The following is a 57456-nucleotide window of genomic DNA, read 5'->3' as shown; positions in this document are numbered from 1 at the left end:
GATGCCGCCCCCACCCAGCGCATTCTTCTCACCGAGCAGGCGGCGCCGACCGGGCGCAAGCGCAAGGCCGAGCAGGCGGGCGAGGGCGGCCTGTTCTCCGGCTCCGCCGAGGCGGAGGAGCGCGCGAGCCAGTTCACCCATGCGATTCCGCGGGTGGAGATGGCCGACGACGAGGCGCCCTGAGCGTCCACTGAGACGCACGAACTGAGACGCACGAAGGCCCGCGCTCGCCTGCCCCCACCATCTCGGGGCAGCCGGGCGCGGGCCTCGGCACGGTCGGGTTACGGCTTCAGCAGCACCTTGCCCACGCGTCCGGGCGTGAAGTGGGCGGCCACCGCATCGGCCACCTGGGCGAGGCCGAAGGTGGCCTCGACCGGCAGGGTGATCGCGCCGTCGCCCAAGCGAGCGAAGAGTTCGCCCATGAGGCGCGAGCGGTCCTCGGAGGACATCGTCGCGGACACGCGCGATCCCCAGAAGCCGCGCACCGTCGCCTGCTTGAAGATGACCTGGCCGGAGCGCAGGTTGAGCTCGGGGGAGGCCATGGCGCCGAAGATGACGAGCTCGCCGTTCTCGCCTAGGAGGTCGAGCATGTCGCCGGCCGCCTGACCGCCCACCTGCTCGACGCCCACGCGGATGGGGGCGCCGCCGGTGATCTCGGCGACCTTATCCTGCCAGCCCTCGGAGTCGGTGGCGACCACGCGGCCGATGCCCTGGTTGGCCAGCTCCGTCACGCCCTCGGCGCGGCGCACCAGGCCCACGACGTTGATGCCGCGGCCCTTGGCGAGCTGCGCGACGAGGCGGCCGACGGCGCCGTTGGCGGCGTTCTGGATGAGCCAGTCGCCCTCGTTCAGGTCGAGCGAGTCGAGCAGGCTGATGGCCGAGAACGGCATGGAGACCAGCTGCGAGGCGACCTCATCGGGGATCTCGTCGGCGACGGGGATGAGGGCCTTGGCGTCGGCCAGGAAGTACTCGGCCCACACGCCGAAGGCGCCGGCGCTCGCGACGCGCTGGCCCACCTTCAGGTTGTCGACGTCCTCACCCACGGCGTCCACGACGCCGACTGCCTCGGTGCCGGCCAGCGCGGGCATCTCGGGCTTGAAGCCGTAGTTGCCGCTGACGGTCCAGAGGTCGTGATTGTGGATGGGGGACAGCAGCAGGCGGACGCGCGCCTGGCCGGGACCGGGCTCGGGGGTGTCGACCTCCTCGTACTGGAGGACGGTGGCGGGATCGCCGAACTGCTGCTGAACGAGGGCGTGCATGGGTGAAGCCTTTCTGACGGGTTGCGTGAGGCGTCAACCATTCGCGGGGGCTCGGCATTCCTGGGCATCGGAGGCGGCCGATGCCGGGGCCGGCTACTCGACCAGCTCGCCTTGCTCGTCGATCAGGCCGCGGTCGCGTAGCTCCCTGAGGTACTTCGCCTGCCCGCGCTCGCCCTTGCCGCGGAACATCGGCATCACGCGGGGAAGCAGGTTGGGTGCGAGCAGGGCCGCCCGCACCAGCCACGACTCGCTGGGCTTGGGATAGGCCTCGAGGCGCGGCTTGTCGAGCAGGCAGGCCATGCAGCGCGCGACCGTCTGGGGTGACTGCGGCGGGTCCTGAAACTGGAAGGCGTTGCCGCCGTCAATCGCCTCCTGGCGCAGCATGCGGGTGTCGGTCGCGGACGGCATGACCGAGGACACCGTGATGCCCTTGGGGGCGAGGTCGAGCGCGATCGACAGCATCGCCCCGCGCAGGCCGTACTTGGACGCCGTATAGATGGGCGTCTCGCCCAGCGGAAAGATCGCGCCAAGCGACACCACGGTGATGATGCGCGGGTCCGGCGCGGCCTTGAGGAGCGGAATCGCGAGGTTGGTGAGCATCAGGGGTGCGTTGAGGTTGACCCGCAGCTCGTGGTCGATGGAGTCGGGGTCGCGCTCGTCGAACCGCTCGGCGCTCGTCATCCCCATGCAGTTCACGAGCACGTCGATGCGCCCGTGCTCGGCGGCGATCGCCTCCAGCACCCCCTCGACGTTGCCGCGCGACGTGAGGTCGCCGGTGAGCACGCTGTGACCGGAGCCGGGAAGGGAGGCGGCCACGGCATCGGCCGCCTCCGGTCGAAGATCCACCAGCACCACGGTGGCGCCGCGCGCGGCGACAAGGTGGGCGAACGCGGAGCCGATGCCCCCGCCGCCTCCCGTGATGACGACGACGCGGTCGTGGCCGGACCAGCCCTTGCGGGCGTGGGATGCAGATGGCGCCTTTGCCATGGGATCTCCTCGCTGAGACGTGACAGGTCCGATGCTAGTGACAGCCGCCCGCGCGGCCGTGTCAGGGCGCGCGCCTAGAGTGGTGCGCATGAGCGAGACGGACGGGTTGAATGCTGCCCAGGCGGCCGCCGTCCAGGCAGGAGCGAGCCATAACCTGATCCTCGCGGGGGCGGGCACGGGCAAGACGACCACCATCGTTGCGCGCATCCGTCACCTCATCAGGAACGGGACTCCGCCCGAGCGGATCCTCGCCCTCACATTCACGCGCCGCGCGGCCGCGGAGATCCGCTCGCGGGTGCAGGTGGACTCGTCCCAGCGCGCCGGCGAGGTCGCCGCCATGACCTTCCACGCGTGGGCGATGCGGGAGGTGCGCACTAGTCCCGACGTGTTCGGCTACGACGGCTGGAGCGTGCTGGACCAGGACGACACCACCCAGGTGATGCGCGGAGTGCTCGGGCGGGGCAAGCGGGTCGAGGGGCTCAAGGCCGCGCAGATCCTCGACGTGTTGTCGTTCGCGCTCAACACGCGCCGCACGCTCGCCGAGGCGATCCGCGCCAAGTTTCCGGACGATGCCATCGACGCCAAGGCCGTCGGCGCGGCAGTGCGCGCGTTCGAGGAACGCAAGAAGGAGCGCCGGTATCTCACCTACGACGACATCCTGCGCGTCTTCGCCGCGCGGCTGAGGGACGATGCTGTGGCCGCCTGGGTGGGCAGCCACTACGACGAGGTCCTGATCGACGAGATGCAGGATACGAATCCGCTGCAGTGGCAGATCATCGACCCCCTGGTGTCGCACACGCGCTTCTACTGTGTGGGCGACGACGCGCAGTCGATCTACGGCTTTCGCGGGGCCGACTTCGAGTCGATCCACAGTTTTGGCGACCGCGTGCCGGGTGCGAGCGTGCTACGGCTCGAGGACAACTACCGGTCCACGCAGGAGATCCTCGACCTCGCGAACTGGCTGCTCGCCGTGTCGCCGCTCGACTACCAGAAGCGGCTGCGCGCCGTGCGGGGGCGGGGGCTGAAGCCGGAGCTGCATTCCTTCGAGACGCCTGCCGACGAGGCGGGGTGGATCGTCTCCGAGATGGTCCGTGCCCGCGCGGACGAGCTGCCGTGGTCCACGCACCTCATCCTGGTGCGGTCGAACTACTCGGGGCGTGCCATCGAGGCGCGGCTTGTCGAGAACGACATCCCTTACGTGTTCTTCGGTGGAGTGAAGCTGCTGGAGTCGGCGCACGTGCGCGACGTGCTCGCAGCGCTGCGCGTGGTCGCGAACCCGGACGACGAGGTGGCGTGGCTTCGCCTTCTCACCCTGGTGCCGCGCGTGGGCGACGTCACGGCAGCCCGGGCCTTCGACGCGTTCCTCACCGCCCGTGATGGTGGGGCGAGTGCGAAGGAGGCGCGGGCATCGGCCCTCAAGGGTATGCCGGGCTGGCTGCGCGACGGGCTCGACGCGATCGAGGAGGCCGCGCAGCGCGTGGGCGACGCGGTCGGGCGCGCGGCGGCGATGCTGCAGCCGATCCTGGCGCACAAGTACCGCAACGAGAACTGGGACGCGCGCGCTCGCGACCTCGCGCACGTGGAGCGGCTCGCGGCGACGCGGCGGAGCATCCTGGAGTTCATCGAGGAGTACATCCTGTCGCCCGTGTTCGCGTCCGAGCTGACGCCTGAGCAGGGGGAGAGCGACCACGTGATTGTCTCCACGGTGCACTCGGCGAAGGGGTTGGAGCGGGACTGGGCGTTCGTGGCGGGGGCGTCGGCGGGGACCTATCCGTCGCCGCGCTCGCTGGGCGACGAGGGCGAGATGGAGGAGGAGCGTCGCGTGCTCTACGTGGCGCTCACGCGCGCCCGCGACCGGCTCATGGTGACCCGTTCCGTGGTCCACACGCCGATGCGCGCGTGGGTCGGGGGAGTCGGCGGGCTGACGGCCGAGGACGCGTACTTCCTGGCGGCGGTGCCGGAGCGGCTCGCCGAGGAGATCGTGCACGTCCAGGGCCGCGCCGAGCGGCCCACGCTGCCGAGCGGGATGAGCGCACCGGGAGAGATTGACCTTGGCGTGGAGTTGGGCGAGTTGGAGTAGGGATTCCGCAAATCCCGACCGCCTGGCAGAATTCTTGGCATGACGCAGCCGCAGCATCAGACATCGTCGTCCCGCCTGCACCTCGGTGCCGCCTACTACTACGAGTACCCGGCCGTCGGCGAGCAGCCGAGCCCCGAGCGGCTCGCCACCGACATGCGGCAGATGCGCGAGGCTGGCCTCACCCTCATTCGCGTAGGCGAGTCTGTGTGGTCCACGTGGGAGCCGCGCGACGGCGAGTTTGAACTCGACTGGCTCGAGCCCGTGCTCGACGCGGCGCACGAGAACGGCATCGACGTCATCCTCGGCACTCCCACCTACGCGCTGCCCATGTGGCTCGCGAAGAAGCACCCCGAGATCAACGGCGACGGCGCCACCGGGCAGCCCATCGGCTGGGGCGCTCGCCAGGAGATGGACTTCACCCACCCTGCCTTCCGCGAGCATGCCGAGCGCGTGATCCGCCAGGTGGTCGGACGCTACGCGGGCCACCCGAGCATCGTCGGCTACCAGGTCGACAACGAGCCGGGGCTGCGCCTCCTGTTCAACGAGGGAATCTTCGCCGCGTTCAAGGAGTGGCTGCAGCACCGCTACGGCGACGTCCAGACGCTCAACGAGGAGTGGGGTCTCGTCTATTGGTCGCACCGGCTCACGTCCTGGGACGACCTGTGGCGCCCCGACAGCAACTTCCAGCCGCAGTATCACCTCGCCTGGCGCCGCTTCCAGGCGTCCCTCGTGGACGACTACATCGCGTGGCAAGCCGACCTGGTGCGGGAGATCGTCGCCGAGGCGATCCCGGCATCGGCCGGCCGCACGCCTTTCGTGACCACCTGCATCGCCTACGAGCAGGCGGGTGTTGAGGACGCGTCGCTCAGCCGTGCGCTCGACGTGGCGAGCTGCAACGTCTATTACACGGTCCAGGATGGGCTCGCGCATCCGTCCGATGCCGAGCTCACCCCCGACTGGATCGCCAACGGCACGTGGGGCCTGTACGAACTTGCCGACCTTGCGTACAGCTCGAAGCAGGCCGGGTTCTGGGTGACGGAGACGACGGCGGGCGGCATCGGCCAGTCCGCCTACAACCTGCCGCCATACGACGGGCAGCTGCGCCAGGTGGCATGGGCACTCGTCTCGCGCGGCGCGCAGGCGATCGAGTATTGGCACTGGCACACGCTCCATTACGGCGCCGAGACCTACTGGATCGGCGTCGTCCCGCACGACCGTGAGCCTGGGCGGATTCACGCCGAGGTGGCACAGATTGGGGCGGACTTCTCGGCGGTCGGTGGGCTGTTCGCGGGCGCGACGCCCGATGCCGACGTCGCCTTCTTGTACTCGTCCGATGCGAAGTGGGCGCTATCGGCGTTCACGCTCGGGCAGCCGCTGGGGGATGCGCGCATGGGGGTGAACCCGGACGCGTACCGCCAGCTGGCGCTGCCGTTCTATCGGGCGGCGTTCGATGCCGGGCTGCAGGTGAACCTGGTGCGGCCCGAGCAGGTGGTGGGGGCCGATGCTGTGTTCGGGTCGGCGTCGGAGTTTGCCGCCGCGCGGCCGGTGCTCGTCGTGGCCGCGGACTTCACGGCGTCCGATGCGATGCTCGACTGGCTGGGTGACTACGCCCGGGCGGGTGGGCACCTGCTGTTGGGGCCGCGCTCGGCGTACGGGGACGAGGAGGCGCGGGCGCGGCTGGACGTGAAGCCCGCGCGGCTCGCGACCCTGGCGGGCGTGAGCTACCAGGAGTTTCAGTCCTTGGCTTCGCCCGTGGGTCTGGTGGCCGATGGTGGTCCGCTTGCTGGCGGTGCTGGTGGTGCTGGTGGCGCCGCCACGCACTGGGCCGAGTACCTGCGCCCCGAGGGAGCCGAGGTGCTCGCCCGCTACGACCACCCGCACCTGGCAGGCTACGCGGCGATCACGACTATGCCCGTGGGCGAGGGGCGCATCACTGTGGCCGGCACAGTGCCCGACCAGGCGACCGCCGCGTCGCTCATGGGGTGGGCCGCGGGTTCGCCGGTGGCCGGAGCCTGGGAGGGTGTGCCGGAGAGCGTGCGCGTGACGTCGTCGTCGCTGGCCGATGGTCGACGCGCCTGGTTCCTGCACCACTGGGGGTGGGGGAGTGCTTCCGTCGCTGCGCCGTTCGACGTCGTTGATGCTGTGTCGGGCGAGGCCATTGCAGCCGGCGGTGTGATCGAGCTGGGTGACTGGGACGTGCGAGTGGTGGTGTCAGCGGGCTGATTCGCGCTCCGCGAGCTCGTCCGCGATACGTGAGCGGATGCCGGGCAGGTCGTGTGTGACGGTCGCCATGACCACATCGGGCTGGACTGTCGAAGAGGTATGCGCGATGCGGTTCCGCATGCCCCACACGTCCGGCCATGCATCACCGAACATCGCGTCTCTCACTGCGTCCGGAAGCTTCTGCAGGCACTCGATGCCGGATGCGATGCGCAGGGAGATCGCGTCGACGGTGACGTCGTCGAGAGCGGATCGAGCTGCGTATTCGATGGCCGTATCGATAAGGATGAGCGCATCGCCCAAGCGCTCGGTCGCGCTACGGCTCATAGCGGTACCGCCTCGTCCAGGACGCGCTCGCGAAGGTCCTCCCGCAACGAATCGTCGGGCACCAGATCAACTTTGGCGCCGATGAGCTCGGAGAGGGCCCGCTCGACGGCGGAGAGGCGCATGAGGCTCAGCGTCTCGGTGGGCCTGAACAGTATGTCGATGTCCGATTCGGCGCCGTCCTCGCCCCGGGCCGTGGAGCCGAAGACGCGCACGTCGCGGCCACCTATTTCGGCGAGTTGTGCCTTGATTTCCGCCGCGTGGGCTCGCGCTGCGCGGGACAGTGGCGAGGTGCCGTGGAGTCGGAGAAGGCGGTTGACCTCGGGTTGGCTGCGGCCGATGCGCCGAGCGATCTCCGTCTGAGTCATGCCGGCGCGTGAAGCGGCTCGGATGGCTGCGACAAGCTCGCCGCGGGCGTCGGCGATCGTCGCGTCGACGCGACGCGCGATATTTTCCAAGGGCTCGCTCACCTCGAAAATATAGCAAGTGCTATTAGCGCCACCGGGAGGCTCGGTAAGCATCGTCCATCGCTAGGGTGTCGGCGTGACCGAATGGGATCTGCAGGCAGACCTCACGCGGGCGGCGACGAGCGCCCCGATCTCGGTCGCCGGCATGGAAGCCCGCATTACCGGATGGGAAGTCATGGCGCCTTCGTGGCGTGTGAACGATTCCCGGGCGTACTGGGGTGAGCCTGCGGTCGATTTTCTGGGGGTCGTGGAGGCCGGGCGGCTCGCTGCTATCGAGATCAAGCCTGCATCACGTGGGCGAGTCGCGACAGCGCAGGCGGCGGCTCAGGCTCTTGCCTCGGCGCTGGCACTCGGTCATTCGGTGACGCGAGAGAAAGTCGAGTACGTCTACCGTGCTGCTCGGGCCGGGGCGCTCGGCCGTGCTGCGCTCGCGCAGAATGCTCCGATCTCGCAGGTCATTGCAAGCGTGGCAGCGGGTGTGGATATCGACGAGCTCGTTCGCCGTCCCTTGCTGCCGATAGTCGCAATCCATGGCTGGTCGGCGGCGGAACCTCGATCGATGTCACTCGACGAGATCCAACGGGATCTGTCGCGATCCTCGTCCGCGGCGAGTGGTCGACTCGCTCGTCGTCTCGACGACGCGATGCGTCAGGCCGGAGACGCCACGCCACCGTCCGTGATTCTTTGCGGAACCTGGGCCCCGTAACGCGCGGGCGCGGCCCTTTCTACCTCAGCGCCCACCCCATGCGCCGCGAGACGGCCTTCAGGTACTTCTGGATCGCGTGCGCATCGACGTATCCGGTGTGCCGCGGCGAGTCCACGAAGTTGATCCCGCCGGACAGGTCGGGCCGGTCGGTCGCCACGTGCCGCTCGAACGCCTTCCATGCCCCCGGCCGGCGAGTGCGGTCCGCTATGTGCTGCGCGACCATCTGGCTCAGCATGTCCATAAGGATGTACGCGCCCGAGTTGGTCTCCACGAACCCGATCCCGTACAGCCCCGGCGTGCGCGCAAAGGCCGTGAGGTACATGTCGGGGTGCTGCTCGTCGCCGTAGAGGTCCTGCGCGTAGGCGATGGTGTGCCGGTAGCCCGTGGCGAGCAGCACCAGGTCCACGTCCTCGGTAGTGCCGTCGGTGAAGGTGATGACGGTGCCATCGGCCGATGCAATGCCCGGCCGCGCCGCGATGTCTCCGTGCTGGAGGTGGTGGAGGAGTTGGTCGTTGAGCAGCGGGTGGGTCTCGAAGAGCTTGTGGTCGGGCTTCTGGAGGCCCAGGCGCGTGGGGTCGCCGTTGATGACGCGCAGCAGGCGGCCGAAGACGGCCTGCTCGAGCCACATCGGCATGGAGGGCCCGGACTCGGCGAAGACGTCGACGGGCTTGCCGAAGATGTGCTTGGGGATGAACCAGTAGCCGCGACGCATCGAGATCGCGGCGTGATCGGCGCTGCGGGCGGCGTCGCAGGCGATGTCGCATCCCGAGTTTCCCGCACCCACGATGAGTACGCGCCGACCCGCGAAATCGCTGGGGTCGCGGTACGTGACGCTGTGGCGGATCTCGCCCGTGTAGCCGGGGATGTCGATGACGTTGGGGTCCCACTGGACGCCCGATGCCGCGATCACCTGGGCGTAGCGCCGTGTCTGCGTGGTGCCGTCCGCGGCCCGCGTGGTGACGGTGAACGCGCCGTCGTCGCCGCGCTCGATGGTGACCACCTCGGTACTGAAGGTGATGGCATCGGCGAGTCCGGCATCGGCCGCAAACGAGCGGAGGTACGCGAGGATCTGGCGGTGGTTCGGGTAGTCGGGGTAGTCCTCGGGCATGGGGTAGCCGGGGAAGCCGGACATGGTGCGGGAGCTGATGAAGTGGGCCGACTCGTACATGGGCGTGCCGGGGGAGTCGATATCCCACAGGCCGCCAACCGCGCTGTGCCGCTCGACGTGGTCGTAGGGCAGTCCCTGCTCCTTGAGTGCGCGCGCGGCGGCCAGGCCAGCGGGCCCGGCGCCGATCACGAGGGTGCGATCCTCAGCCATCGTTCCTCTTTCTCGTCGTTGAGATGAGGCGAGTGTAGAGCAGGTGATCTAGACAGATTCGAAACGCTACTCCGAGAGCGCCGGCTTCACGTGGGTGTGCGCGAAGCCGGCGTCGGCGGAAACCCGTGGCTCGCCGCTCGCCGCCGCGCGCGGTTGTTTACGCGACCGAGGTCACGCGCCAATGGCGGCGTCCGAGATAGATATCTTGCGCGTCGGGGGCCGCGACTAGAGCCCGCCGAGAAACTTCGTCTTCGCGGCAGCGAACTCTTCGTCTGAAAGGATGCCTTCGCGGTGTAGCTCTGCGAGTTCGCGCATGCGCTCAGCGAGTGTGGGAGCTGCTGTGGGAAGCGCAGTCGTGCTGGGCAGCGGTGCCGTCGCCGCAGCCGTGGTCGGACTGCCATGAACCTCGGCCGGATCGTCGCTCGGCAGGACCGACTTACCTGCTGCCTCGAGCTCGCGGCCGATAACGTTGTGGCCCTTCTGGCCGGAATTCATCAAGCCGTTGTAAGTCTCATTCGTGAGGCGATGGATCGTCTTGTCAGTAGCGATCGTCAACTGGCTGACGCGAGAACCCTTCGCCGCGACATGCGCAATCCCACTTGCCGCGAGACCAGGAGCAGTCGTCTTCATGAAGCTCGTTGTCCCCTTCATCAGTCCCATGAGGGCGGTTCCCACTGCGCTTTCTAGCGGGTTCGCGGCACTGATCGCCGCGCGCTCCTGCTCGGACGGCGAATAGCTGATGGAGCGCAGCTTTTCGTAGGGCGTTTTCTTCCCAATGGTCTTGGCCTGAGACATGGCTGCACCGTCGCCGTGGGAGGCGACCCGGACATACCCGTGCTCGTAGATCTCGACTGTCGAGGTCCCGAACACGCCGGCCGTCACGAGTCTGCCGGCGGCTTCGGCGTCCGCTGCGTGCTTGAGCTTCGCTTCGTCCAGAGACGCTTTCTTGTCGGAGACAACCTTCTGCATTGATTGCCCGAACTTCCGAAACCCGCCGCTCATTCGGAGCTTCCCGGTGCTCTCCTCCAACGGGAAATCCCGCGGTGTCTCCTCAGCCATGATCCCCACTTTCGATACTTCGCGTGGCTTCGCTGCTCGCGCGAATCCGCGTCTCGACCCGCGATATCTCTTCGCGGCCCGGAGCCCAGTGAGATTCTAGGTGAAGCCTGTGACACAGCCGGCACACGCAGGGTCGCGGGCTCGGCGGTATCGACGACGGCAGATGATTCAACTTTCTCGCGACGCCTTCCGATATTGTCCCAGCGGGGGTGTTGATGTTCGCAGGGGAATCGGCCGGAATCGAGGCGCAGCGCCAGCGCGCGCTCGCGCAAGCACATGCAGCGGCTGCCAAGGAGGCCAACGCGACGGCCGGCCGATATGACATCGCGTCTATCACCGAGCGCCGCACTATGGAAGCACTCGCGCCGCTCTCCGCCATCGGCGTTACGTTCCTTGCCGATCGCAAGTGGCCGGGCAGTCGCAGCGCACAGGTGGACCTTGTGGCCCTGGGGCCGCAGGGGGTCTTCATCGTCGATACGAAGGCGTGGAACGATGTCTCGATCCGCGACCAGCGAATCTTCCGCGCCGACGAGGACGTCACCGAATCCCTGATGAGTCTGGCCGACCTGGGCGATACCGTTGAGGAAGACCTCGCAGTCGTAGGCCTCGCGCCCGGAGAAGTGCACGTCGTGGTGGTGTTGGCAGGTCATGCGCAACTCAGCCACCGCATCGGCCCTGTCGACATCGTCGGTGAAAAGGACATCGCTCGCTACATCGCCGGGCGCGGCACCCGGCTCACACCCGGCCAAGTCGATGCGGTCCTCGAGCGTGCGCTCAAGCTGTTCCCGTTGGTCGGCGCCAGTCCCGCCCCACAGGCAGTCGTGGCCGAGCCCGTTCTCTCTCCGCCGCCCGAACCGGAACTCCCGCCAGCGCTCCTGGAACAGTCCGACGTCGCAGCCGCGATCCTTGTCGGAATCCTTGCGCAGCCGATCGAGGAGTGGATGTCCTTCCTCCACCCGGACCAGGCGAAACTAGTTCGCCGCAACTTCAAGGGGCCTTCTCGCATTCGTGGTGCAGCGGGCACCGGGAAGACGGTCGTGGGCTTGCACCGCGCTGCGTACCTCGCCCGCACGCGGCCGGGCCGCGTGCTCGTGACGACCTTCGTGCGCACCCTGCCCGATGTTCTCAAGAGCCACCTCGACCGCATGGCGCCGGACGTCGCTGACCGCGTCGACTTCATGGGCGTCCACCAGTTTGCGCTCGGTGTTCTGCGCGACAGGGGAGTGAGTGTCAAGGTCGACGCGAAGTTGGCCGATGCTGCCTTCCGTCGCGCGTGGGGGAGTCTGTCAGGCGATAGTCCCCTTAAGGCGAAGGGGCTACCGCAGGCGTACTGGAAGGACGAGATCGCGCACGTGCTGAAGGGGCGTGGCGTCACTGACTTCCGCGCATACGCGGATCTTGTGCGCACTGGGAGGGGGCATCAGCTTGGTGCAGTGCAGCGGCGCGCGGTGTGGGATCTCTACGAGGATTACTCGAGCGAACTGCGCGCGGCCCGGGTCCACGACTTCGCGGATGTGATCCTGCTCGCCGAGTCTGAGCTGCGCCGCCTGCCGCTTGACGAGCCGTTCGCCGCCGTGATTGTGGACGAGGCGCAAGACCTGAGCTGTGCCATGGTGCGCATGCTGCATTCCATCGTCGGCGACGCGCCCGACGGATTCACGCTCATCGGCGACGGCCAGCAGTCCATCTACCCCGGCGGCTACACGCTTGCGGAGGCGGGAATCTCGGTCGCGAACCGTGGCGTGGTGCTCGACACCAACTACCGCAACACGCGGGAGGTCCTCGACTTTGCGCACGGGGTCATCGCTGGTTCGGAATACGCAGACATCGACGGAGAGATCGCTCGCGGCGAGCGGCCCGGGAACGTGCCGCGAACCGGACCTGAGCCCTCGGTCGTCGAGTGCATGACCAAGACCGAGATGGACCGGCGGGTGGTCCGTCACGTCGAGCAGGTGCAGACAGACGTTGCGACCAATTGGGGCGACATCGGCGTGCTGTCGTACTCGGGCTATACGGCCAACCGGATCGCCGATGCCCTGAAAGTGGCTGGCATACCTGTCGTGAAACTGACGTCGTACGACGGTTCACCTGTGGACGCGGTCAAGGTGGGAACGATCAAGCGTGCCAAGGGTCTCGAGTTCAAGCAGGTGGTGGTCGCCGATGTCTCCACTTCGCTACTCGCAGGAGCGGTGCCGCCGGAAAACGAGGTGGAGCGTGAGCGCTGGGATCTCGCCCGGCGCGAACTCTATGTGGGGATGACGCGAGCGCGCGATGGGCTGTGGGTGGGGGTGTTGGGATGACACAGAGTCGGTGCGCCAGCGTCGGTGATGGTCCGCGAGATGCCTCAGGCGGGAGAACGCCACACGATGGACCGGCACATGCAGCGGATGATCGATAGGTTCGAGCCATGGCTACGACTCCCAAAGAAATCGCGGTCCAGCTCGGCGTGGATCAACGCAGAGTGAGAGCAGTCCTCCGCGACATCTACCGACCGAACGGCGAGAACAAGCATGCTCGTTGGGTGCTCGACGACGAGATGGTCGATGCCGTAAGGCGCGTCATGCAACCAAACCGGCACAGCGGAGGCGCGGAGTGACGCGAGCGTCGCAGCAAACTGACCGAAAGGAGTTGGCATGGGCTTCCTGACGCCGATGTACGAGTTGGGCGAGTACCTCGCGTGGACGCGGTCTGGCGAGATTCAGTTGCCGGACTTCCAGCGCGGGTACAAGTGGGAAGACGAGCGCATCCGCCAGCTGCTCGTGACGGTGCTTAGAGGTCATCCCATGGGTGCAGTCATGCTCCTCAAGACTGGAAACGCGCAGGTCCGCTTCAAGCCACGCGCGATCGAAGGGGTCGACCTGCAGCCTGGTACCGAGGCCAAGCACCTACTCCTCGATGGGCAACAGCGTTTGACGTCGCTCACTCAAGCGTTGAGTGGCAACGGTGCCGTGGCCACGAAAGACAGTCGCGGAAAGCTCCTTGACCGGCGATACCTCGTTCACATGGAGTCGGCACTATCGTCGTTCGACCGCGTCGATGAGGCGGTCATCAGCATTCCTGCTGACGGGGTCGTGCGGACGAACTTCGGCAAAGACGTCGAACTCGACCTCAGCGACTTCGACAAGCAGCGAGCGCTCGGCTACTTTCCGTTGCATCTGCTGTATGGCGACTACATGAGTTGGATCCTCGAACTCGACGATCGCGACCTGGGCAAGCAGTTCCACGAGGCGTTCATCAAGCCGGCAGCGACCTACGATATCCCAGCGATCGTGCTCGACGAGAGTACGGACAAAGCGGCGGTCGCCACTGTGTTCGAGAAAGTCAACATTGGAGGCCTGCCGCTTAACGTGTTCGAGCTCCTGACAGCCGTGTTCGCAGGCGATGCGGACTTCTTTGCGGAGACAGGCCAGGACTTCAGGTTGAACGACGACTGGCACGAGACGCAGCGCGCGTGGGCCCAGCAACCTGTATTGAGCAAAGTGGAAAGTACCGACTTCCTGCAGGCGGTGACGATGCTCACAACGCGGGAACGACACCTGAGCGACACGTCGGAACGGCGCCCTGCGATCTCCGCCAAGCGCGAGGATGTCTTGAAGCTCACCCTCCAGGACTACCTTCGATGGCGCGATCCTTTGCGTGAGGCATTTGCCTGGGCCGCGACCTTCCTCGCAGATCGGCACATCTTCGTATCGCGGGACATCCCCTACGCAAAACAGCTCGTGCCGCTAGCGGCGATCCGGGTTGTGCTGGGCAAGGATGCGGACCTGGTCGGCGTGAGCGAGAAGCTCCGGCGCTGGTACTGGTGTGGAGTGCTCGGTGAGCTTTATGGATCGGCGATCGAGACGAGGTTCGCACGCGACATTGAGATGGTGCCCGGCTGGGCGCTCGGTCAGACGGAATCGACACCGCGGACCGTTCAGGATGCGAACTTCACGGAGTCGCGCCTCCACTCGCTGCGGACGCGCAACGCGGCGGCCTACAAAGGCATTGCCGCGCTTCTGCTCGCCAACGGGGCACGGGACTGGATGGAAGACAAGGCTCTCGACAAAGTCCAGTATGTCGACCTCGCAGTGGACATTCATCACATCTTCCCTCAGCACTGGTGCCACCAGCACGGGATCGACGACGAGCGTAGGGAGAGCATCGTCAACAAGACTGCGATCAGCGCTCGTACTAATCGAACGATTGGGGGCGCGGCACCGTCGGAATATGTGCAAGTTATTCAAAGTCGAGGTCAAATCGAAGCGTCCCAACTCGACGCCGTCCTCGCCAGCCACGCGGTGCCGTCAGCGGCACTTCGCATTGATGATTTTGATGCGTTCTTCCGCGAGCGTCGCGAGGCGCTCTGCGTCATCGTAGAGGCGGTTCTTGGTAAGGCCGTTCAACGAGACATCGACGCTGGCCACGCTGATGAAGGTTCGGAGCAGTTCGACGATGTCGAATTTGAAGTTGCCTTTGATGATGCAGACGAACCAGGCAGATCCGACGCTTAGCCGATCGCGCCTTAGCGCGCGGGGCCTGCACACCGCACTCTAGTCCGACTATGGCGCCGCCGACGTTGCTACGTGACCGACTCCTAGCCTCGTGGTGCCTAGAGTCGGTGTGCCGGGGAGCCAATGCACTACGGACCCGCAACGTCTACTTCGCACACTCCTCGTGAGGAATCGTCATCTGCCTGTCGCTACGGCAATGTCTCGCCGCGTATCCGCTGGGCCTACGAGCCAGAGTGGATCGGGTCGGGTTGACTACTTCTTCGGGTTCGCGTCACTCGACGACGCTGGCGTCTTCGCCGGAGGACGGGGTACACCCTTTGCTGCGCTTGAGGGAAAAGCACCATGCGTAAGTGATGCCCCCTCGCTAAACGGCACGGCGCCGCCAACAAGAGACTTCCGCTTCGGGTCTGTGTCAGCCATTTCATCCCTCTCGGTGATCGTTCGCGGACTCGGACTTCTCCCCGCTGGGCGGGCTTTCATCATCGCCCTGGTCGAGGAACTCGACCATATCTCCGGGCTCGAGTTCATACTAGAGTCCCCGCCCATCTGGAGCGACTTTGATGAATGTCCCGTCCGAATCGACACTTGCCTGAGGGGAGAGGAATAGCGATGGCCGGTCAGGATACGTTGCGACGAATCCGGCTTCGGCGGAAAGATACCCCATCAGGAAGACTCCGTCACGTTTGCGGATCCGAACCCAAGTGTCCCCGAGGTGCGGCACTCGGAGGTCCCACGGAGTGACCCTAATGAAGCGCCCGAGCGCGTTCACATACAGCCATGCGGCGACATTGGCCGTGGTGGTGCGAATCCTTTTGTCGGACGACTTCCAGCCACGGAGATCTTGCCAGTTCTCCTTCGCTGCAACATTGGCCGCGACGTTGACCGCCACGGCGACAAGCATGGGCGCAACGACGCAGCACACAATTGCAGTGCCTCCGAGTGTCGCGAGGTCGGTCTCCGCGATGGGCGTCGTCAGTAGTTCGAGAATGGCGTCCCCGAACAACAACGCGTAACACGCAGCAAACACCACCGAGGCGACGAAGGCGCCGAGGATTCGATGAGTGGCGTCTAGATCTCTTGAGTTCGCACCTGCAGATCGCATGCGAGCAGCACGGTAGACGATGCCTGGTACCAATGCCAGCAACCAGATCACGACCTGAGTTACCGAACTGGGTGTCACGTCGCCTCGCGGTGGCTTCGAGTTGCTCGAATACTACTCAAGGGAACCCTCGAGGTCATTTATGCCAACCCCAACCGCGTACTTCAGATCGCCGTATCCGAGCCTCTCGGCGACCGTCGAGAAGTGGAGTCGGCCAGCGATCGTCTTCGGCTCCTGGAACCCGCCGAGCAGCGCCGTGTTCGTCGTCCCCTTGGTCTCGAAAACTATGTGGCGGCCACCATCGGGGGTCTCCACGGTAACCGCCCAGTCCGGGTTGTACTTCCCGAACGGCGTCGGCACCGTGAAGTTCGAGGGCAGCTTGACGAAGGACTTTACGTCCTCGCGGCGAAGCAACTCGAGCGCGAGAGCGGACTCCACCTGGGAGTCCGACACCACATGGGTGTACGGGGACTTGGCACTGAAGTCGATTGCCTCGCCATCGCTGTTGACGACGACGTTGCCGCCGTTACCCACATAGCCCTGGAGATCAGCCTGCTCGAGCAGAGTGAGCGGGTACCATCGGTCATCATCGGGACGATCATCGGCAACCAGGTCATATGTGAGCCCGTTCACCAGAAACTGCGCCTTCGTCTCGTTCAGCAGCTTTGAGACTCGGTCCACGTAGGCCTGCGGGTTGTCGCGGAACTGTGGCAACGTCCCAGACTCGGTGAGAACCGAAGCGATCGTCGCGCGCGTGAGCTGCGTCCTGTCTGCGAGCACCGACAGGATGTCGGGCAGGTCTTCAGAGTCCGCGTAGGTCATGTCCGCGCGGCGAATACTCGTAACATCGGCGGTGAGACCGCTCTGATCGATCCGCTCGACGCGAGAGGTCTGCCATTCGCCCTTGCGCTTCCGAACAGGTTCCATCTGTCGCAGCTTGTCGATCAGCGTCTCTCGCAGGTTCTCCTCGTCCACGTGCAGTCGGTACTCGGTCCGATGCCGGATTCGACTCCACAACGCCTCGAACTCCGGGCTCTCGAGCCGCTCGCGGACGACGGGCACGACGACACGCTCGGACGCCTTCTTGATCTCGATCGGCTTCGACAGGCGCTTGAGGAGCCCGAGCAGTGCGATTTGCGCCACATCCGTTTCGACGACGTCCTTAACCAAAGCCTTGAGGCTCTCGCTGTCCTCCGTGATCGCCTTCCGCAGCGACTCCTGGACAGCACCAGCCTTGTCGACGTAGCCGCCGGCCACGAGGCTCTCGAAGAGCTTCTGCGCAGAGTCGTTGCCGACCGGAACGACCTTCCCGTCCTGATCGGGATCCTTGAAGGTGAGCCGCGCAAATCCGTCGATGGTGACCTTGCCGAACTCGATACCGAGGTCCTCGGCGAGCTCATGCTGGAGCTGCTCGGCGAACTCCTCGAAGGACTCGTTGGCGATGACCGTCAGGCGGTTGACGCCGAATCCGCGGATTCGGTTGCCGTGGCCGTCCACCGCGAGGCGCAGACCGCGGCCGATGCTCTGACGCCGCCACCGCTCAGACCCCATGTTGCGCAGCACGCAGACCTGGAAGACGTTTGGGTTGTCCCACCCCTCCTGGAGAGCGGAGTGGCTGAAGATGAAGCGGATCGGGGTCCCCGGTTTGGTGAGCTCGACCTTGTTCCTCATGATCTGCTCGTACGCAAATTCCGCCTGCTGACGCCCAGCAGCGGTGGTTTCGGCCGTATCGACAAACCGCTCTGCACCACTCTTCTTGTTGCGGTCGACGGAGAAGTAGCCCTGATGGGCGTTTTGTGCCACAGCGTCTGCGGGCTGCTCAGGAAGGATCGTCGAGAACTCGGCCTCGCGCGAGACCTTCGCGTACTCCTCCTCGAAGATGAGCGCGTACTCCCCCGGCTGCGCCACGCCGTCGGCGTCGTACTCCCGGTACTTGGCAACCGAGTCAACGAAGAACAGGCTCAGCACCTTGATCGGGAGACCTGAGAAGGCGAACTCCTTCTCCTTGCGCAGATGTTGGCGGATCGTCTGCGCGATCATCTGACGCGCCCGCTCACCCAGACTCACCTCAGCGCCGATCGACTCTCCTGGACGAAGCTCCTCCGCGACCTCGTGGAAACGGATCCAGTCAGGCGACACACTCAGCCCACTCACTGTGAGGTCCTTGTAGAGATCACGGCCAGTGATGAACTGCAGATTGTCGTGGTCGCGCACCGTAACGACCTTGCGCACGATTTTCCCGCCCTGCTCCGCATCCACCTCGACGCGCGCGCTGAACCGACCGGCAGTGCGCTTCACACTCTTGAGTTGCACATACGGCGAAGTCCCGCTGGACTCGGTCACGAGCGAGTCCACCTCGATTTGTTTCACGAGCTGCTTCTCGTACGCGGCGATGGCGTCCAGGCGGTAGACGAGGTTTCCCTTGTCGAACTTGGGATGCGTGGCCGAATACCGCAGCACCGCGAGCGGATCGAACTTCTCGATGGCTACGCGGCCAGCGCCCTTCTTCTTGCGTGGGCTGCCGTCGTCGCCATAGACGCTCTGGGGTTCGTCGACGATGACGATGGGCTTCGTCGCGGCGATCAGGTCGATCGGCCGCTCGTCGTCAAGGGCCTCCACCGGCTTGTGCATCGTGTTCGAGGCTTTGTTTATCGCCGCCACGGTGACGACCATGATCTCGATGCCCGACGACGTGGCGAAGGAACGCACACGCGACGGGTTGGCTCCGTCGTACTGGAAGTACTGCATCGGCGGGTTGCCATACAGGGACCCGAAGTGCTCCTTCAGCATCCCGAGCGAGGTCAGCACGCCTTCCTTGATGGCGACCGAGGGCACAACGACGATGAACTTGGTGAACCCGTACAGCTGGTTCAGCTCGTAGACGGTGCGGAGGTAGACGTACGTCTTTCCCGTACCGGTCTCCATCTCGATCGTGAAGTTGGACGAAGCGAGAGCCGGCTCCGGCGCGAAGCCTGAGTTCTCCTGGACGGCGTGGAGATTCTCAAGGACGGAGTCCGCGTCGAGCACCAGGCGGTTGGCGACACCGGTGTCCGCCATGCCGTGGAAGCCCGCGTGCAGAGCGGGATGCGCGTACACATCGAAGGCTCCGGTCATCACATCCTGGCCGGCAAACAGTCCGGTCACGGCGTCGATGGCGGCACGCTGGTAATCGAGGTCCGCGTCGAAGGAGAACTTCATCGCGTCAGATGCTCCGGAAGGTGGTGAATCCGGCCTGCTTCACTGCGGCGTCCAAGTTCAACTTCGCTGACGAATCGACGAAGCCGGTGTCGCGCACGACGATCGTCACGTCCGAGTCGACGGGGTTCTCGTCACGCCACTGCACCAGCGCACGCGCCAGCTCGATCGCTAGCTCGGTCGTCACGTTCTCGCCGAAGTAGGCGTAGAGCGTGCCCGCGCCAAGGTTGTAGAGGGTGCTGCCCGCGACCTCGCGGGTCTCGACAGGCGTCGTGAGCTCGATGCCGAGTCGAAGCATCATCTCGACCAGCAGGTCATCGCTCGAACGGCCCTCAACGAGGTTGTCGACGGCCTCCATCAGGTTCAGTTCGCCGGTACCGTCCCATGGCTCGAGGTTCGACGACGCAAGGCGGTAGGAACGGAAGCCGAGGTCGATGTCAGCGGACTCGAGGGTGAGGTTCTCTGCGACCTTCTTGCCAGCTCGGCGCAGCCGTTCGCGGGTGATGTCGGCGATGGTGTCGTAGCCGTCCTTCCCGACCTCCTCGTCGAGCTGCACGAGCATGTATCGACGGATTCCACCATCAGCGGCGTTGAGGTCCATGACAGCGTGCCCGGTGGAGCCCGACCCCGCAAAGTAATCGACTACGAGCGCGTCCTTCTTGCTGCCCGAAACGAGATTGATCCAGCGACTCAGCACTTCTACGTCCTTGGGGAAATCGAAGGGTGACTCACCATCAAACAACTCCTTCAGCCGGCGTCCGCCGTGAGTCCGCTGGCGGTCGAAAACCGACATCGCGACCTGACCCGTGACTTCATCAAGTGGTCGCTTGGCACTGATGGGCTTCGTGTGATCGTCGCGGAAGATGATTCGGCCGGCCGCAATGTCTTCGAGCATCTTGGGCTCAGATGAACGCCAGCCACGCTCGGGAACAGGCACCGGAAGTCCCGTGACTGGGTGCAGCACGTCGTACTTCGGCCCGCCGCCGCCGGGCCAGGTGACGTTATCGTCCCGACAGAGCCTTCCGTCCGGCAAGAAATAGGTATAGCGCGCCATGGCATGCACAGGCGAGTCTTCGGGCTGCGAACGGAACCAATCGACCATGTGGCGCCGAGCCCCGGCCTCGTCGCCGTCAGCGGCGCTCCACGCGCGCTGGCCTGCGGCAAGAACGTCTTCGACGCCGATCTTTTCTTCGCGCCACCGAGTGCCAAGTTCCGCGAGCGCGCCTTCGCTCTTGGCGTATACAAGCATGTAGTCGTGGCCCACGGAAATGTAGCGAGAGTCGTTCTTGCGCCCGCCCTGCCACACCACATTGGCAATAAAGTTCTCGGCGCCAAACACTCGGTCCAAGAGCAACTTCAGCCGCGCGTGCTCGTTGTCATCGATCGCCGCGACGAGCACGCCCGTCTCCTTGAGGAGCGAGTGCGCCACGAGCAAACGCGGATACATCATCGAGAGCCACTTGGCATGCCGTGCAGAGGCGAGACGGCGTTCTTCCGCGCGGTTGGACCCAGCACCAACCTGGGTTGCACCTTCCTCATCACGCAGGCCGGCGTCGGTCTCATGCTCAGCTACCGTCGAGACGCGGCTGTCGTCATAGACGAAGTCGTTCGTGGTGTTGTAGGGCGGGTCTATGTAGATGACATCGACCTCGTTCGTGTAACCGCGCCGAAGGAGTCGGAGAACCTCGAGGTTGTCGCCCTCGATCACGATGTTCCGCGTCGAGTCCCAGTCCACGGACTCGTCCGGGCGGGGCAAGAGCGTCCCGGTCGCGGGAAGCGTCGACAGGCGACGGGCCTCGGCCATTCCGACCCACCGTAGTCCCGACGCTTCGCTACCGGCCGGCGCGGCGTCATCGCCAAGGATTCCACGCAGCGCCTCAAGGTCGACATGCCCATCAGTGACTGCATCCGGGAACAACTCGGCGAGTCGGGCAACGTTGTCGGCGGCCTCACCCCGACCACTCAGTTCCTCGATCGGTGCGTACTGAATTGAGTCGTTGTCTGCGGGCGTCGTCACGGTCCTACCTTAGGGTCGTCGCTTATTCGGGTCTGATCAGCGCCGGCTCCGAAGAGCGCCGCGCGGGTCTGGGCAATCTGGTCACGGAGGATGCGCGCCTCGCCGTTGTGCGCTATGCGCCGTTGCATCGACTTCTCGCGCGCTGCGCTGCGCACCGCCGACTGGAGATCCTCGTCGAGCGCCGCAACCCGGCGGCGGAGTTCCACCGCCTCGGCGGCGTTACGCAGACTCGGAGAGGGCACCCCGTCTGCTGCTGCTCGTCGCACGAGATCGCGGTACAGCGCGCCGAGGTCGGTGCGGTCGAGTTCGCCCACGTGTAGAGACGCGGCTACGATCCGGTCAGCCGGTGCGGCCAGGTGCTCCTCTACGACCGACATACCTGCCTCGGTCTTGCTGAGCCTGGTGAGGGCGAGCGAGAGAAAAGGGACCTGTTCGGACGGATACAGGGCGACGATGGCGGGACGGGGCATCGCGCGGTGCAGGAGCTCGGCTACGCGGCGCTGATCCTTCGCGGTGATGCCGTCGGCCATCCGCACCTCCAGGACCGGGATCATGTCGACAGGGCGGTCTGCGTCGCGGACGGCAGGAACGCCGGTCGTCGCGGGACTCAACACTCCCACGATTCTTGCCGAGGCGATCGCCCGGCTGAGGAGTCGGGCGTCGGCAGGCGCCGAGTGCTCCCACTGCTCAACGATGTCCTTCTTCGTGAGCCGATGTGTCTCTCGCGCGCGTGCCGGAAGCCCCAGCATCTCCACGACGTCGACAGGCGCGGGAGTCACGGGACGATCGCCATCCACGCCACGACGTCGATCGACTCCAGCCCGGGGGTCGTCGCATCGGCGCCAAGCAAGGACGGAGCGGAGGAGAAGATGGAAGCCGCTAGCTTCTGCTCCGCATGGCCCGAGGCGGCCTCGACCGCCACACTCAGCAGACTCCGATAGTGGTTCATGTCACGACCGCGCCGTGTCGCTGCTTCGAAGTCGGCGATCGCCGCATCGTCCGGCTCGGCACGATCGAGCGCGTGCCTGCGAAGCACGTCGAGCGCGAGCTTGGGCTCCTCAATAGCGTGGGCGAGCGTCCCGTCGTCCCGTACGAAGGCGAGCACATACGGGGCGAGCGGATACGCCTGGGAGAAACCAAACGCATCGGCCCTGACCCGAAGGAGGAATACGGCCCCAGGCGAGAGCCCATCCGACTCCAACCCTGCATCGAACCTCGCAACACCGAATAGGGCGAGCGGCCACGCATCGATGCGCTGAAGTTCGGCTCTGGGCCGCGACGAGGCATCCATGCGGAAGTCCGACAGTGTGAGGTCCGTGATCGACAGTCCACTGGCGAGGTCCTCCATCGCCGGCGCAGCCTTCTGAAGCTGCTCGAGCTGATGGCGCCTGTAGTCGAGATCGTTCATGTCCGACGAGTCGAGTACGTTTTCCTCGCCCGTCGCGGAGACGTCGAGGAGCTTCATCCGGCTCGAGACCCGGCCTTCGAGGTTGATGTACGAATCCAGGTCGTCCGTGGGCCAGAAGTTCACGAGCTGGACCGAAGCGTTGGACGATCCGAGGCGATCGACGCGTCCGAATCTCTGCACGATGCGGACCGGGTTCCAGTGGATGTCGTAGTTGACGACGGTGTCGCAATCCTGGAGGTTCTGCCCCTCCGAGATCGTGTCGGTTGCGATGACGATGTCGACGGTGTCGCCGTCGGGGTTGCCTCCCTTCGAGATCGGCGAGAACGCGGAGAGCACGACGTGCATGTCCTGGCGCTGACCAGGCACAGTGCTCTTGGTCGACTGACCCGTGATGAGGGCGACGTTGACCCCGAGCTCGCGCCGTGCCCACACCCCCACATGCTCGTAGAGGTACTGCGCGGTGTCGCTGAACGCCGTGAAGATCAGTGCCTTGCGGTTGCCCTCGTTTGTCGGATTCTCCACCTTGTCGCGCAGGAACCGCTTGAGTTCGGCCAGTTTCGCATCGCGTGAGACGTCGACCTTGGTTACCTCGGCGAGGAGCGAGGCGACCGTCTCACGGTCGGCTTCCAAGTCCTGCCGCCAACCGCTGCGGTTCATGTCCTGGAGATAGACCTTGACGTTGCCGCCAACCGCATCGTCCAGGTCAGGGTCGTCGAGCCCAAGGTTTGCGGCTGCGCCCTCGTCCTGGATCGACGCGCCCTGTGACCCGTCGACCTCGAACTCATTGAGGCGTTCGATCGACGCGTCGATCGTGTCGAGGATCTTCCCCAGCGTGAGGCCGAGCGACTTCACCGAGGACTCGAGTCGCTTCAGAAGGCCGACTCGCAGGAGGTGTACCACGTTGTTCTCGCGGTCCGTCTGGATCCACTTGCGGGCCCCACCGGTGCGGAGCGACCTGTCGTAGACCTCGGCGTACTTCTCCTTGAGCCCATCGCGCACGTAGCTCGTAGGCTTGTAGGCGGCGAGAGTGAGCCGCAGGATTGCGCGGTTGATCTCGTTTAGCGGGATCATGGCGCCGTCGAGGTCGATGCCTGGTGTCAGGTTGATCGGGGCGAGGCGCTCCGGGAACTTGCCTGTGTCCTCGACGCCGTAGTACTTCTCGATGTGCTTGCGAGAGCGGGCGATCGTGAGGAGATCGAGAAGCCGGATGTAGTCCATGCCGAGCATGCCGACGAGGGACTTTGCCGTGCGCTGCTCATCGGGGGTCTTCTGCCACGCGTTGAAACGCGTCTGCGCTTGGCGAAGGGTCTGGCCGATGTCCTTCACTCCCTCGCGTGCGAGCGCCCGGTCGTCGCCTTCAGTGGCGAAGAGGACTTGGTTGCGAAGGTCGGCCAGGCGGGTGTTGACCGGGGTCGCAGACAGCATGAGCACCTTGGTGCGCACGCCGGACTTGATGACCGCGTTCATCATCCGCTCGTAGCGCGTGGTGCGGTCGTCCCTCTGAGGGTTGTTGCGGAAGTTGTGCGACTCGTCGATGACGACGAGGTCGTAGTTGCCCCACTCCAGGTGGGCAAGGTCGATATCGCCGCTTATGCCGGCTTCGCGAGACAGGTCGGTGTGGTTCAGAACGTCGAAATTGAAGCGATCGGCAACCAGAGGGTTGCGCGCGTCATTGGCGCGGTAGAGCGTCCAGTTCGCGCGAAGACGCTTCGGAGCGAGCACCAGCACACGGTCATTGCGGAGTTCGTAGTACTTGATGACGGCGAGTGCCTCGAAGGTCTTTCCGAGACCAACACTGTCCGCGATGATGCAGCCATTGTGGCGCTCGAGCTTCTCGATCGCGCCGAGGACTCCGTCCCGTTGGAACTTGTAGAGCTTCTTCCACACTTCCGTGTCGTAGAAACCGGTGCGGCCACGCCGCTCGGTCTCCTCGCCCGACTCGTCGACGAAGTCGCTGAAGAGGGATGTCAAGATGCGGAGGTACAGAGACTCTGGGGCGCGGTTCTCGTACAGAGCGCGGGCGGCTTCGAAGAACGCCTCGCGTGCCGCGGCGGCTGCAGTGGGGTGGTTCCAGGCGCGCTCGAAGTGCTCGGCGATCTGGCCGACCTGGGCCCGGTCCGTCGTTCCCAGGGGCATGTGAAGGTTTGGCGACGCGACCAGACCCAGACTCTCCGCTTCAAGGCCGGCGCCCTGGACGGCAAGGGGGTTCGCACCGTGAACGATCGTCGAGGTGTCGCGGGTCCTCTTCGCCAGAGCCCTGACGTCGAGTTTGTGCTCGGCCCATGCGATGAAATCTCGCGCCACACGGTGCTGGTCAAGGCGGGCTCGGAGAAGGTTCTCTTCCTCCAGGCCGTTCAGCGGATGGTTCTCGAGGCTGTCCTTCCAGAGCAATAGACGGGCGTCGACCTCTGCGAGGTCGCCCTCGAGCGCCTCGTGCACGAATACAGAGAAAGACTCAGAGAGGGAATCAACTGACGTGGCGTCGCGGAGGTGCGAACGGACGGCTTCAAGCGTGCGTTGTTCTTCGGCCGGCATTGTGTTCCCCTCACGGCGGCTTGGTGCGCGAAGACGGCTCCGGCGCTCCTCCAGGGATGCTATCGGCTCTGGGAGTGTCGAGCGGCGGCCCTTGGCGAGTGTCGCGGTGATCCGACCTCGGGAGCCGTGCCGAAGAATGCGCCAGAATGACGGGGTTGCGCCGAGCGAAAGGACTTCAACATGTTCACCGGCATCACGAGCGAGATCTGCGCCCAAGCCTGGGACATCATCGAGCCCGCCATCGCGCGCGGCCACGAGGTCGGCCTGCTTAACGGCTACAAGGGTGGGGTCGTGGTGCTTGACCCGGCCGACGCATCGGCCGATCCTTTGTTCAACGCCTACCTGGGCGACGACCCCGAGCAGTTTGTCGAGTGGGCCACCGCCAAGGCTCGCGTCGCCGCGCGCACCGGCATGGACACCTCGCGCCTGCGCGACCACTCGCCGCACCTGTACCGCGCGGGCGACATCAAGTGGCCCGGCGGCATTGTGCGCGAGGGGCTCGTCGTCGCGTTCAGCGGCGTGCAGGGGGAGTACGACGAGATGATCGCCGAGTGGCTCGTCAGTGCCATTCGGGCGATTTGCCGCCTGGAGTTCCGCGCGCCCGACGGCCCCCGCGACAACGGCGGGCCGTTCCTGGGGGAGTAGGGGCTGCCAAGCCGGCCACGGCATCGGCCGCCCTCAAGCCTTTGAGAAAATAGCCGCATGTCCGCGCAGAAGCTCTACGACCTCCTGGTCCGCCACCAGGACTCGGACGCGGATGACCTGAGCGCCGACGCGCGCCCGCACATCGCGGGCAACGGCCTGCGCCAGATGGCGGCGCAGGCGCTGCAGTCGGCGGGCGACGAGGTGGTCAACGCCAAGACGGTCCTGCCGTGGCTGATGAACGCGCTGGGCGCCCCGGGCGCGTTCGTCGCGTTCCTGGTGCCCATCCGCGAGTCCGGGTCCATGCTCCCGCAGGCCGCGTGGGCGCCGCGCGTGCAGGCCAGGCGCCAACGCAAGTGGGTGTGGGTCGCGGGCGCCGCCGGGCAGGCCGTCGCGACCGCCGCGATGGCGCTCGTGGCCGCCACCGCCGAGGGCTGGGTCGCCGGCATCGGCATCCTCGTGGCGCTCGCGGTGTTTGCCGTCGCTCGCTCGCTGAGCTCGATCGCGAGCAAAGACGTGCTCGGCCGCACCGTGTCGCAAGGGCAGCGGGGTCAGATCCAGGGAGTGACGACCGTCGCATCGGCCATCGTGGCGGTGACGCTCGGCCTGGGGCTGCGGTTCTGGGGCGGGGACCTGGGTGTGGGCGTGCTCGCGGCGCTGCTCGGCGGCGCGGCCGTGCTGTGGGCGCTGGGCGCCCTGATCTACGCGACCATCCGGGAGCCGAGCGAGGAGGGCGAGGCGAGCAAGCCTCGCGAGGCGACCCAGGCATCGGCCACCGGCGATTCCCCGCCGGACGATGACGGACCCGGCTGGGTGAGCCAGGCGGCCGGGCTGTGGCGGGACGACGGCGTCTTCCGCCGCTTCGTCGTGGCCCGCGGCCTGCTGCTCGTGTCCGCGCTCAGCCCGCCGTTCGTGGTGGCGCTGTCGCTGCAGGGCGACGGCGAGGGGCTGTCGTCGCTGGGGCTGTTCATCCTGGCGCAGGGGGTGGCCGGGATCATTGGCGGGCGGGTGTTCGGACGGCTGGCCGATGCGTCCTCGAGGCGGCTCATGATCGGCGCCTCGATCGCGGCATCGGCCACGATTGTGATGTTCCTCGGGCTGCGGGCTCTGCCTGGCGTGGGGGAGGCGGCGTGGCTGCCGGCTGCCGCCTATTTTGTGCTCGCGCTGGTGCACCTGGGCGTGCGCCTGGCCCGCAAGACGTACGTGGTCGACATCGCCGAGGGCGATCAGCGCACCGAGTACGTGGCCGTCGCGAACACGCTCATGGGCGTGCTGCTGCTCGCGGTGGGCGTGGTGACGGCGGGCCTGGCGGTGTTCGGTAATGCTGTCGCTCTGGTGGCGCTGGCGGTGCTTGGCGTGGTGGGCGCGTGGGTGGGGCGCGGGCTGCCGGAGGCCGAGAAGGGCTGACGCTACGTTGTGCCTATGACTGACGCGTGGCTCCCCGCCGACTTCGAGCACCCGCTGCTGGTGCCCCTGGTCGAGGGCGTGCACCTGCGGCCCATCAGTCCCGACGACACGGACATCGACATGGTCGCGGTGATGGGGAACCAGGCTCGCCTGTGGGCGAAGTACGGCGAGGAGTGGGGCTGGCCGCCGGCCGACATGACCGCCGAGGCCGACCGCGCCGACCTCGACCGCCACGCGCGCGAGATGGTCACGCACGAGTCGTTCAATTACGCGATCCTGCCTGCCGGCGAGGGCGCGATCTATGGGTGCGTGTACATCGACCCTGCTGACGCGGTGGGGAATGTCGGGTCGGTGGCGGAGGTCTCGTGGTGGGTGGTGGCCGATGCCCCGGCCGGGTTGGCCGATGCCGTGGCGGCCTTCGTACCGCGCTGGCTTGCGGAGGCGTGGCCTTTCGTGGAGGTGCGGTACCCGTTTGGGGAGGTGGGTTAGGCCGCCTGCGACCGGCCCGGGACCGCCGGTGACCTAGGCGAGGACGTCCGGCCCCACGACGGGTATGCCCATGTCGCGTGCCTTCTTGGCCTTTCCCGAATTAGTCCCTGGATCCTTGGCGATGACGGCGGAGACGCCCTTCTTCACGCCGGGCCACACCACTAGACCTCGCGCGTTGGCCAAGGCCGTGAGGCGAGCCTTGTCTGCAGCGGAGTGACCGGTGAACACCACCAGTGAACCCTCGTCGAAGGTGACCGCGTCGGAGACAGAGGAAACCTTCGCGCTCGCGTGAGCGAGTAATGCCTCGACTTCGAGGTCGGCGAGACCGAGGAAGTTTGCCAGCTGGACGATGTAGGCGCGCTCGTCAGCCGTGAGGACATCGTCATCGCACGCGACATCGACGATGCCCAGTAAGTAGGTCCGGTGAAGTCGCGCGCAGTCGTCGGCGGAGAGGCCCGCAGAGTCTGCCACCCGAGCAAGGTCTCGCTTCTCTTCTGCGGTGATCTTGCGGTCGAGCAGCACCCGTGCGAGCGCCTCGATGTACTGGGCCTCGCCGTCCCCATGGTGGGCGGCATCGAACCGCGCCACGACCGACTCAAGGAGGCCGCTACCCGCCCGGGTCGCCCCGCGTCCGACGGCCGGTGTGCGAAGTGGAGGCAGCGCTGGCCAGGCAACGCCTGAGCCTGTCGAACTAAGGCTGTGCCACCGCCTCTCGACAGCGCTGAACGTTCGATAGCTTGCGAAAAGCCGGGCCGTTGCCTCTGCGTCGGCAAGCGCCGCGTGCGCATCGTTGAGAGGAATGCCGACATGCCGGCATGCCTCGCCGAGTTTCGGCGGGATGCCGACTTCGCGGGCGAGCTGCATGGTGCACACAGCGTCCGCCGGAGTGAGGTTCACGGCAAACCCGGCGCGCGAGTACTCAGCTGCGAGGAATCGCACATCGAAGGCCGCATTGTGCGCGACGATCGTGCGTCCCCCCAAGAGTTCCGTGAGGTCGCCGATCAAGCGATCGAAGGTCGGTGCGACGCGGGCGTCCGTGGCATCGATGCCGTGGATGTGCTGGGCGCCGAGATCCCGCATGGGGTTGACGAGGGTCGAGTACGCGTCCTCGCGTCGCCCGTCATGGTCGACGAGTACGACGGCAATCTCGCAGATCCGGTCGAGGCTCTTGTACGCAAAGCCCGTTGTTTCGAGGTCGATGACTGCATATCCCGCCATTGCCGCTCTCCTCAGGTCGCGAAGTCTCCCGCGTGATCGTATCGGCGGTGATGCCTGCTGAGGCGGGACCATCGGCGTGGGGGCCAGCGTTGCTCAACCGCGCAGGTCGAGCCGCATCAGTACCCGCGGAAACCCGTTCAACACGGAGCCGGTGTCCGCGGCCTTCGTGAACCCCGCCTTCTCGAACAGCGCGCGCGTGCCGACGTACGCCATGGTGAGGTCGACGCGTTCTCCCTGGTTATCGACCGGATACGCCTCGATGGCGGGCGCGCCCTGTTCACGAGCGTGAGCCACCGCGCCCTCAACGAGCGCGTGCGAGATGCCCTGCTTCCTGTGCCCAGGCCGCACGCGGATGCACCACAACGACCAGACGTCGAGGTCGTCGACATGCGGTATCAGTCGGTTGCGCGCGAAGCTCGTCGCCGCGCGCGGGTGCACCGCCGCCCACCCCACGGGCTCGCCATCGCTATAGGCGATGACTCCGGGCGCGGGATCTTGGGCGCAGAGCTCGCGCACCCGATCGGCCCGAGCCGGCCCTCGCAGCACCTGGTTCTCCTTGGAGCCGATGCGGTAGCTGAGGCAGAAACACACGTTCGACGAGGGCTTCTTGGGCCCCACGAGCGTGGCCACATCCGCGAAGTCGGTCGCCGCGCGCACCTCGATGCTCATCCATTCAGTGTCGCGCAATCCGCGATGTCAGACCCCTCTGATCTGATGGAGTCATGACCGAGACGACGGCGCAGGCGGCTCCCACGGGAGTCGTTCCGGGCGCGCGTTCCGGTGACGAGTGGGACGCGCGGGTGCGGCGCGCGCTGTCGGAGCGGCGCCCCCTCACTCATGCGGGTGTCAGCGGCATGGGCGACGACGACTTGGTCGCGCTCGCCGTCGCGGTCGGTGTCGTGCGCAAGGATGCCGATCGCATGATGGCCGTCGTGGCGGCCGAACAGGCCGCTCGGTCGCGAGCGAAGGCCGGCAAGGTCGGGTTGGCGCGCGGGCGCGGCAGGGGTGACGAGCGCGGACTTGTCTCGTCCCAGACTGGAGGCTCCGCGGCCGATGCCAGCCGCCTCATCGAGCTCGGCGAGACCCTTCGCGACGCCGAGCGGGTCGAGCGTGGCGAGCCCGCAGTCGAGACAATCACCGAGCGGCCTATGCCCGTGTTCCCCGAGGTGGCACGCGCCGTGAACGCGGGCGAGCTGAGCGTCGAGGCGTCGACCATGATCACCCGGATGCTGCGCCGGGTCGGGAAGCGTGTCGAGGCATCGGCCCTCGCCGCCGCGGAGCGCGACCTCGTCTTCTCCGCGCGCTACATGCGCCTCGAACGGCTTGCCGGTCTCATCACGCGCACCGAGGAGCGGCTCGACGCCGAGCATCGCGACGCCCTCGCTCAGGAGCGCCGCGAGCGGCGCTTCCTGCGCATCGGGGAGGCGGCCGATGGCATGGTCACCATCAACGGCCGGCTCGACCCTGAGAACGGCGCGCCCCTCGTCGCCGCGATGCAGGCGATGGTCAATCAGAACTTCCGCCTGCGCAAGCGCATGCAGGACGCGGCGAAGGCGGGGGAGTCCGTCATCGTCGACGAGCGCACGCCCGAACAGGTGCGGGCCGATGCCATGGGCGACTTCGCACGCCACCTCCTGGGGTGTGAGGTGACAGTGCTGCCTCGCGCCGGCGTGACGCTGGTGGTGCGGACGAGTCTCGAACAACTGCGTCAGGGCCTGGGCGGGGCATCCGTCGACGGACACGCGGCCAGCATCGACGCCGGAGCGCTTCGACGCGCTGCAGCCGCGGCTGGTGTGGTCCCGCAGGTGCTGGGAAGCAAGTCCGAGGTGCTCGATCAGGGCGTCAAGGTGCGGCTGTTCAGCTCCGAGCAGAAGCTGGCGCTCGTCGAGCGGGACGGCGGCTGCGCGATGTGCGGTGCGCCGCCCTCGTGGTGTGACGCTCACCATCTCGTTCATTGGGCGCACGGCGGCCGGACCGACCTGGCCAACGGGGTCATGCTCTGCGTGCGGTGCCACCACGACGTGCACCGGGCGGGTTGGAAGATCGAGGCCACCGCGAGCGAGGTGTGGTTCATACCTCCGGCCGAGGTCGATCCCGCCCGTCGACGACGCCCGGGCGGCAGACGGCTGTTCGATGTCTATCCGTTGGAACCCGAGGTGCCGCGGGGAGCCGACGCCGCGGAAGTCGACGCCGTCGACGAGCCGAGGGAGCGGGGCGGTGGCGCGTGTCCGCTGGTGCGGCGGGAGCCCTGCGTGTCGATGCGGGTCGAGGCGCGTGACGATTCCGTAAAGACTCCGGCCGATGAGGCGGTCGAAGAACTGGTCGGCTATCTGGCGCACGGAGTGGTCGAAGAGAGCCACGCTGTCCGGGCAGCCTCTGGAGGTGCACGCCAAATGTCCGGGCGAACGCCATCGCGGAGTCGCGCGCCCGCCCGCCGCCACGCGGAAACCCTCGGGCCGCCGGGCCGCCGAGCCCGCCTACACTCGCAGGCAACGAGGAGGAGCTAGGCATGCACGAGATCACCTGCCCGCACTGTGGGAAGGCCTTCACCGTCGACGAGGCGGGCTACGCGGACATCGTGAACCAGGTCCGCACCAAGGAGTTCGACGCCGAACTCGAGAAGCGCCTGCACCTCGCCGAGGCCGACAAGAAGGCGGCGGTCGACCTCGCGACCTCCCGCGCGGCCGCGGAGTCCCAGAAGGCCGCCTCGGCTAAGGACGCGGAGATTCAGGAGCTCAAGGCGCAGCTCGAGGCATCGGGCACTCGCCAGCAGCTTGCCGTCGCCGACGCCCTCAAGGTCGTCGAGAAGGAGCGAGACGCCCTCGCGGCTCAGGTGGAGCAGGCCAAGGCGACCAGCGCATCGGCCGCCGAACTTGCCGAGGCCAAGCTCGCCGCCGAACTGCAGAAGGCCGCCGCCGCCCAGTCGGCGCAGATCACGGAACTTCAGCACTCGCTCGAGAAGTCCGCGCTCGAGAAGTCGCACGCCGAGGCGGCCCTCAAGGAGAAGCACGCCGCCGAGCTCGCCGCCCGCGAGGTCCAGATCAAGGACCGCGACGACGCCATCGAGCGGCTCAAGGACATGAAGGCGCGACTGTCCACGAAGATGGTTGGCGAGACCCTCGAGCAGCACTGCGAGTACGAGTTCAACCGCATGCGCCCCATGGGCTTCCAGAACGCCTATTTCGAGAAGGACAACGACGCATCGAGCGGGTCGAAGGGCGACTACATCTTCCGTGAGTCGGATGTGGACGGGACCGAGGTCGTCTCGATCATGTTTGAGATGAAGAACGAGTCCGACACCACCGCGACCAAGCACAAGAACGAGGACTTCTTCAAGGAACTCGATAAGGACCGCAACGAGAAGGGCTGCGAGTATGCGGTGCTCGTGACGTTGCTGGAGCCGGACAACGAGCTCTACAACTCGGGAATTGTCGACGTCTCCCACCGCTATCCCAAGATGTACGTGGTACGCCCCCAGTTCTTCATCCCGATCATCACGCTGCTGCGCAACGCCGCCCAGAGCGCGCTCGCCTACAAGCAGGAGCTCGCGCTCGTCCGCGCCCAGAACATCGACATCACCAACTTCGAAAGCGAACTCGACGAGTTCAAGGAGCGCTTCGGGCGGAACTGGCGCCTCGCCTCGGACGGCTTCGAGGAGGCGGTCAAGCGTATCGACGAGGCCATCAAGGACCTCGAGAAGACCAAGCAGGCGCTGCACAAGTCGGCCAACAACCTCCGCCTCGCCAACGACAAGGCCGAAGACCTCACCATCAAGAAGCTCACCCGTGGAAATCCGACGATGGCCGCCAAGTTCGCCGAGATCGAGTCAGCGCGGCCGGGCGAGGCCGGGTAAGTCTCAAGGAGGAGACACACGGGCACGGGCGGAGGGATGTTCCCGAATCTGGAACATCACGATTTCGCAACCTGCCGAGCGGAATCCGCCGCACTTTGAAAGAGTTGAAGCGATGGCACGCAGTCCCCACACCTTGGAGGAACCGTGACTGTCCCCGAGCTCTCCATCAGAGCCCTGCGACCCAGTCCCGCCCGGCGCGCAACCGAGCCCGCCTCGCCGAGTGCCCCGCCGGCCGACACCGCCTGGTTGCACGAGGCCACCCCCACCGCACACGACGTGGATCATCCGGCCCCCGCGCACGCCGCCCGCGCCCACCTGGCGCCTGTCGAACACTTCGATGCCCGCGCCGGCGTCAACCTGGTGGCCCTCCTCATCCGGGCCGCCGTCATCGCCGCCATGGTCGCCCTCGCCTACGTCGCCATCACCGACGGCTGGATTCCGTCCGCCACCCAGGCCCTCGCCGACTGGTGGGCAGGCGACATCGCCCCCTACTTCGCCATCGACATCGTGAACGAGTCCGGGACCTCGGGCGGCTCCTTCACCGCCGGCGTCGGTTGAGTTCGCGGATGGCCGATGCCGCCGAGGCCCCCGACACCCCCGCCCTGCGCGCCCTCGAGAACCTCGGCATCGACTACGAGGTGACCGTCCACGGCCCCGTGCGCTCCCTCGAGGAGGCGGCCGATGCCAGGGGCATCGACCCGTACCAGGTGCTGAAGACCCTCGTGGTGCGTCGCGGCGACGGCGACTTCCTGTTCGTGCTGGTGCCGGGAGACAGGCAGATCAGCTGGCCCAAGCTGCGCGACCAACTGGGAGTCAGCCGCCTATCGATGCCGGACAAGGACGTCGCGCGCGACGTGACCGGTTACGAGCGCGGCACCATCACGCCGTTCGGCGCGACCACCGCGTGGCCCGTCATCGCCGACCGTCTCATCGTTTCCCGTGAGGGTCCCGTGTCGATCGGCGGGGGAGCGCACGGCGTCGCCGCCTCTCTCCACCCCGCGGTGCTGGTTGAAGTGCTCGGCGCGACCGTCGCCGACGTCACCGAGCAGGCCTAGGCCCCGCCAGCGCGCCGGAACCAGACCGCCGGAGCCCTACGACGCGTCGAGCGCCTTCAGCCACCCCGTGACGCGCTCCTCGAAGGCGTCGGCGGCATCGGCGTCGTAGTCGGCAAGCGTGGGGTCCACGAACATGTGCTCGCGTCCCGCATACGTGAAGACCTCCGCGTGCGGCGCGGAGCGGCGAAGCGATTCGACCTCGTCGGGCGTGCACCAGTCGTCGGGGTCGGCGACGTGGACCTGCACGGGCAGGTGCGCAGGCCAGGGGCCACCAAGGTGCTCGGGAGGGATGGCCCCTCCCACGAGTACGCAGCCGCGGATGCCGCGCCGGTGCTGCGCGAGCATCTGCGCCTGCATCGACCCCAGCGAGAACCCGATGGTGACGGTCGCGTTGGGATGCTTGCGCGCCGCCCGCATCGCGACGTGGGCCACGGCGTCGCGGCCGATGGACTCGGCGTGGGCCACGCCGTCGTCGAGATTGGCGAACGTCAGCCCCGCGTACGTGTCGGGAGTGTGGACAGTGTGGCCGTCGGCACGCAGGCGCTCGGCAAACGCGCTCAGCCCGTCGGTGAGGCCGTGCGCGTGGTGGAAGAGCAGGATCTCCGCCATAGGGTCAGTCTCGCGCCGATCCGCGGCGCGCGCACGTCGAGCGTGCCGCGCGCCGCGGACCGCGTCAGGCCTCGGCGGGCATCTCCGTGACCGCGAAGGGCTCCATGGTGGGGGCCTCCGAACCGCCCTCGGGCTCCTCCGTCAGCGCCACCGCCGCCACCTGGGCCACGTCCGCGTCCGACACCGCGAGGTAGTCGCCGTCCGCGCCAGGGGTGAAGGTGGGCCCGGCGACCACGGTACCGTCGCGCATGACGAGCCACACCTGGTACTCGCGGCCCTCGTCGGGTACCGGCGCGCTGCTACCGAGCAGGGCGACCGATCCCGTCTCGGCGCTCACCATGAGCCGCCCGGTGCCCAGGTCCATCGCCATGGCCTCCATGTCCGATGCCCCGGCGACCTCGAGCGCGTCGGCCTCAAGGGCCTGCTGCGCGGCGCGGTCGGAGCGGGCATCGGCGATCATCACGCCTCCCACCACGAGGACGGCGAGGCTGACGGCGGCGACCGGGGCCGCGATCCACCAGCGCCGCGACCGGCCCGCGCGGCGGCGTGCGAGCGGCGTCACCGAGGCGGCGTCGCCGTCAACGACGTCGACCGATGCGGCAGGTGCGGCAGACGAGACAGACGCGCCCGCCGTCCGCCCGGCCACGGCATCGGCCGTAGCCCCGGCATCGGCCGCAGGCTCAGCAGCCGGCTCGGCCACAGGCTCAACCACGGGAGGCAGCTGCGGAGTCCGGCTCACCTCGGCCATGACGGCCGCGCGCAGCGACGGCGGGGGAGTGACCGCGTGCGACGCGGCGAGCTCCTCCGTGGCGAGGGCCAGCGAGGCGACCTCCTCGCGGCAGTCCGCGCAGGTGGCCAGGTGGGCCTCGAAGGCGTCGCGCTCGGCGGGCTCGAGGGCGTCGACGACGTACGGCGCCGCGAGCGTGTGCAGTTCCTCGCTCATCGCTCTCCTCCCCATCCATCTCGCAACTTGATCAATCCATCCCTGATTCTTGCCTTCGCGGTGCCCAACGGTATCCCCAGCGCCTTCGCGGCCTCGCGATGCGTGAAGCCCTTGTAGAAACACAGGTCGAGCGCCTCGCGTTGACGGTCCGTCAGCGTCGCGAGCCCGGCGCGCACCCGCGCGGCCTGCCACTCGCTATGCATGTCGTCGATCACGTCCTCGGGGCCGGCATGGTCGACCTCGACCGTGGGTGCCTGCGCCTGGACGCGTGTGGTGTGCGCCTGCTCGGACCGCACTCGGTCGACGGCCCTGCGGTGGGCGATCGTGAGGATCCACGACCTTGCGGTCCCTGACTCGCGATCGAACCTCGCCGCGCGCCGCCACACCTCGACAAGCGCCTCCTGGGCCACGTCCTCCGCCATGTCGCGGTCGCGCACGATGCGTAGCGCGAGGCCGAACACCGCGCCCGCGACGAGGCCGTACAGCTCCTCGTAGGCCGCCGTGTCGCCCAGCGCGGTGCGTTCCAGCAGCGCTGCCATGGCCACCGCCGGGTCCGCCGGGGCCTGCGCGGCGGCGGGCACCGCGCGCAGATGTCGCTCCATGCCCTCCTCCTCGTCCGTCGTCATCCGTCCCCGTCCCTGTGGCTCGCGTGAGTGTCCGCGGCCATCCTCGCTCATGCGGCGCCGGAGGGAGGGTTCCCCGGCCGGTGCCGCGTGTCACCGGGTATTCGGCGCGGCCGATGCGGTGGATGGGTGGCGTGTCGCACCTCGCCACTAGCCTGGGGATATGACCGTCGGATTCGTCCTGGGAGGTGGCGGCGTGCGCGGCGCCGTCGAGGTCGGCATGCTGCGTGCCCTGTTCGAGGCGGGGGTGACGCCGGACCTCATCGTCGGCACCAGCATCGGCGCCCTGAACGGCGCCGCCGTGGCCCACGACCCCACCCCGAGCGTCATCGACACGCTCGACGAGGCGTGGCATGCCCCCACGGCATCGGCCATCTACGGCGAGTGGTGGCCGCGTCAGCTGCGCCGCCTCGCGAAGTCGCGCACCCACTTGTCCAACCCGGCGCCGCTGCGCGAGATGATCGCCGGCCTCGTCGGCGCGGACGCCACCTTCGAGGACCTGCGGGTGCCGTTCGCGGTGTGCGCGGCGTCCATCGAGCGCGCGGCCGAGACCTGGTTCGACTCCGGGCCCGTGGTCGACGCTGTCCTCGCCTCGGCCTCCGTCCCCGCAGCCCTGCCGCCCACCGTCATCGGCGGCGAGCACTACATCGACGGCGGCGTCGTGAACTCGATCCCGCTGGGCGAGGCGATCAGGCGCGGCGCCGACGAGGTGTTCGTGCTCCAGGTGGGGCGCATCGAGGAGCCGCTGAGCGCCCCCGAGAAGCCGTCCGACGTCGCCAAGGTCGCCTTCGAGATCTCGCGCCGGCATCGCTTCGCGAGGGATATGGCCGATGTCCCCGCGGGCGTCACCGTGCACGTCCTTCCGTACGGAGGGGCCCAGGACGGCGACGAGAAACTCGGCTCGTTCCGCCGCCTCGACACCGTGCGCGCGCGCATGGACGCCGCCTACGAGGCGACCGGCGCCTACCTCGCCTCCGCGGGGGTGGGCCGCTGATGTCGCGCTACTGGAGGCTGCCCCCGGTGTGGGTGCGCCGCTGCGTCATCGCGCCGCTCATCGTGGCCCTCGCGTTCGTGTGGCTGCCGATGACGGCGTGGCTGGTCATCGTCGTCGCCGGCGTCGTGGCGTGGGCCCTGCCGGGCCGCGTGCGCATCCTGCGCGTCCTGTTCATGGCGGGCCTGTACCTGCTGTGGGACGCCGTGGCGCTCGTGTGGATGCTCGGCCTGTGGATCATCTCGGGCTTCGGGTGGAAGGTGCGCGAGCCGTGGTTCCAGCGCCAGCATTACGCGCTCGCGGGAACCATGCTGCGGTCGCTGTTCCAGGCGGCGCGCTGGACGCTGCGCCTCGAGATCGACACCCGCGAGTGGGACATCGACGCCGTCGCCGAGGGGCGGCCGCTGATCGTGGTGTCTCGCCACGCGGGGCCGGGGGACTCGTTCATCATCGTCGAGTCCCTCATTAACCGCTTCAAGCGCGAGCCGGCCATCGTCCTGAAGGACACCCTGCAGTGGGACCCGGCCGTCGACGTCCTGCTCAACCGCGTCCCCACCCGCTTCGTGGCGCCCCGGCGCTCACGGCGCAAGGGTGCACCCAGCGGCGCGCTGTCGATCGCGGCGATGGCGAGCGACCTCCAGCCGGAGGACGCCCTCCTCATCTTCCCCGAGGGCGCGAACGCGACCCCCGGCAGGCGCGCCAAGCGCATCGCGCAGCTGCGGGCCGCCGGCCGCGACGCGCTCGCGGACAGGGCCGACGCGATGCCCCACGTCATGCCTCCCCACCCCGGCGGCGTGCTCGCCGCCATCGAGGCCTGCCCCGACGCGGCCGTGATGGTCGTCGCCCACACGGGCCTCGAGCGGCTCTCCACGGTGCGCGACGTGTGGCGCGAGTTGCCGGTCGACAAGAGGATCACCCTCCAGGGTTGGACGGCGATGCCCGACGAGATCCCGGCCGGCCGCGAGGAGCGCGAGGCGTGGCTGTACGACTGGTGGGAGACCGTCGACGCCTGGATCGACGACCACCAGCCCGAGGTGTCGGCTCACGCGAGCGGCGCCGGCGCGGGCCGGAGGCGCGGCTGATGGCGGGCGGCGGCAGCCCGATGCACTGGCTGGCCTTCGTGCGCGAGGGCCGCTGGGGGATGGTCGCCCTCCAGGGCTTCATGTTCCTGCTGGTGGCGGTGACGGCGCTCCTTCCCGCCCCCGGCGGGGAGTGGGCGGCCTCGCTGTGGCTGTCGCTCGTCCCGGTGCTCGTCGGCGCGGCAGGGGTCCTCTCAACGGGCCGCTCGCTCGACGGCTCGCTTACCCCCTCACCCGTGCCCAACGGCGAGGGGATGGTGGCCGCCGGCCTCTATCGCTGGGTGCGCCATCCCATGTACACGGCGCTCGACGTCATCTGCCTGGGCGTCGCGGTGGGCTCGGGAAAGTGGACCTGCTACCTCGCCGTGGCGGCTCTGTGCGTGTTCTTCGAGGTCAAGACGCGGGCCGAGGAGCGTTACCTCCGCGACGCCTACCCGGGGTACGCGGAGTATGCCGCGCGCACGGGAAAGTTCTTGCCGGGGATCGGGCGCGCGCGGGCCTGAACCGACGGCTGTCGGGTATGTCCCGGATGCCCCTCGGACGGGCGTTTGCCCCGCTAGAGTGGCGACATGGGAACCGACCGCGCGCGTCTGCTGCTTCATCCGGTGCGCATGCGCGTCGTCATCGCGCTGAGCGGCGACTCCCTCACCACGCGCGACCTGCAGCGCATGATGCCCGAGGTGCCGCAGGCGTCGCTGTACCGCGCGATTGCGCAGTTGAAGGACGCGGGCGTGATCGAGGTGGTCAGCTCCGAGCGCCGCGGGGGCGCCATGGAGCGCACCTACCGGACCGTCGCGCAGGCCGCCATGATGACCAACGAGGAGTTCACCTCCGGCACGCCGGAGGAGTTCCTCGCCACCCTGCAGGCCTTCGCCGATCACCTTGTCGCCACCACGTCCCGGTTCGTGGGCTCGCGCGACGACGGCTCCTGGAGGAACGAGTTCCTCTCGGTGCGCAACGGCGGCACGTGGCTCACCAAGGCCGAGGCCGACGAGCTGGGAAGGGACCTCGCCGCGCTCTACGCCAAGTACGAGGACAAGCCGCGGCGCGACGGCGCCCAGCCGTACTCGCTCAACGTCGCGATGATTCCCGACGCCCCCGTGGAGCGCGGCGCCGACGCCTGAGCGCCGTTCCTCCCGGGTGCTGCCGACTCGCCAGGGGCGCGGCCCGGCTCAGCGCATGAGCAGGGAGCGGTCCAGCGCGATCTCGCGCGGCACAGTGTCCATGCGCCGCTGAGCCTCGATCCGGTACCAGACGGCCTCCTCGCGGTCGAGGCGCGCGAGCTCCTTGCGCTGCACCCGCCACTCGCGGCGGCGCTGCTGCACCTCCACGAGGTTGCGGCGGGCCATGCGCACCTGGCGCGGGACGGCGAGGGCGGCGAGCGTGCGGCGGTCGACCGTGGCGATGACGACGCCGGCGACGATGGTGAGTGCGAGCGACACCCACGGCAGGATCGCGGTGGAGAAAGCTCCCGCGATCGCCGCGCCCAGCAGCGGCCCGAGGGCCGAGCCAGCGTTCGCGGTCGACGTGTAGACGCCGCCCGCGATCTCGGTGCGCCAGGGTGCGTGGCGCATCGCCCAGTTCAGCAGCGCCGCGACAAGCACCGCCCACCCGACGGACAGGCAGATCTGGCCGGCGATGGCGGCCCAGGCGGTGCCCACCATGAAGGCGACCCAGCCCAGGCCCATGATGGCGCCACCCACGGCGACGGTGCGCACCGCGTGGCGGCCCAGCACGTTGCCGATGGCGAACGTCGCGCCGACGGCGAGCGTGCCTCCCAGGGCGAACATCACCGGCACCATCGAGATCGAGATGCCCGCGACCTCCGTGTAGAACGGCACCACGTAGGTCCAGGTGGTGGACATGGCGACCGAGACCAGGAACGCGACCGTGAGGACGCGGAAGAACGCGCCGCGGTGCGGGATGTCGCCCAGGACGGCGGCGGTCGAGGTGCCGCCGCGCGATCCCGGCAGCGCGAAGGCCATCGCGAAGGTGAGGCCCACGCCCAGCACGGCGAGGGCGTAGAACGGCACCTGCCAGCCCAACTGTGTGCCCAGCGTCGTCACGACGGGCGTGCCCGCGACGCCGGCGGCCGCGGAGCCCATCATGATGCCCGTCACTGACCGTGCACGCAGGTGTGGGGCGAAGAGGCTCGCTGCCATCGGCGCGACCATCGCCCAGAACAGGGCGTGCGCGCCGGCCGTGACCACGCGGCCCACGGCGAGCATCTCGATGCTTCCCGCCGTCGCCGCGATGGTGACTCCCGCGGTCCACACGCCGAGCGCGGAGGTCAGCGCCACCTTGCGGCTCATGCGCTTGGTGGCGAGCGTCAGCGGCACTGCCGCGACCACCACGGTCAGCGCGAATGCCGTCGCGAGGAGCCCCACGGACTCGACGGACACCGACAGGCCGGAGGCGATCGCCGACGTGAGGGCCACCACGGCACCCTCGTTGACTCCCGCGGCGAAGGCGGCGACGGCGAGCACCGTGAGCGCGATCTTCGCGCGCCGCGGCGTGAGCGTGAGCGCTGCCTCGTCGCGCGTGCCGGGGACGGGCTCCTCGAGGAGGACCGCCTCCGTGGTACCGCCGACGATCGGCACGGCCACGGTCGTGGGCTCGGCGTCGTAGGTCGCCGGCTCGTAGGCGTCGTAGTCGTACGCGACCGGGTCGGACGTCGCGCCCTCGGCACCAGCGCCCTCGACGCCGGCGCCGTCGACCCCAGGAGCCTCGTCGCCGGGAACGGCGTCGCGAGGCACATCCATCGGGGAGTCCGGCTCGTCGGCCGCGGCGTCCTCCGCGGTGGCAAGGAGCGCGTCCTCGGCCTCGAGGATCTCCTCGACGCGCTGCGCATCGGCCTCGGTGAAGACGGTGGCCGCGTACTCGTCGTCGGCCTCGGCGTCGTCGGACTCGCCGCCCCAGCCCAGCACCCCCGCGGCCCACTCGAGCGGCCCGGTCGCGGCCTCGGGCTCCACATCGCCATCGGCCGACGGCAGCTCCGCCGTCGCCGCGTTGTCGCGATCCAGGAAGCCCTCGGGGTCCTCGGCAAGCGCCTGCGCCAGATCCACGACCGACATCTCGAGGGTGTCGGTCATGGTGTCGCCCGACTCAGGTGCGGTGCGCTCCTGATCGGGGTACGGCTCGGTGCTCACGGGGACCTCCTTCGGGGACTGACTGCGAGGGCACGCAAGGAAACCGCGGCTCCAAGAGCCACGGTTCCGGGGATAGGTGTGGTGGGGGACAGCGGGTGTCCACTGCCAGGGTAACTCTCGCGCGGGCACACGAGTTCCACGGATTTTCGTGGAGTGATGCACTCCACTCTCGCGGGCGGTTCAGTCGCTCTGGATGATCCCGATCCAGTTGCCCGCGGGGTCCTTGAACCAGGCCGTATCGGGCATCTCGGGGGAGCGCGCGATGCCGTCCTCGTCGGTCCAGTCGAGCCGCTCCAACGCGACCCCGTGGCCGGCAAGCGCGTCCGCGGTCGCCGCGACATCGGCGACCTCGAACATCAGCACCGTGTGGGTCGCCGGGGCATGGTCGTCCTTCTCGTAGATGAGGGTGCGCCCGCCGCCGGGAAGGTGCAGCGTGAGCATCGGTCCCATCGCGTCAAACGTCTCGACCTCGAGGCCGAGCACGTCTCGATAGAACGTGGTCGCGCCTTCCACCGAGTCGGTCGAGAACGTGCTGAACGCCGTGCCGTCGCCGAGCATGAGTGCCTCCTTCGCGTCAGTGTCGTCCCTCGCCAGTGTGCGCCGTCATCGCGGACGGCGCGCGGCGTGCCAGGATTCGCCCGTGATCCTTCGTCTCGGGATGGCGCTTGCCGCCATCACCGTCCTCGCCGTGGCGAGCGGCGTCCTGCCGGCCGATGCCGTGGCGGCCACCGCCGAGCGCACCGCCCCCGTACTGGGTTTCGCGGCGGCGATCACCGTGGTGGCCGACGTCGCCGCGCGAGCGGGGGTGTTCGAGTCGGCGGCCCACGCGGTCACCCGCGCTGCCCGGGGAAGCCGGCGGCGCCTCCTCGCGCTCGTGGTCGTGGTGGCGGTCCTGTGCACAGCGTTCCTATCGCTCGACACGACCGCCGTGCTGCTCACCCCCGTGGTCGTGGTGATGGCGCGGCGCACCGCCTCTCCCGTGCTGCCCTTCGCCCTCGCGACAGTGTGGCTCGCCAACACCGCGTCGCTGACCTTGCCGGTGTCCAACCTGACCAACCTGCTCGCCGCGCATCGGCTCGGCGACCCCAGCCCCGTCACCTGGCTCACGACGATCGCCCCCGCCGGGATCGCGACCATCGCCGTGACGGTCGCGGCCCTCGCCTGGGTCTCGCTTGGCAGCCTGCGCGGGACGTTCGAGCAGCCGCCCCTCGAGCCTCCGCGCGACCCGCTGCTGTGGCGCGCGAGCGTCGCGGTGCTCGCTGTCGCGCTTCCCGCGCTGCTGCTTCCCGTCGAGCCATGGATCCCGTCGGCGCTCGCGGCCGTCGCGCTCAGCGCCCTGGCGTGGGTGCGCCGGCGTCACGGCGCGCCGTACCGCGTCTGGTGGCGCGACGTGCCGTGGGCGGTGCTGCTGTTCGCGGCGGGTCTGTTCGGCACCGCAGCCGCCCTTCACGCGGCGATCGCGGACCACGTGAGCGTGCCCGGCCTGGGCGGGGGAGCCGGAGCCGTCTTCGCCACCGCCGGCGCGGGGCTGCTCGGAGCCAACCTCCTCGACAATCTCCCGGCCTACCTCCTTCTGGAGCCGCTGGGCCACAGCCCGGCCCTCCTGGCGGCGCTGCTCGTCGGGGTCAACGCCGGCCCCCTCGTCACGCCGTGGGCGTCGCTGGCGACGCTGCTGTGGCATCGGCAGCTGGTCGCCGCCGGGGTCGACGTGCCGTGGCGCCGGTACGTTGCCTACGGCGCCGTCCTCGCACCGGTCGCCGTCCTCGCGGGCGCCGCCGTCGTGGCGCTGATGGCCTGACCCGGCGGCCGCGGGGCGCCGCCCGCCTGTCCCGGCCACCGCATCGGCCTCCTGTCGTACACTGGGCGCACCAGCATCGACCCGGCCATCACCGGTGAGCTTGCGGAAGAACGGGCCCCCGGGCCTCAGTAGAACCGCACGGGCAGCCCGTCACAGCGGCGCCTTCGTGGAAGCGGAGGCATGAGCGGCACCCTCGGGTGCAAGCGGGGTGGTACCGCGCCGCGGCCCTCGGGCCCAGGCGTCCTCGCACGAACGAGACACCACCCAGTGAAGGACGCGCACCGCGATGAGCACGTACCCCCAGCATCGGCCCGACGCCGAGGTCCCCGCCTCCCCGAGCTTCCCCTCCGTCGAGGAGGAGGTGCTCGCGTACTGGAAGGCCGACGGCACGTTCCAGGCGTCGATCGACAACCGCGCCGATGCCGAGGAGTTCGTCTTCTACGACGGCCCGCCCTTCGCCAACGGCCTTCCCCACTACGGGCACCTGCTCACGGGCTACGCGAAGGATGTGGTCCCGCGCTTCGAGACCATGCGCGGCAAGAAGGTGGAGCGCCGCTTCGGCTGGGACACCCACGGACTGCCTGCCGAGCTCGAGGCGGAGCGCATCCTCGGCATCACCGACAAGTCGCAGATCGAAGAGATGGGGATCGCCGCCTTCAACAAGGCGTGCCGCGACTCCGTGCTGCGCTACACCGACGAGTGGCAGGACTACGTCACGCGCCAGGCGCGCTGGGTGGACTTCGAGAACGACTACAAGACGCTCGACCCCACGTTCATGGAGTCGGTGATCTGGGCGTTCAAGTCGCTGTATGACAAGGGCCTCGCGTACGAGGGCCACCGTGTGCTGCCGTACTGCTGGCGCGACGAGACCCCGCTGTCCAACCACGAGCTGCGCATGGACGACGACGTCTACGCGTCCCGCCAGGACCCCGCGCTGACCGTGACCTTCCCGCTCGTGGACGCCCCCGGCGACCTCGCCGGCGCGGAGATCCTCATCTGGACCACCACGCCGTGGACCCTGCCCAGCAACCTCGCCGTGGCCGTCGGCCCCGAGATCGAGTACTCCGTGGTGGCCCCCGGCGCCGACTCGACCTTCGCCGGCCGCCGCCTCGTCATCGGCTCCGCGCGCCTCGGCGCGTACTCCCGCGAGCTGGGCGAGGGCGCGACGGTCCTCGCGACCGTCACCGGCGCCCAGCTGGGTGGGCTGTCGTACACGCCCCCCTTCGCCTACTTTGCCGGCTTCGAGAACGCCCACCGCGTGCTCGTGGCGGACTTCGTGTCCGTCGAAGACGGCACCGGGATCGTCCACATGGCCCCCGGCTTCGGTGAGGACGATGCCGCCGTGTGTGCCGAGAACGGCATCGGCACCGTGGTGCCCGTCGACTCCAAGGGCCGCTTCACGGCGGAGATCACCGACTACGTGGGCGAGCAGGTCTTCGACGCCAACCCGGGCATCATCAAGGACCTCAAGGCGCGCGAGCTGGTGCTGCGTCACGAGACCTACGACCACAGCTACCCGCACTGCTGGCGCTGCCGCAACCCCCTGATCTACCGCGCCATCTCGTCGTGGTTCATCAAGGTCACCGACTTCCGCGACCGCATGGTCGAGCTGAACGAGGACATCACCTGGGTGCCCGAGCACATCAAGGAGGGCCAGTTCGGCAAGTGGCTCGAGGGGGCGCGCGACTGGTCCATCAGCCGCAACCGCTACTTCGGCACGCCCATCCCCGTGTGGGTGAGCGACAACCCGGCCTACCCTCGCACCGACGTGTACGGGTCATTCGAGGAGCTGGAGCGCGACTTCGGCCGCCTGCCGCTGAACGAGGAGGGTCAGCCCGACCTTCACCGTCCGTACATCGACGACCTCACGCGCCCCAACCCCGACGACCCCACGGGTCAGAGCACCATGCGTCGCATCTCCGACGTGTTCGACGTGTGGTTCGACAGCGGTTCGATGCCGTTCGCGCAGGTGCACTACCCGTTCGAGAACGCCGACTGGTTCGACACCCACAACCCGGCGGACTTCATCGTCGAGTACATCGGCCAGACCCGCGGCTGGTTCTACGTCATGCACGTCCTGGCGACGGCGCTGTTCGATCGCCCGGCGTTCTCGACCTGCATCTCCCACGGCATCGTGCTCGGTTCCGACGGCCGCAAGATGTCCAAGAGCCTGCGCAACTACCCGGACGTCAACGAGGTGTTCCACCGCGACGGCTCCGACGCGATGCGTTGGTTCCTCATGTCGAGCCCCATCCTGCGCGGCGGCAACCTCATCGTCACCGAGGAGGGCATCCGTGAGGGCGTCCGCGAGGTGATGCTGCCGCTGTGGAGCTCGTACTACTTCTTCACGCTGTACGCGGGCGCCGCCAACGGGGCCACCGGCTACACCGCGAAGCCGATCACCGCAGGCGACGTGCCCGGCCTTGCCGTCATGGACCGCTACATGCTTGCCAAGACCGCTGAGCTCACCGAGGCCATGGGCGCGCAGCTCGAGGGCTACGACGTGCCCGGGGCATCGGCCTCGCTCACGCAGTTCATGGACCTGCTGACCAACTGGTACATCCGCACCCAGCGCGACCGCTTCTGGGACGAGGACGCCGCCGCGTTCGACACCCTCTACACGGTCCTCACCACCGTCACGCGCCTCGCGGCGCCGCTGCTGCCCCTCGAGACCGAGGAGATCTACCGCGGCCTCACGGGCGAGCGCTCCGTGCACCTCACCGACTACCCGGTCATCGACCCCGCGTGGGTGGACCCGTCGCTCGGCGCGGTGATGGACGAGGTGCGCCAGGTGGTCTCCTCCGCCCACGCGCTGCGCAAGGCGGAGAAGATCCGCGTGCGTCAGCCGCTCGCGGCGCTTGAGGTGGCGGTGGCCGATGCCGGTGCCCTCGCCCCGTACGCGGCCCTCATCGCCTCGGAGCTCAACGTCAAGGACGTGCGCCTCGTGTCGGTGAAGGAGTTCACCGACGCTCACCCCGTGGAGCAGCGCCTGTCCGTCAACGCGCGCGCTGCCGGCCCGCGCATCGGCAAGGACGTGCAGGCGGCCATCAAGGGCGCCAAGACGGGCGACTGGTCCGCAGCGGGCGGCCAGGTGGTCTCCGGCGGCATCGCCCTCGTCGAGGGAGAGTACGAGCTGGCGACCGTCATCGGCGGCGACGGCTCCGCCGCCGACGAGGCCGCCGCCGTGCTTCCCACCGGCGGCTTCGTGCTGCTCGAGACCGGGCTGACCCCCGAGCTCGAGGCCGAGGGGTACGCCCGCGACGTCATCCGCGTGGTCCAGGACACCCGCAAGGCCGAGGGGCTGCAGGTCAGCGACCGCATCACCCTTGCGCTCACGGTGCCCGCCGACCGCGTCGAGGCCGTCACGACCTGGACCTCGCTCATCGCCTCCGAGACCCTCGCCGTCGACCCCGCCACGGGCGAGCCCCGCGTGTCGATCGCCGGCGAGGGCGACCTCGCGGCGTCGGTCAGCGTCGCCCACTGATGCCGCTCGTCTCCGTCGCCGAGCTCCGCGAGGAGCTCGGCGACGCGTACGCCGGCGCCCATGGCGGCGCCGTCCGCCTGCTTGACGTGCGCTGGTCGCTCGCCCGGCCGGACGGGCGTCCGGCCTACCTCGAGTCTCACCTTCCGGGGGCCGTGTACGTGGACCTTGACGCCGACCTCGCGGCACACGGGGAGCCGGAGGACGGCCGCCACCCGCTTCCCGACCACGGCGCGTTGCAGGCCGCGGCGCGGCGCTGGGGGCTGAACGACGGCGACACCGTGGTGGTCTACGACGACGGCCCGTCGCTCGCCGCCGCCAGGGCGTGGTGGCTGCTGCGCCACGCCGGCGTCGACGCGCGTATTCTCGACGGCGGCCTCGCCGCGTGGGTCGCGGACGGCGGACCCGTGGAGTCCGGCGGCGTCGAGGTGGAGCCCGGCACGATGGCGCTCGCCTGGGGCCTCATGCCCGTGGTCGACCTCGCCGAGGCCGCCACCTGGCCCGGCCACGGCATCCTCATGGACGCACGCGCCCCCGAGCGCTTTAGGGGCGAGTCCGAGCCGATCGACCCCCGCGCGGGCCACATCCCTGGAGCCGTCAACGTGCCCACCGCTGGCAACGTCGGCGCCGACGGCCGCTTCCTCGCCCGCGAGGAGCTCGCCGCGCGGTTCGCCGATGCCGGCGTGGGTCACGACTCGGAGGTCGCCGTCTACTGCGGCTCCGGCGTCACTGCCGCGCACGAGATCGCCGCGCTCGAGGTGGCGGGAGTGCGCGCTGCCCTGTACCCGGGCTCGTGGTCGCAGTGGTCGAACACCCCTGGCACCGAGGTCGCCACCGGCTGATCGCTTCCCTCGCGCGGCGGCATCGTCCCTGGTTGGATGGGCCCGTGCGCACCCTCGTCATCGCCGACGCCTCCCGCCGCTCCTGGGCGGACCCCGCGTCCCACCGCCCCGTCGCTCTCACCGTGTGGGAGCCGAGCGGTGCCGATGGCCCCCTGCCCCTGACGCTCCTGTCGCACGGCACGGGAGGGGCTGTCGCGCAGCTCGCGTGGCTCGCCGAGGCGCTCGCGGCGGCCGGGCACCTCGTGGTGGGTGTCGACCATCACGGCAACACCTCCGCCGAGGACTACCTCCCCGAGGGTTTCGCGCTGCCATGGGAGCGTCCTCGCGACCTCTCGTGCGCCCTCGACTGGGCGCTCGGCGCGCTCCCGGTCGACCCCGCACGCGTCACGGCCGCGGGCTTCTCGCTGGGCGGCTACAGCTGCGCCGCGCTCGCGGGGGCGCGGCTCGATCCACGCGCCGTGGCTGCGGTGCTCCGCGGAGACGCGCCGCTGCCGCCGCTGCCCGAGATGCCGGACCTGCTGGAGCGCCTTGCCGCGCGCCACGACGGCGACGCCCTCGCTGCCCTCGCCGCCGCATCGGCCGTCGACGTGGCCGATGCCAGGGTGACCCGGGTCGCGCTGCTCGCCCCGAGCATCGGCGCGCTGGTCGACGAGGAGTCCCTGCGCCGCGCCGAGTCTCCGGCGCTCGTGCTGTGGGGAGACGCCGACGCCGAGGCCGAGCCGGGCGAGAACGCCCGGCGCTACGTCGAGGCGATGCCTCACGCAGAGGGCTGGTCCATGGGGCGGGCCGTCGCGCACTACGACTGGATCGCGCAGGAAGAGGCGGGGGAGCGGCTGCGGGCCAACGCCCTTCCCGCGATCGTGGGCTTTCTTACGGGGCGCTGAGCGTCGCCGCGGTAGCCGTGGGGCTCTCCTCGGGCCCGGTGCCTCCGAGGCCCCCGGTCAGCCACAGCAGCCCGATGACGACCCCCATGCCGACCAGCGCCGCGACGCCCGCCATGACGATCGACCATCCCGTCGACAGCTGCCGATTGCCGTACTTGTCTCTCACCTCGGCATCGTCCCACGAGTCGCGTCCGGCGCGCCGCCGTCGGCGTGTCGTGACGACCCCCTGACGAGGCCGTGAAATACCGGTGAAGCCCCTGGTAAATCCGGTAAAGAGTGGGTCAAGAAAATTGGTCGTCGAATCGGTCATTCTCAGCCCTCGTCGTGCCGCACAATATCTCCGTGAACCACCCCTCCATCGCGGGCCTCAGCCCCGCAGACGCCGAGCGTGAGATCGACGCTCTGATCTTCTCCCGCAGCCCCGAGTCGGACCACGCCGCAAAGCTGCGTCGCGTGTCCGCCGCCCTCGCGCGACTGGGTGATCCCCATCGCACGCTGCGCATCGTCCATGTGACCGGCACCAACGGCAAGACCTCGACGAGCCGCATGATCGAGTCGCTGCTGCGCGCCCACGGGCTGACCACCGGGCTGTTCACCTCGCCCCACCTCACCACCTTCCGCGAGCGCATCCAGATCGACGGCCAGCCGCTGGCTCAGGAAGCCCTCGTGCGGCTGTGGGAGCGGGTGTCGCCCGTGATCCAGGCCATCGACAACGACTCGCTCGCCGGCGGCGGCCCGCGCATGTCGTTCTTCGAGATCCTCACCGTCCTGGGCTTCACCGCCTACGCCGACGCGGGCGTCGACGTTGCCGTCATCGAGGTCGGCATCGGCGGCTCGCGCGACGCCACGAACGTGGGCGACGGCGAGGTCGCGGTCCTCACCCCCATGGCGGAGGACCACTCCAACTACTTCGTGGGCGGCATCACCGGCGTGGCCTCCGAGAAGTCGGGGATCATCAAGGAGGGCGCGACGGTGGTCTCCGCCATGCAGCCCGAGGTGGCGGAGGACATCATCCGCGCCGCCGCGGCGACCGCGGGCGCCGTGATGCGCTGGGAGGGCGTGCACCACGAGGTGCTCGGCCGCGCCGCCGACCCCGCCGGCCAGGTGGTGCGCATGCGCACCATGGGTGCGGTGTCCGAAGCGCTCGTGCCTCTCCACGGCGACTTCCAGGCGCAGAACGCGATGATCGCTCTGGGAGCGGTGGAGGCGTTCCTCGAGCGCTTCCACGGCGTCCCCGCCTCCGAGGCTCTCGACGCCGAGGCCGTGGCCCGCGGCTTCGCCGGCGCCACCTCGCCGGGCCGCCTCGAGGTCATCTCCGACCAGCCCACCGTCGTGGTCGACGCGGCGCACAACCCGCACGGGGTCGAGGCCCTCGCCGCTACCCTTCCCGAGGCCTTCGGCTTCTCGACGACCGTCGGCGTCATCGCCGTGCTCGCCGACAAGGACGGGGACGGCATCCTCGCGGGGCTGTCGAGCGTCGTCGACCACGTGGTCGTCACGCAGACGGACTCCCCGCGCGCCACTCCCGTCGACGTGCTGGCCGCCGCCGCGCGCGAGGTGTGGGGCGGCGAACACGTCACCGTCGCCCCCACGGTGGCCGAGGCGCTCGACGTCGCGACCGAGATGGCGCTGGGGGCCGGCCCCGACGCCGGCGTCCTGATCGCGGGCTCCATCACGCTCGTCGCCGCCGCCCGCAAGGTGGTCCAGCGTGAGCACCTCGCCCAGGTGAAGATCGTCCCGCCGCGACTCGCCGACGCTGGGGAGTCCTCGACGGAGACCATCCCCGCCTGACCGCTCCCGGAGGGATGCCCCAGGCATGACGCAGGAAAAGGGGCCGATGCGACGCCAGGCGGTGTCGCATCGGCCCCTGCCCGTATGCCCAGCGCGCGCCGTGCTCGCGTGCGCGGCGTGAAAGACTGTGCGCATGCCTGACGCATCCGACCTGGTGCTCGGCGGCCTCACTCCCGACGAGGCCGAGCGCGAGATCTACCAGCACATCCTGTCCCGCAACCCGGAGCACGACTTCGAGCCCACGCTCGACCGTGTGCGCGAGGCGTGCGAGCTGCTCGGCGACCCCCAGCGGTCCTTCAAGGTGATCCACCTCACGGGGACCAATGGCAAGACCTCGACCGCGCGCATGGCGGAGTCCCTGGTCCGCGAGCACGGGTTGCGCACCGGCCTGTTCACCTCGCCGCACCTCACGAGCGTGCGCGAGCGCATCCAGATCGACGGCGAGCCCATCGGCCAGGACGACTTCATCCGGCTGTGGTCCGAGATCGCGCCCATCATCCACCTTGTCGACGCCCGCTCCGTCGAGACCGGCGGCCCCCGCCTGTCCTTCTTCGAGGTCCTCGTGGTCCTCGCGTACGCGGCCTTCGCCGACGCCCCCGTCGACGTCGCCGTCATCGAGGTCGGCATGGGCGGCGTGTGGGACGCGACCAACGTCGCCGACGGTGACGTGTCCGTCATCGCGCCCATCTCCATGGACCACGCCCAGTGGCTCGGCGACACCCTGCAGGCGATCGCCACCGAGAAGTCAGGCATCATCAAGGACGGCGCCGCGGCGGTCATCTCCGCGCAGCCCGAGTCCGTGATGCCGATCCTCATTGAGGCCGTCGCCGAGCGCGGCGCCCGCGCGCGCTGGGAGGACGACGACCTCGAGGTCGTGGACCGTCAGCCAGGCGTCGGCGGCCAGCTCGTCACGCTGCGCACCACCGCCGCCACCTACGCGGAGATCTTCGTGCCGCTGTACGGCGAGCACCAGGCGCACAACGCGCTTCTCGCGCTCGCCGCCGTCGAGGCGCTGCTCGCCGACGGCGGGGAGCCCCAGGCACTCGCGGCCGATGCCGTGGAGACCGGGTTCGGCGCCGTCACCTCTCCCGGCCGCCTCGAGGCGGTCCGCACCTCCCCGATGGTGCTCGTCGACGCCGCCCACAATCCCGCCGGGGTCGACGCCCTGGTCGAGGCGCTCGAGGAGTCCTTCACGTTCGAGACCCTCGTGGGTGTGGTCGGCGTGCTCGCCGACAAGGACGCCGAGGGCATCCTGGCCGGGCTCGAGCCCATCCTCGACCACGTGGTCGTGACGTCCTCGCAGTCGCCGCGCGCCATCCCCGCGGACGAGCTTGCCGAGATCGCGATCCCGCTGTTCGGCGAGGACCGCGTGACGGTGGCCTCCTCACTTCCCGACGCCCTCGACGAGGCGGTCCAGCGCGCCGAGCGCGACCACGACATGGGCGCCGGCGTCATCGCCGTGGGCTCCATCACCGTGGTCGCGGAGACGCGCATCCTCATGAGGGCCGACGAGCGAAAGGGAACGGGACAGGCACGATGACGCAGCAGACCCCCGAGCCCACCGAGGCATCGGCCCCCCGCAAGCCGCTACGCTCCGCGCAGCTGACCTTCCGTCAGACGGTCCTGCTGTGCGAGGCGTTCGTCATGTTCTTCGCCACCCTGCTGGGCTTCGGCCTGGTCCAGGGCGGCTCGCTCGACGCGCCCCTGGGCCTCATCATCGGCGGCGGGCTCGCGCTCACCGTCCTCATGGGCTGGTCCGCCGGCGCCCAGGCAAAGTCTTGGGGAGTGTGGCTCGGCTGGGCAATGCAGGTGCCGCTGCTCGCGGCAGGTGTCGTGGACACGGCCATCACCATCATGGGCGCCGTGTTCCTGGTGCTGTGGATCGCGGCCCTGCGCATCGGCGGCCGCATCGACAGCGAGCGCGCGGAGCGCGACGTCGCCTTCGAGGAGCGCCTCGCCGCGCAGCAGCGCGAGGCGTCCCAGCAGGAGGCGTCCCAGCGCGAGGCGGGGGAGAGCCCCGCATGAGCCGGATGGCGTGGCGCCTGTTCGCCGATGGCGTCGTGGGCGTCACCGGCCTCGTCATGCTGTTCTGGGCGCTCGAGACGGTGTTCCTGGTCAGCGCGGAGGCTGCGCGCGACTCCGCGGAGCCGTCTCTCGCGCTCACCACGTACCTGATGCTGTTCTTTGGCCTCATCCTGGGCGCCGCGGCCATGTATGACGCGCTGCGCCAGTGGTCGATTCATCTGCGCCACCACCCGCGCGAGTCGCAGGCCCCCGCGTGGCTGCTGACGATCGTGATCGTGCTGGGCGCGGCCGCGCTGCTGGTGGGCCTCGTGATCCACACCGCGTACGTCGCCGACCTCGCGACGGTGCCGACGCGCCCCAGCCAGGGCTACGTGCTGTACCAGGTGACGGCGGCGCTGTTCATGCTCGTGCCGCTCGTGCCCCTGTCGGTGCGCTGGGCGCCGGGCTACCGCCGCGCGACGCTGCGCTGACGGCGGGCCCGCGCGCCGCGGGCGTCCCCGTCAGGAGACGGTGACGACGGACTCGACGTCGTAGCCGGCCAGGCGCTCGCGGCCGGGCAGACCCTCGATCTCCATGAGGAACGCGAAGCGCACGCTCGCGGCTCCCGCGCGCTCGAGCATGTCGGCGACGGCGCGCGCCGTGCCTCCCGTGGCGAGCACGTCGTCGATGACCAGCACGCGCTTGCCCTCGAGGCCGTTGGGGTTCACCACGAGCTCCGAGGCGCCGTACTCGATGGTCGCGTCGGCCTCGAGCAGCTCGCCGGGCATCTTGCCCTTCTTACGCACCATCGACATGCCGATGCCCATCGCCTGCGCCACGACAGGCGCGAAGATGAAGCCGCGCGCGTCCACGCCCACGACCACGTCGATCTCGGCATCGGGCGTCAGCGCCTCGCAGGCCTCCTTGAACCGCGCCGGGTCGGCGAGGATGGGGGAGATGTCGTAGAAGAGGATGCCCTCGACGGGAAAGTCGGGGTACGTGTCGAAGTCGGCGAGCGTGATCACGTGCCCCATGGTCCCACGGACGCGCGCGTGCGCGCCCACCCGGCCACGGCATCGGCCGTTGTCGTGATGGCTACCCGCGGCCTGTATCCTCGCGGCCATGACCGTCCCCACCGAACGCACCCTCATCCTCGTCAAGCCCGATGGCGTGAGCCGCGGCCTGTCCGGCGAGATCCTGCGCCGCATCGAGGCGAAGGGCTACACCCTCGCCGCCGTGGAGCTCAAGGCCGCGACGCCCGAACTGCTCGAGCGTCACTACGAGGAGCACGTGGGCAAGCCCTTTTACCAGCCGCTCGTGGACTTCATGCTGTCCGGCCCGGTCCTCGCGATCGTCGCCGAGGGTGACCGCGTCATCGAGGGCTTCCGCTCGCTCGCCGGCGCCACCGACCCCACCACCGCCGCCCCCGGCACCATCCGCGGCGACCTGGGCCGTCAGTGGCCCACCGCGGTGCTCCAGAACCTCGTGCACGGCTCCGACTCCACCGAGTCCGCTGCCCGCGAGATCGCCATCTGGTTCCCGGCGGCGTAAATGAACCGCTTCGAGGACTCCCTGGAGCGCAGCCTCTTCGCGAGCCGCTGGCTGCTCGCGCCCATGTACGTGGGCCTGCTCGCGGGCCTCATCATCGTCACGATCAAGTTCTTCGGCGAGCTGTGGGCGATGGTGTCGGGCTTCTCGCTCGAGACCCCCGCGGACGAGATCACCGTCGAGATCCTCACGCTGATCGACATCGCGCTCCTGGGCAACCTCATCCTCATCGTGATCTTCGCGGGCTACGAGAACTTCGTGTCCAAGATCAAGGTGGCCGAGAACTCCGAGGACCGTCCCTCCTGGATGGGCCACGTCGACTTCTCCGGCCTCAAGATGAAGCTCATCGGCTCGCTCGTCGCGATCTCGGTGATCCTGCTGCTCAAGGACTTCGTGGCGGCCGGCGACGGTAAGGATCTGGATTATGAGGCCGTCGCGTGGCGCATCGGCCTGCACTTCACGTTCGTCATCTCGGGCCTGCTATTCGCGATCATGGATTACTGGGGCGCCAAGCGCCAGGCGCTCCTGACGGAGACCAAGCTTCATGCCCAGCAGGCGGGGATGACGGTGGTCGAGGACGACGCGTCCCTCACGGAGCGCGACGCCCGCTAGGACCTAGGGCGGGGAGGAGGGCGGCGCGCGGTTCGTAGGGTGGGGTGGCCCCCACCCCGACCGAAGGACGAACCATGCGCCCCCTCGCCACCGCGACCGTGACCGCCGCCGCGCTGCTTGCCCTCGCCGGCTGCTCCGCCGACGAGGACGCCATGGCGCTCACCGAGGCAGTGGACCTGGCGCTGGCCGATGCCGGCGTCGCCGAGGCCGACGCCACGGTGGTGGACAAGCACAGCTACGAGGACGACGGCAGCGCCGTGCACGGCGTCACGTTCCTCACGGCCGATGCCCGCTACCGCTACGAGATCGACGCCGCCACGGGCGACATCCTTGGCGCTCACGTCGACGCGCGAGACGACGATGCCGGCGCGACGTCCGGGGCCGACGCCCAGCCGACTGACGCCGCCAGGGTGCAGCCCGAGCTCACGCCCACCGAGGCTCTCGAGGCGGCGCTTGCCGAGGCCGGCGTGACCCGCGACGAGGCGCGCGACTGGGACACGGATCTCGAGTACGACTCCACGGCACCGTTCTACGAGGTCTCGTTCGAGGCGGGAACCCTCGAGCACGAGGTGTGGGTGGACGCCGTGAGCGGCGAGATCCTTCAGTCCTGGAGCGAGCGCGACTGAGGCGCCCGTTCGTGGCCGCCTGGCGTGGTCACGCCTGAACGGGGCGGCGCCCCACTAGGCTGGCGCCCGTGCATCTGAAGACGCTGACGCTGCGGGGCTTTAAGTCCTTCGCGTCCGCGACGACCCTGGAGTTCGAGCCCGGCGTCACCTGCGTGGTGGGCCCCAACGGCTCGGGAAAGTCCAACGTGGTCGACGCCCTCGCCTGGGTCATGGGCGAGCAGGGAGCCAAGACCCTGCGCGGCGGCAAGATGGACGACGTCATCTTCGCGGGCACCGCCGGCCGCGCGCCCCTGGGCCGCGCCGAGGTGTCGCTCACCATCGACAACTCCGACGGCGCGCTGCCGATCGACTACACCGAGGTGACGATCTCCCGCACGCTGTTCAGGACGGGCGGGTCCGAGTATCGGATCAACGGCTCGTCGTGCCGCCTGCTCGACATCCAGGACCTCCTGTCCGATTCTGGCCTTGGCCGCGAGATGCACGTCATCGTGGGCCAGGGTCAGCTCGACGCCGTGCTGCGAGCCACTCCGGAGGAGCGCCGCCACTTCATCGAGGAGGCGGCCGGCATCCTCAAGCACCGCAAGCGCAAGGACAAGGCGCTGCGCAAGCTCGACGCGATGCAGGGAAACCTGACGCGCGTGCAGGACCTCACGGCGGAGATCCGACGGCAGCTGGGCCCGCTGGGCAAGCAGGCAGAGGTGGCTCGCCGCGCCCAGTTCATCCAAGTGGACGTGCGCGACGCCCGGTCCCGCCTGCTCGCCGACGACCTCGCGCAGATGCAGGCGAGGCTCACCCAGGAGAAGGCCGACGAATCCGCGCTCATCGAGCGCCGCGAGGAGATCGAGAAGGCGCTCGCCGAGGCGCGCGCTCGCCTTGCCGACCTCGAGCGCGCCGCTGCCGAGGCCACCCCCGCGCTCACCCGCGCCAACGACACGTACTACCGGCTGTCCGCGCTGCGCGAGCGGCTGCGCAACCTGGAGTCCCTCGCGCAGGAACGCCTGCGCATGCTCGGTACCCACATGGATGCCGCGCCACCTACGGATCTCGTGGACCTCGACGAGCAGCTCGACCGCGCCAGGGAGGCGAAGGCCGAGCTCGACTCCGAGGCCGCCGCCGCCGCCGTCACCCTCGAGCAGTCCGAGGTGGCACGGCGCGAGGCGGAGGAGGTCGCCGAGCGCTCCGAGCGACACCTGGCCAACCTGCTGCGCTCGGTCGCCGACCGCCGCGAGGGCGTCGCCCGCCTCGCGGGAGACGTCGCCGCGCGCCGCTCGCGCGTCGAGGCAGCCGAGGCCGAGATCGGCCGCCTGCGCGAGTCGAAGGAGGCCGCGCTCAAGCGTGCTCACCAGGCCACCACGGAGTTCCAGCATCTCGAGACCACCGTCGCGTCCGTCGAGGACGGCGAGGAGGACCTCGACACCGCCCACGAGGCGGCGGCCGAGGAGTGGGAGGCGGCCAGGGCAGCGCTCGACGCCCTCAAGGAGACGATGCACACCGCCACGCGCGAGCGTGACACTCACGCCGCACGCGCCGAGGCCCTGGAGCTGTCTCTGGCCCGCAAGGACGGGGCGGGGGAGCTGCTCGCCTCCGGCTCGACAGCGGTGCGAGGCACCGTGGCGGCGCTCATCGAGGTGGCGGCCGATGCCGAGGACGCCATCGCGGCGGCGCTCGGCCCGCTTGCCGACGCGCTCGCCGTCGACTCGGTCGAGCAGGCCGTCGACGCGATCAGGTGGCTGCGCGACGAGGATGCTGGCCGCGCCCGTTTCCTGGTGGCCGATGCCGGGGCCGCCGCGGCGAACCCGTCCGTGGGCCTTCCCGAGGGCGCCGCGTGGGCGAGCGACCTCGTCTCGGGTGCCGGCGGCATCGTCGAAACCGTCCGATCTCTCGTGTCGGGCATCGCGGTGGTCGACGACCTCGCCGCTGCCCGCGCCCTGGTGGCGACGCTGCCCGAGGTCACGGCGGTCACCCGCCGAGGCGACGTGCTGGGCGCGCGGTCAGCCTTCGGAGGCGCCGGCGACGCGCCGTCGGTGCTGCACATGCAGGCGGCGCTCGACGAGGCGCGCGGCAAGCGCGATGCTGCCGCCGGCGACGTCGAGCGCACCACCTTTGCCCTGCGCGAGGCCGAGGAACGCGCGTCGGAGGCGCGTGCGAGGCGCGAGGCCACGCTCGAACGACTGAACGAGTCCGATGCGCGCATGGCAGCCGTGGCCGAGCAGCTGGGTCACCTGGGCGCGACCGCCCGCGCCGCCAAGGACGACGCCGAGAGGCTGGACGGCCAAATCGCCGCCGCTCAGGAGCGCATGGCGGAGCAGGCGGGCGAGCTCGAGTCGCTGACGGAGCGCCTCGCGGCGGCCCAGGCCGAGCCCGAGCAGACCGAGTCGGACACCGCCGACGCCCAGACCCGCCGCGACGAGGACGCCCAGGCCGCCGTCGCCGCCCGGGCCAAGGAGACCGAGGCCCGCCTGCAACTGCGCACCTCGGAGGAGCGCGCCCGGGCGCTGCAGGCGCGAGCCGAGTCGCTGGAGCGCGCCGTCACCGCCGAACGCGACGCTCGCGCCCGCGCCGAGGAGGCGGCCAAGCGCCGCGCCAAGCAGGCGCTCGCCGCGCGCGAGGTCATCGCCGGCTGTGCCGACGCGCTCGCCGCAATC

At 68.8% G+C, this 57456-nt stretch carries 49 protein-coding genes (2 of these 49 cut by a window edge); 29 read left to right on the top strand and 20 right to left on the bottom strand.

Translation table 11 applies throughout. From position 1 onward, the window contains the following. On the top strand, positions 1-183 hold the 3' portion of the coding sequence (locus tag B7K26_RS01310) for a mechanosensitive ion channel family protein (RefSeq protein ID WP_084076886.1). It extends 987 nt beyond the left edge of the window; 183 of the gene's 1170 nt are visible here — the last part of the coding sequence; its start codon lies off the left edge, out of view; its stop codon occupies positions 181-183. A gap of 98 nt (positions 184-281) precedes the next feature. Here B7K26_RS01310 and B7K26_RS01305 read toward each other — a convergent pair whose 3' ends face one another. Both B7K26_RS01305 and B7K26_RS01300 read right to left on the bottom strand, forming a co-directional pair. Beyond that, positions 282-1259 (bottom strand): zinc-binding dehydrogenase, encoded by a 978-nt coding sequence (locus tag B7K26_RS01305; RefSeq protein WP_084076885.1) that lies wholly within the window; start codon positions 1257-1259, stop codon positions 282-284. Between the two features lie 93 nt (positions 1260-1352). Further along, positions 1353-2246 carry an SDR family oxidoreductase gene (locus B7K26_RS01300; RefSeq protein ID WP_084076884.1) on the bottom strand — a complete coding sequence of 298 codons (894 nt, stop codon included), beginning with the start codon at positions 2244-2246 and terminating at the stop codon, positions 1353-1355. Between the two features lie 88 nt (positions 2247-2334). Here B7K26_RS01300 and B7K26_RS01295 point away from each other — a divergent pair, with 88 nt between their 5' ends. Both B7K26_RS01295 and B7K26_RS01290 read left to right on the top strand, forming a co-directional pair. After that, on the top strand, positions 2335-4326 hold the full coding sequence (locus tag B7K26_RS01295; protein ID WP_159449565.1) for an ATP-dependent helicase: 1992 nt from the start codon (positions 2335-2337) through the stop codon (positions 4324-4326). A gap of 39 nt (positions 4327-4365) precedes the next feature. Next, positions 4366-6549, top strand: coding sequence for a beta-galactosidase (locus tag B7K26_RS01290; protein WP_084076882.1), 2184 nt, complete (start codon positions 4366-4368; stop codon positions 6547-6549). Here the strand turns inward: B7K26_RS01290 and B7K26_RS01285 are convergent. After that, the gene (locus B7K26_RS01285; RefSeq protein ID WP_084076881.1) at positions 6538-6873 is read right to left on the bottom strand and encodes a DUF86 domain-containing protein; all 336 of its coding nucleotides are present in this window, start codon (positions 6871-6873) and stop codon (positions 6538-6540) included. The two genes, B7K26_RS01290 and B7K26_RS01285, sit on opposite strands and share 12 nt — an antisense overlap. Then, positions 6870-7391 carry a nucleotidyltransferase family protein gene (locus tag B7K26_RS01280; RefSeq protein ID WP_084076880.1) on the bottom strand — a complete coding sequence of 174 codons (522 nt, stop codon included), beginning with the start codon at positions 7389-7391 and terminating at the stop codon, positions 6870-6872. Before B7K26_RS01280 ends, B7K26_RS01285 begins: the two co-directional genes overlap by 4 nt. A 22-nt stretch (positions 7392-7413) precedes the next feature. On the opposite strand from B7K26_RS01280, the gene B7K26_RS12775 reads away from it, so the two are divergent. Then, positions 7414-8043, top strand: coding sequence for a hypothetical protein (locus tag B7K26_RS12775; RefSeq protein ID WP_143340399.1), 630 nt, complete (start codon positions 7414-7416; stop codon positions 8041-8043). A gap of 19 nt (positions 8044-8062) precedes the next feature. Here the strand turns inward: B7K26_RS12775 and B7K26_RS01275 are convergent, their stop codons facing one another. Next, positions 8063-9361 carry an NAD(P)/FAD-dependent oxidoreductase gene (locus tag B7K26_RS01275; protein WP_200810911.1) on the bottom strand — a complete coding sequence of 433 codons (1299 nt, stop codon included), beginning with the start codon at positions 9359-9361 and terminating at the stop codon, positions 8063-8065. A gap of 225 nt (positions 9362-9586) precedes the next feature. Further along, positions 9587-10420, bottom strand: coding sequence for an SHOCT domain-containing protein (locus B7K26_RS12995; protein WP_143340398.1), 834 nt, complete (start codon positions 10418-10420; stop codon positions 9587-9589). A 215-nt stretch (positions 10421-10635) separates the two neighbouring features. Between B7K26_RS12995 and B7K26_RS01265 the strand changes: the two genes are divergently transcribed. Together B7K26_RS01265 and B7K26_RS01255 are read left to right on the top strand one after the other, a co-directional pair. Continuing rightward, positions 10636-12720: a nuclease-related domain-containing DEAD/DEAH box helicase gene (locus B7K26_RS01265; RefSeq protein WP_084076878.1), complete on the top strand. Its 2085-nt coding sequence runs from the start codon at positions 10636-10638 to the stop codon at positions 12718-12720. A gap of 333 nt (positions 12721-13053) precedes the next feature. Next, positions 13054-14913 carry a DUF262 domain-containing protein gene (locus tag B7K26_RS01255; RefSeq protein ID WP_084076876.1) on the top strand — a complete coding sequence of 620 codons (1860 nt, stop codon included), beginning with the start codon at positions 13054-13056 and terminating at the stop codon, positions 14911-14913. Between the two features lie 529 nt (positions 14914-15442). Here B7K26_RS01255 and B7K26_RS12770 read toward each other — a convergent pair. The 5 genes from B7K26_RS12770 to B7K26_RS01235 are packed head-to-tail and all read right to left on the bottom strand — an operon-like array spanning position 15443 to position 25167. Further along, positions 15443-16093, bottom strand: coding sequence for a DUF6338 family protein (locus B7K26_RS12770; protein ID WP_255376040.1), 651 nt, complete (start codon positions 16091-16093; stop codon positions 15443-15445). Positions 16094-16126: 33 nt separating this feature from the next. Then, positions 16127-19210 carry a DEAD/DEAH box helicase family protein gene (locus tag B7K26_RS01250; protein ID WP_084076875.1) on the bottom strand — a complete coding sequence of 1028 codons (3084 nt, stop codon included), beginning with the start codon at positions 19208-19210 and terminating at the stop codon, positions 16127-16129. 4 nt (positions 19211-19214) lie between these two features. Then, the gene (locus B7K26_RS01245) at positions 19215-21224 is read right to left on the bottom strand and encodes a site-specific DNA-methyltransferase (RefSeq protein ID WP_143340396.1); all 2010 of its coding nucleotides are present in this window, start codon (positions 21222-21224) and stop codon (positions 19215-19217) included. Then, positions 21221-22003: a DUF4391 domain-containing protein gene (locus B7K26_RS01240; protein ID WP_084076873.1), complete on the bottom strand. Its 783-nt coding sequence runs from the start codon at positions 22001-22003 to the stop codon at positions 21221-21223. The genes B7K26_RS01245 and B7K26_RS01240 overlap by 4 nt, the downstream gene beginning before the upstream one ends. Then, positions 22000-25167 (bottom strand): helicase-related protein, encoded by a 3168-nt coding sequence (locus tag B7K26_RS01235; protein WP_084076872.1) that lies wholly within the window; start codon positions 25165-25167, stop codon positions 22000-22002. The genes B7K26_RS01240 and B7K26_RS01235 overlap by 4 nt, the downstream gene beginning before the upstream one ends. Positions 25168-25347: 180 nt before the next feature. Here B7K26_RS01235 and B7K26_RS01230 point away from each other — a divergent pair, with 180 nt between their 5' ends. The 3 genes from B7K26_RS01230 to B7K26_RS01220 are packed head-to-tail and all read left to right on the top strand — an operon-like array spanning position 25348 to position 27705. Next, positions 25348-25812, top strand: a complete 465-nt coding sequence (locus B7K26_RS01230) for a heme-binding protein (protein ID WP_084076871.1) — start codon at positions 25348-25350, stop codon at positions 25810-25812. A 57-nt stretch (positions 25813-25869) separates the two neighbouring features. Then, positions 25870-27216, top strand: a complete 1347-nt coding sequence (locus B7K26_RS01225; protein ID WP_084076870.1) for an MFS transporter — start codon at positions 25870-25872, stop codon at positions 27214-27216. A gap of 15 nt (positions 27217-27231) precedes the next feature. Continuing rightward, positions 27232-27705, top strand: a complete 474-nt coding sequence (locus tag B7K26_RS01220) for a GNAT family N-acetyltransferase (protein WP_084076869.1) — start codon at positions 27232-27234, stop codon at positions 27703-27705. A 33-nt stretch (positions 27706-27738) separates the two neighbouring features. Here the strand turns inward: B7K26_RS01220 and B7K26_RS01215 are convergent, their stop codons facing one another. Both B7K26_RS01215 and B7K26_RS01210 read right to left on the bottom strand, forming a co-directional pair. Then, positions 27739-28923 (bottom strand): exonuclease domain-containing protein, encoded by a 1185-nt coding sequence (locus B7K26_RS01215; RefSeq protein ID WP_159449564.1) that lies wholly within the window; start codon positions 28921-28923, stop codon positions 27739-27741. Between the two features lie 93 nt (positions 28924-29016). Then, the gene (locus B7K26_RS01210; RefSeq protein WP_084076867.1) at positions 29017-29592 is read right to left on the bottom strand and encodes a GNAT family N-acetyltransferase; all 576 of its coding nucleotides are present in this window, start codon (positions 29590-29592) and stop codon (positions 29017-29019) included. 200 nt (positions 29593-29792) lie between these two features. On the opposite strand from B7K26_RS01210, the gene B7K26_RS01205 reads away from it, so the two are divergent. From B7K26_RS01205 to B7K26_RS01190, 4 genes are all read left to right on the top strand, one after another. Further along, complete coding sequence (locus B7K26_RS01205) at positions 29793-31430, top strand: DUF222 domain-containing protein (protein ID WP_159449563.1); 1638 nt, start codon at positions 29793-29795, stop codon at positions 31428-31430. Between the two features lie 2 nt (positions 31431-31432). Further along, a complete protein-coding gene (locus B7K26_RS01200; RefSeq protein WP_084076865.1) occupies positions 31433-32776 on the top strand; it encodes a DUF2130 domain-containing protein in 1344 nt (447 codons plus the stop codon). Between the two features lie 144 nt (positions 32777-32920). Then, on the top strand, positions 32921-33334 hold the full coding sequence (locus B7K26_RS01195; protein WP_143340395.1) for a hypothetical protein: 414 nt from the start codon (positions 32921-32923) through the stop codon (positions 33332-33334). A gap of 8 nt (positions 33335-33342) precedes the next feature. Continuing rightward, positions 33343-33831 carry an aminoacyl-tRNA deacylase gene (locus tag B7K26_RS01190; protein ID WP_084076863.1) on the top strand — a complete coding sequence of 163 codons (489 nt, stop codon included), beginning with the start codon at positions 33343-33345 and terminating at the stop codon, positions 33829-33831. 36 nt (positions 33832-33867) lie between these two features. Here B7K26_RS01190 and B7K26_RS01185 read toward each other — a convergent pair whose 3' ends face one another. The 3 genes from B7K26_RS01185 to B7K26_RS01175 form a co-directional block, all read right to left on the bottom strand. Next, positions 33868-34440, bottom strand: coding sequence for a dienelactone hydrolase family protein (locus tag B7K26_RS01185; protein WP_084076862.1), 573 nt, complete (start codon positions 34438-34440; stop codon positions 33868-33870). A 64-nt stretch (positions 34441-34504) separates the two neighbouring features. Continuing rightward, on the bottom strand, positions 34505-35383 hold the full coding sequence (locus B7K26_RS01180) for an anti-sigma factor domain-containing protein (RefSeq protein WP_159449609.1): 879 nt from the start codon (positions 35381-35383) through the stop codon (positions 34505-34507). Further along, positions 35380-36009 (bottom strand): sigma-70 family RNA polymerase sigma factor, encoded by a 630-nt coding sequence (locus B7K26_RS01175; RefSeq protein ID WP_084076860.1) that lies wholly within the window; start codon positions 36007-36009, stop codon positions 35380-35382. The genes B7K26_RS01180 and B7K26_RS01175 overlap by 4 nt, the downstream gene beginning before the upstream one ends. Before the next feature lie 160 nt (positions 36010-36169). On the opposite strand from B7K26_RS01175, the gene B7K26_RS01170 reads away from it, so the two are divergent. The 4 genes from B7K26_RS01170 to B7K26_RS01155 all read left to right on the top strand — a co-directional run bounded on the left by B7K26_RS01170 (position 36170) and on the right by B7K26_RS01155 (position 39200). Further along, complete coding sequence (locus B7K26_RS01170) at positions 36170-37000, top strand: patatin-like phospholipase family protein (RefSeq protein WP_084076859.1); 831 nt, start codon at positions 36170-36172, stop codon at positions 36998-37000. Beyond that, positions 37000-38079 (top strand): 1-acyl-sn-glycerol-3-phosphate acyltransferase, encoded by a 1080-nt coding sequence (locus B7K26_RS01165; RefSeq protein WP_084076858.1) that lies wholly within the window; start codon positions 37000-37002, stop codon positions 38077-38079. The genes B7K26_RS01170 and B7K26_RS01165 overlap by 1 nt, the downstream gene beginning before the upstream one ends. After that, positions 38079-38579 (top strand): isoprenylcysteine carboxylmethyltransferase family protein, encoded by a 501-nt coding sequence (locus B7K26_RS01160; protein WP_084076857.1) that lies wholly within the window; start codon positions 38079-38081, stop codon positions 38577-38579. The genes B7K26_RS01165 and B7K26_RS01160 overlap by 1 nt, the downstream gene beginning before the upstream one ends. Positions 38580-38645: 66 nt before the next feature. After that, the gene (locus B7K26_RS01155) at positions 38646-39200 is read left to right on the top strand and encodes a helix-turn-helix domain-containing protein (RefSeq protein WP_084076856.1); all 555 of its coding nucleotides are present in this window, start codon (positions 38646-38648) and stop codon (positions 39198-39200) included. A 48-nt stretch (positions 39201-39248) separates the two neighbouring features. Here the strand turns inward: B7K26_RS01155 and B7K26_RS01150 are convergent, their stop codons facing one another. Continuing rightward, positions 39249-41225, bottom strand: a complete 1977-nt coding sequence (locus tag B7K26_RS01150) for an MFS transporter (protein ID WP_084076855.1) — start codon at positions 41223-41225, stop codon at positions 39249-39251. Between the two features lie 180 nt (positions 41226-41405). After that, positions 41406-41783 carry a VOC family protein gene (locus tag B7K26_RS01145; RefSeq protein ID WP_084076854.1) on the bottom strand — a complete coding sequence of 126 codons (378 nt, stop codon included), beginning with the start codon at positions 41781-41783 and terminating at the stop codon, positions 41406-41408. Positions 41784-41865: 82 nt separating this feature from the next. Here B7K26_RS01145 and B7K26_RS01140 point away from each other — a divergent pair, with 82 nt between their 5' ends. From B7K26_RS01140 to B7K26_RS01125, 4 genes are all read left to right on the top strand, one after another. Beyond that, entirely contained in the window at positions 41866-43023 is a 1158-nt protein-coding gene (locus B7K26_RS01140) for an SLC13 family permease (protein ID WP_255376039.1), read from the top strand. A gap of 286 nt (positions 43024-43309) precedes the next feature. Next, the gene (ileS, locus tag B7K26_RS01135; RefSeq protein ID WP_084076853.1) at positions 43310-46507 is read left to right on the top strand and encodes an isoleucine--tRNA ligase; all 3198 of its coding nucleotides are present in this window, start codon (positions 43310-43312) and stop codon (positions 46505-46507) included. Further along, on the top strand, positions 46504-47346 hold the full coding sequence (locus tag B7K26_RS01130) for a sulfurtransferase (protein ID WP_375537569.1): 843 nt from the start codon (positions 46504-46506) through the stop codon (positions 47344-47346). Before ileS ends, B7K26_RS01130 begins: the two co-directional genes overlap by 4 nt. A 44-nt stretch (positions 47347-47390) precedes the next feature. Further along, positions 47391-48230, top strand: a complete 840-nt coding sequence (locus B7K26_RS01125; RefSeq protein ID WP_084076851.1) for a hypothetical protein — start codon at positions 47391-47393, stop codon at positions 48228-48230. On the opposite strand, the gene B7K26_RS01120 is transcribed toward B7K26_RS01125, so the two are convergent. After that, positions 48217-48396, bottom strand: a complete 180-nt coding sequence (locus B7K26_RS01120; RefSeq protein ID WP_084076850.1) for a hypothetical protein — start codon at positions 48394-48396, stop codon at positions 48217-48219. The two genes, B7K26_RS01125 and B7K26_RS01120, sit on opposite strands and share 14 nt — an antisense overlap. A gap of 176 nt (positions 48397-48572) precedes the next feature. On the opposite strand from B7K26_RS01120, the gene B7K26_RS01115 reads away from it, so the two are divergent. From B7K26_RS01115 to B7K26_RS01100, 4 genes are all read left to right on the top strand, one after another. Further along, positions 48573-50021, top strand: a complete 1449-nt coding sequence (locus tag B7K26_RS01115; protein ID WP_159449562.1) for a folylpolyglutamate synthase/dihydrofolate synthase family protein — start codon at positions 48573-48575, stop codon at positions 50019-50021. A gap of 133 nt (positions 50022-50154) precedes the next feature. Next, positions 50155-51561, top strand: a complete 1407-nt coding sequence (locus tag B7K26_RS01110) for a folylpolyglutamate synthase/dihydrofolate synthase family protein (RefSeq protein ID WP_084077512.1) — start codon at positions 50155-50157, stop codon at positions 51559-51561. After that, positions 51558-52046 (top strand): DUF4233 domain-containing protein, encoded by a 489-nt coding sequence (locus B7K26_RS01105; RefSeq protein WP_084076848.1) that lies wholly within the window; start codon positions 51558-51560, stop codon positions 52044-52046. Before B7K26_RS01110 ends, B7K26_RS01105 begins: the two co-directional genes overlap by 4 nt. Further along, positions 52043-52516, top strand: coding sequence for a hypothetical protein (locus B7K26_RS01100; RefSeq protein ID WP_143340393.1), 474 nt, complete (start codon positions 52043-52045; stop codon positions 52514-52516). The genes B7K26_RS01105 and B7K26_RS01100 overlap by 4 nt, the downstream gene beginning before the upstream one ends. 30 nt (positions 52517-52546) lie before the next feature. On the opposite strand, the gene B7K26_RS01095 is transcribed toward B7K26_RS01100, so the two are convergent. Beyond that, the gene (locus B7K26_RS01095; protein ID WP_159449561.1) at positions 52547-53050 is read right to left on the bottom strand and encodes an adenine phosphoribosyltransferase; all 504 of its coding nucleotides are present in this window, start codon (positions 53048-53050) and stop codon (positions 52547-52549) included. Positions 53051-53147: 97 nt separating this feature from the next. Between B7K26_RS01095 and ndk the strand changes: the two genes are divergently transcribed. From ndk to smc, 4 genes are all read left to right on the top strand, one after another. Beyond that, positions 53148-53576 carry a nucleoside-diphosphate kinase gene (gene ndk, locus B7K26_RS01090; RefSeq protein WP_084076845.1) on the top strand — a complete coding sequence of 143 codons (429 nt, stop codon included), beginning with the start codon at positions 53148-53150 and terminating at the stop codon, positions 53574-53576. Continuing rightward, positions 53577-54185: a TIGR00645 family protein gene (locus B7K26_RS01085; protein WP_084076844.1), complete on the top strand. Its 609-nt coding sequence runs from the start codon at positions 53577-53579 to the stop codon at positions 54183-54185. It begins immediately after the preceding gene. A 74-nt stretch (positions 54186-54259) separates the two neighbouring features. Further along, positions 54260-54811: a PepSY domain-containing protein gene (locus B7K26_RS01080; protein WP_084076843.1), complete on the top strand. Its 552-nt coding sequence runs from the start codon at positions 54260-54262 to the stop codon at positions 54809-54811. A 68-nt stretch (positions 54812-54879) separates the two neighbouring features. Further along, positions 54880-57456, top strand: partial view of a chromosome segregation protein SMC gene (gene smc, locus B7K26_RS01075; RefSeq protein WP_084076842.1) — the 5' portion only. 996 nt of this gene lie beyond the right edge of the window; the window shows 2577 of its 3573 coding nt (coding positions 1-2577); it begins with the start codon at positions 54880-54882; the stop codon falls past the right edge of the window.

The organism is Demequina sp. NBRC 110057, from assembly GCF_002090175.1.
Taxonomy (GTDB): Bacteria; Actinomycetota; Actinomycetes; order Actinomycetales; family Demequinaceae; genus Demequina.
The sequence above is the reverse complement of the archived record's forward strand: the minus strand, read 5'-3'. Positions and strand labels throughout refer to the sequence as shown.

Excerpts from the sequence above, each read along its gene's own strand:
- B7K26_RS01305 (WP_084076885.1), bottom strand. The coding sequence starts at position 1,259 with ATGCACGCCCTCGTTCAGCAGCAGTTCGGCGATCCCGCCACCGTCCTC.
- B7K26_RS01300 (WP_084076884.1), bottom strand. The coding sequence starts at position 2,246 with ATGGCAAAGGCGCCATCTGCATCCCACGCCCGCAAGGGCTGGTCCGGC.
- B7K26_RS01295 (WP_159449565.1), top strand. The coding sequence starts at position 2,335 with ATGAGCGAGACGGACGGGTTGAATGCTGCCCAGGCGGCCGCCGTCCAG.
- B7K26_RS01290 (WP_084076882.1), top strand. The coding sequence starts at position 4,366 with ATGACGCAGCCGCAGCATCAGACATCGTCGTCCCGCCTGCACCTCGGT.
- B7K26_RS01285 (WP_084076881.1), bottom strand. The coding sequence starts at position 6,873 with ATGAGCCGTAGCGCGACCGAGCGCTTGGGCGATGCGCTCATCCTTATC.
- B7K26_RS01280 (WP_084076880.1), bottom strand. The coding sequence starts at position 7,391 with ATGCTTACCGAGCCTCCCGGTGGCGCTAATAGCACTTGCTATATTTTC.
- B7K26_RS01275 (WP_200810911.1), bottom strand. The coding sequence starts at position 9,361 with ATGGCTGAGGATCGCACCCTCGTGATCGGCGCCGGGCCCGCTGGCCTG.
- B7K26_RS12995 (WP_143340398.1), bottom strand. The coding sequence starts at position 10,420 with ATGGCTGAGGAGACACCGCGGGATTTCCCGTTGGAGGAGAGCACCGGG.
- B7K26_RS01265 (WP_084076878.1), top strand. The coding sequence starts at position 10,636 with ATGTTCGCAGGGGAATCGGCCGGAATCGAGGCGCAGCGCCAGCGCGCG.
- B7K26_RS01255 (WP_084076876.1), top strand. The coding sequence starts at position 13,054 with ATGGGCTTCCTGACGCCGATGTACGAGTTGGGCGAGTACCTCGCGTGG.
- B7K26_RS01250 (WP_084076875.1), bottom strand. The coding sequence starts at position 19,210 with ATGAAGTTCTCCTTCGACGCGGACCTCGATTACCAGCGTGCCGCCATC.
- B7K26_RS01235 (WP_084076872.1), bottom strand. The coding sequence starts at position 25,167 with ATGCCGGCCGAAGAACAACGCACGCTTGAAGCCGTCCGTTCGCACCTC.
- B7K26_RS01230 (WP_084076871.1), top strand. The coding sequence starts at position 25,348 with ATGTTCACCGGCATCACGAGCGAGATCTGCGCCCAAGCCTGGGACATC.
- B7K26_RS01225 (WP_084076870.1), top strand. The coding sequence starts at position 25,870 with ATGTCCGCGCAGAAGCTCTACGACCTCCTGGTCCGCCACCAGGACTCG.
- B7K26_RS01220 (WP_084076869.1), top strand. The coding sequence starts at position 27,232 with ATGACTGACGCGTGGCTCCCCGCCGACTTCGAGCACCCGCTGCTGGTG.
- B7K26_RS01215 (WP_159449564.1), bottom strand. The coding sequence starts at position 28,923 with ATGGCGGGATATGCAGTCATCGACCTCGAAACAACGGGCTTTGCGTAC.
- B7K26_RS01210 (WP_084076867.1), bottom strand. The coding sequence starts at position 29,592 with ATGAGCATCGAGGTGCGCGCGGCGACCGACTTCGCGGATGTGGCCACG.
- B7K26_RS01200 (WP_084076865.1), top strand. The coding sequence starts at position 31,433 with ATGCACGAGATCACCTGCCCGCACTGTGGGAAGGCCTTCACCGTCGAC.
- B7K26_RS01190 (WP_084076863.1), top strand. The coding sequence starts at position 33,343 with ATGGCCGATGCCGCCGAGGCCCCCGACACCCCCGCCCTGCGCGCCCTC.
- B7K26_RS01185 (WP_084076862.1), bottom strand. The coding sequence starts at position 34,440 with ATGGCGGAGATCCTGCTCTTCCACCACGCGCACGGCCTCACCGACGGG.
- B7K26_RS01180 (WP_159449609.1), bottom strand. The coding sequence starts at position 35,383 with ATGAGCGAGGAACTGCACACGCTCGCGGCGCCGTACGTCGTCGACGCC.
- B7K26_RS01175 (WP_084076860.1), bottom strand. The coding sequence starts at position 36,009 with ATGACGACGGACGAGGAGGAGGGCATGGAGCGACATCTGCGCGCGGTG.
- B7K26_RS01170 (WP_084076859.1), top strand. The coding sequence starts at position 36,170 with ATGACCGTCGGATTCGTCCTGGGAGGTGGCGGCGTGCGCGGCGCCGTC.
- B7K26_RS01165 (WP_084076858.1), top strand. The coding sequence starts at position 37,000 with ATGTCGCGCTACTGGAGGCTGCCCCCGGTGTGGGTGCGCCGCTGCGTC.
- B7K26_RS01160 (WP_084076857.1), top strand. The coding sequence starts at position 38,079 with ATGGCGGGCGGCGGCAGCCCGATGCACTGGCTGGCCTTCGTGCGCGAG.
- B7K26_RS01155 (WP_084076856.1), top strand. The coding sequence starts at position 38,646 with ATGGGAACCGACCGCGCGCGTCTGCTGCTTCATCCGGTGCGCATGCGC.
- B7K26_RS01145 (WP_084076854.1), bottom strand. The coding sequence starts at position 41,783 with ATGCTCGGCGACGGCACGGCGTTCAGCACGTTCTCGACCGACTCGGTG.
- ileS (WP_084076853.1), top strand. The coding sequence starts at position 43,310 with ATGAGCACGTACCCCCAGCATCGGCCCGACGCCGAGGTCCCCGCCTCC.
- B7K26_RS01110 (WP_084077512.1), top strand. The coding sequence starts at position 50,155 with ATGCCTGACGCATCCGACCTGGTGCTCGGCGGCCTCACTCCCGACGAG.
- B7K26_RS01105 (WP_084076848.1), top strand. The coding sequence starts at position 51,558 with ATGACGCAGCAGACCCCCGAGCCCACCGAGGCATCGGCCCCCCGCAAG.
- B7K26_RS01100 (WP_143340393.1), top strand. The coding sequence starts at position 52,043 with ATGAGCCGGATGGCGTGGCGCCTGTTCGCCGATGGCGTCGTGGGCGTC.
- ndk (WP_084076845.1), top strand. The coding sequence starts at position 53,148 with ATGACCGTCCCCACCGAACGCACCCTCATCCTCGTCAAGCCCGATGGC.
- B7K26_RS01085 (WP_084076844.1), top strand. The coding sequence starts at position 53,577 with ATGAACCGCTTCGAGGACTCCCTGGAGCGCAGCCTCTTCGCGAGCCGC.
- B7K26_RS01080 (WP_084076843.1), top strand. The coding sequence starts at position 54,260 with ATGCGCCCCCTCGCCACCGCGACCGTGACCGCCGCCGCGCTGCTTGCC.